Consider the following 55631-nt stretch of genomic DNA (forward strand, 5'->3'; position numbering starts at 1 on the left):
GTCGCCAGAGCAAAAGAACCAAGGGGAAGAGGAGTGCCCCCCCCGTCGCCAGAAAAAACCCCGCAGGGCCGCACAGGGAGAAGACCTGCTTCCCGCCCCCCCCCCCCACGCGGGTCCCCCGCCGCCCGCCCGAACGGCGGGATCGATGGGTCGGGCTGCCCCGACGCCCCGATGACGCCCCGACTACGCCCCGATCTCGAACGCGGGCGGCTGGAGGCCTGCGAGGCATCCCGTGTCGGGGGCGGTCGGGGTGTCGAAGAACGAACGGGTGATCGACTGTGCGCACGGCGAGTCGGCGAAGACCACGTGGGCGACGTAGGGGACCGTGACCTCGGTGGACCGGCTCAGCGTGCTTGCGGCGTACGGCCCGCTGCTCGGTGCGGTCTGGGCGTCGAACCCGCCGGACAGGACGAGCGACGGAATGTCACTGTGCGTCACGTCCCGGATCGAGGCCGGTGCCGCGGGAACGTCCCAGGCGCGGCAGTCCGCGTGGAGGAAGGCGAGCAGCGGCGCGTTGGCCAGCACCGATTCGGGGAACGACGGGAACTCGCGCCGCCCGCCCTCGATCAACTCGGCCTGGCTCTCGAACGGCGTCCACTCGCTGCAGAAGATGCCGTACGCGAGCCCGTGGGAGGTCCTGCCGATGGCCTGCGGGCTGAGCTTGCCCCCGGCCCACTGTTCGGCGATCCGCTGCGGGTTGCCGTGGGCCAGCTCGTCGATGGAGCGGGGCACTCCGGCCGCCACGTGGGTGGCGGAGACCAGCCAGTTCACCAGGACTCCGCCGTCCAGCACGACCTCCACCGGGCCGGGTTGGCCCGGGACGGTGACGGTGGTGGTGACCGGCTGCGCTTCGAGTTCGCCGACGAGGCGCTCGAAGGTGGCCTTCAGGCCCGGGTAGCGGTCGTTGCAGGCGGCCTGTTGCTCGCAGGCCTTGAACAGGCCGTCGGTGCCCTCCCGGGCGGCTTTCCAGGTGACGGCCCCGCCCGCCAGGGACGGCGGCAGGACGCCGTCGATGCCGACCGACCGGATGCCTTCCGGGTGCAGGCGCATGTAGAGCAGGGCCAGGTCGGTGCCGTAGGAGATGCCGAACACGTTCCACTGGTCGATGCACAGCGCTTCGCGCAGGTCGGCGTAGTCGGCGGCGCTCTCGGTGCCGTTGTAGGCGCTGAGGTCGGCCCCGCGGCCCACCAGTTCGTCGCGGCAGGCCTGTGTCGCCTCGACGTGCAGGCGCCCGGTGGACGGCGCGCCGTAGACGAGGTTGAGGGCGCGCGCGTTGAACTCGTCGATGTTCGGGCAGGTGAGCTGCGGGTCGGCGGAGTAGGTTCCCCGCTGGGACATGAAGATCACGTCCCGGTCGCGGTTCAGGTTGCCGTTGAGCGCCAGCTGGATCTCGGAGACCGCGTCGTCGCCGGGCCCGCCGGCGAGCCACACGATCGGGTCGGGCGCCGGTCTCTTCGTGGCCGCGGGCACGATCTCGACGGCGAGGGTGATCGTCCGCCCGTCGTGCCGGGAGCGGTTCTCGGGCACCGTGAGCGTTCCGCAGCGGGGCCGCTTGACCGGGGGAGCCGGGTCCGCCGTCCGTGGGCAGGGGCCCGGCTGGAAGTGGGCGTGGCCCACCGTCCGGGCCACCGTGCCGAGGCGCTCCGTGGCGCCGGTGTCGGCCTGGGCGGGCACGACGGCGAGGCCGGTGACGAGGACGCCGGCCGTGGCGCCGGCCAGCGTGGCCAGGAGCCGTCGCGCGGTGCGCCGGTGGTGAGGTGGGCGGATGGACATCATGCGGTCTCCGGGTCCGGGGTGATGGTGAACGGTTTGGGGGAGAGCCCGGCCACGCAGCCGGTGTCGGGCGCGGTCGGATGCGTGAGGAAGGAGGCCAGGACGCTCTGCGCGCAGGGCGATTGGGGGACCACCCAGTGGCCGATGCCGGGGATCCGTACGGTGGTCGAGCGGGACAGCGTCCGAGCCGTGAACGGCCCCCAGCTCGCGCCGGTCTTCGAGTCGAAGGTTCCGGAGACGACGAGCGTCGGCACGTCGCTGACGGTGGCCACCCGCTGGATCGCGGTGCGGTCCGGGACGTCCCAGGCGCGGCACAGGTGGTGTTCGAAGGGAAGCTGCGGTGCCTGGGCCAGCACCCGGTCCGGCCACCCGGGGAAGGCCTGGCGCCCGGCCTCCAGCAGGTCGGACTCCGAAAAGCGCGGGACCCACTCGCTGCAGGCCACCGACTGCGTCAGGCCGTGGCCGAACTCGCCGATGGCGCCCACCGCGTCGGCGGCGCGGGCCCGCGCGAACCGCTCCGGGTTGCCGCGGGCGAGTTCGTCGAGCGCGGCGGGGGCGTCGACGGCCTTGACGGTGTTGGCGACCAGCAGGTTCACCATCGCGCCGCCGTCGAGGACGACCTCCACCGGGTCGCCCCCGCTCGGCGGCTGGGCCGTCAGTTTCAGGGGGTGCGCCTCCAGCCGCCGGACCTGCTCCGTCAGGGTGTCCGGGAGGTTCGGGTAGCGGCGCTCGCAGTCGGGCTGGGCCGCGCACGCCGCGAGGATCGCGCCGATCCCCTCCCGGGCGCTGTCCCAGGTCCACGGCAGGCTCACGATCTGCGGGGGCACGACCGAGTCGATCGCCACCGAGCGGATCCCCTCGGGGTGGAGGCGCAGGTAGGTGAGGGCCAGCTCGGTGCCGTAGGAGTACCCGTAGACGTTCCACCGGTCGATGCCCAGGGCCCTGCGCAGATCGGCGAAGTCCGCGGCGTTCTCGGTGGTGTTGTAGGCGCTGAGGTCGACGCCGTCGGCCGTCAGCCGGTCCCGGCACTCCTTCGCCGCGCCCACCAGGCGCCGCCCGGTCGACGGGGCGTCGTAGCGCAGCGCGACGGCTTCCACGGAGAACCGGTCGATCTCCGGGCAGGTGAGGGCCGGCTGCGCGTGGAGCGTCCCGCGCTGGGCCATGACGATCAGATCGCGGTCCCGGTTCACCCCGGCATCGATCAGGAAGGGGATGCTCCCGAACGCGTCGCCGCCGGGACCCCCCTCCATGAACACCACCGGGTCCTGGGCCGGCGTTGCCGACGTGGCCGGGATGATCGCCACGGCCAGCCGGATCGTCCGCCCGTGGTGACGGTGGTGGGTGCGGCTCTCCGGCACCTCCAGCAACCCGCACCGCCCGGGGACCGGCTCGGGTGTCTCCGGGCAGGGCCCGGACACGAAGTGCGCCCGAGCTCCCGGCCAGGGCTCACCGACGGGCGCCGACAGGGCACTGCTCGGCGTCGGCCCGACCGCACCCAGGAAGGCCAGACCGGCGGCGACCAGCGCCGCCCCCGTGCGCGCGCCCCGGGAGCGGCGCCCTGCGCACCGGTACCGTGTCCGCCTTCGTACGAACCCGCCGATCCCGCGAACGGACGGCAGGCAACCCGGACCGGTGTCCTGTTGAACCATGAGATCCCGTCTCTCCGACGTACCCGGCCGCCCCGTCCGGGACGCCGCCGCGGTGCCGCGCCCGCCGCCGCACGGTCCGGGCGGACACCGCACGGCCAGCCTGCGTTCGCGGACGGACGTCCACCACCCGTCGGCGCCACTCGGAGCAGCCCGGTCTCACCCCCGGCGCGGGCAGTGGGGTTCTGGTCGGCCGGAGGGGGCGGAACGGCCGCTATGCTGTCCGGCGATCTTCGGGCTGCATGACGGGATATCGGGGGAGATTCTCATGGGCGACCCCGTGAGGACGCGGTGGCGCCGAGTCCTGCTGACGGAGGCCGTGGTCCTGGCTGCCGCGGCCACTCTAGGCGCCGTGGCCATCCACCGGACGACCACCGGCAGACTCGACCACGGCACCGTATTCACCCAGGGCTCGGGACAACTCGCCGTCAAGCCCGACGAGTTGTTCTCGATCGAGGTATTCGCCTACCAGGGCGCGGGCGACATCTTGACCGGTCCCGGCAGGCCGGTGGCTATTCGCCGGTGACGCCGTCGGCGAGTTCTCGGACGATGTCCAGGTGGCCCGCGTGACGGGCGTACTCCTGCAGGACATGGAACAGGATCCAGCCCAGGGTGGGCCGCGCGGTGCCGTCGTCCGGGAAACGGCCGCCGGCCGCGGCGACGGTGGACAGCGGCGTACCCGACACGACGGCCCGGGTGTACTCGCCGCCCGAGTGCAGCGCGGCCATCAGGTCGGCGGCCGTCTCCTCCGGCGCGACGTACCAGCGGTCCGCCGGCCCGCGGTCGCCCCAGGGCGCCGCGACCTGCTCGCCCCGGAAGCCCCAGCGCAGCCAGCGCTGTTCCATGTGCACGAGGTGCTTCAGCAACTCGATCAGGGTCCACCCGGAAGGGAGCCGACTGACGCGCAGTTCCGCGTCGGACATGCCCTCGACCTTGGCGCCGACCACGGACCGGTAGTAGTCGAGATAGTCCAGCAGCAGCTCGCTGGGGTCGGAGAGTTGCTGGTCCGGCTCGGGCAGGGAGGAAGTCATGCCGCCGAGTCTGCCACGGCACGGACCGGCACCCGCAGGGCGGCCCGCTGACCGGTTCTCGCTGTTCTTCGAGGACCGGTCAGCAGCCGGTGACCCCACGGCACTTACGCAAGGTCACACTGACACGCCCCCGGCGGGGTCCGGCCGATCCCGTGGTGGTCAGCGGCCCGTCGGGGTCTCGCCGCAGAGCAGGGGTTGCAGGAGGGGGACGTACAGGTCGGCGACGTCGTCGGGGTCCAGTCGGGTGAGCCGGTCGGCTTGGACGGTCGCGTAGAGGGCGCCGAGGCCGAGCAGCACGCCGATGGCCATCTCCGCTCGCAGCGGGGCGTCCGGGCCGGGGAGGCGGGCGGCGAGGGCGTCGATGACCTGCGTGCGGAAGTTGGCTCGTGCCTGGCCGCCGAGCTCCAGGTGGTGGCGGGAGAAGGCGATGCGCAGGATCGGGTCGCGGGTCTGGCCGCGTTGGGTGGCGAGCAGGTGCAGGACCATGTGCCGGGCGAGGCGGTCCAGGGGGGCGTCGAAGAGGGCGGTGGCGTCGGCGTCGAAGGTGAAGACCTGGGTGAACAGGTGTTCCTTGGTGCCGTAGTACTTCATCACGAGCGCCGGGCTGACGCCCGCGTCGTCGGCGATGGCGGCGATGGTGGTGTCGGCATAGGCGTGGCGTGCGAAGGCGCGCCGGGCCGCGGCGAGGATGTCCGCGCGGCGGGCGTCGGCGTCACGCGGTCGTGCCGGCCGGTCCGGGGCGGGCGTCGGCGGCGGTGCCGGCGGGTTCTTGGAGGTCGTTCGCGGACGGGCGCTGCGCGGGGAGGCGGAGCTCGGGTCGGGCATCTTGTTCAGTCTCCTGGAGGGGGGACGGCGCGGGGCGCGGACGGCGCGGGATGAGGCAGGCGGCCGCGCAGGCCAGCAGCGCAACCGCGCCTGCCGCGGCGAACGCCAGGCGGTACCCGGACAGGGTCGGCGCCGCCACGGCCACGCCCGCCGTGTCGGCGAACAGGCGGGTGTGCTGGGCCAGCACGGTGGCGACCACCGCACTGCACAGGGCCTGCCCGATGGTGCGCATGAGGACGTTGAGGCCGTTCGCCGCGGCGGTCTGCTCCAGCGGCACCGCCCGCATGATCAGCATGGGCAGGGCGGAGTAGGCGAGCGCCGTGCCGACCGAGACCACGGCCGCGCCCGCGATGACCGCCCACAACTCCCGGCTGTCGGCGAAGCGCAGACCATAGCCGGCCGCGATGACCACCGTGCCCAGGGTGAGGGTGGCCTTGGCCCCGCGGGCGGCGGACAGGCGGGCGGACAGCGAAGCACACAGCACCATGATCACACCGCTGGGCAGCAGACATGCACCCGCCGCCGTCACCGAGAGCCCCAGGCCGTATCCGGTGGCCCGGGGCGCCTGGACCAGTTGCGCGGTGACGAGGGAGTTGGCGTAGAAGGAGAACCCGGCCAGCAACGCGGCCAGGTGCGGCAGCAGAACCGCCGGACGCGTCGCGAGCCGCACGTCCACCAGTGGCCGCGACGCGCGGCGCTGCTGGACGGTCCAGCCCGTCAGGATCAGCAGCGCCGCCCCCGACAGACCCAGCATCCGCCGACTGCCCCAGCCCCACTCACCCGCCTTCGACAACGCCAGCAGCAGAAACACCAGCCCCGCGCTCAGCCCGCACGCCCCGAGCAGGTCGAAGCGCCCCGGTGACCGGACGGGCTCCTCCCGCAGCAGCCGCCACGCCAGGGCGAGCACTCCCGTCGAGAGCAGGGTCATGGCCCAGAACATCGCGTGCCAGTCCGCGTACTGCACCAGCAGCGCGGCCAGCGGCAGGCCGAGAGCCGCGCCGATGCCCACCGTCGAACTCATCAGCGCCACCGAGGAACCCGTCCGCTGCGGCGGCAGCACACCCCGCAGGAAACTGATCGACAGTGGCACCACCGCCGCGCCCACACCCTGCAGCGCCCGCCCCACCAACAGCCACGGGAGGGTGGAGGCGAACGCGCACACCAGCGACCCGGCGGCGAGCGCCCCGAGCGCGAGCAGCAGCATCCGTCGCTTGCCGTACATGTCCCCGGCACGCCCCAGCAGGGGGGTGGCGACCGCGCCGGTCAGCAGCGTGAGCGTGACCACCCACCCGACATCGACCGGCGCCGCGCCGGTCAGCCGGGGCAGCTGCGGCAGCAGCGGCACGACCGCGGTCTGCACCAGCGTGGTGACGATGCCGCCGGCTGCCAGAACGGCCATGACGCCACGGTCGGCGGTCGGAGACGTCGACGGACGCGAATCAGTGGGCACGGCAGGACTCCCTGGCAGGTGAATGGCGTTCACCACCCTAGGTGAACGCCATTCACCTCGCAAGAGAGGTCGGCCGTCGCTACCTGCCACAGCGGCCCGCAGGCACCGAGCCGGCCGTCGACTGCTGCGCCCGTCGCGCTTCCGACGACGACGTCGCCGCCAGGCCCGAGCCCGCCGGCCCCACCACAGACGCCGAGGTCGAATCCCCCGGAAGCGATGGCCGTTCCGACCCGGCGATCGCAGACCGTGTCCCGGTTCCGGAGGCCGCACACAGTGGCCGAACACAGCGGCCTGCTGTCGCAGTTCTGTACCAGGGACGACCCGTTCGGTCAGGCAGGGTGGATCCGGGCTACCTTCTGGTGGAACGCGCTGACCAGGGGGATTGCGTGAAGAGATCGATCTGGGTGCGAACAGCGCTCGGCACGTTGCTGTTCGCCTGCCGGGCGTTCGCGTGCCTCGGGATCGTCGGGGTTCTTCTCTGGTGCGCCGTCCGGGCACTGTTCGACTGGAGCGGCCCGCAGCCGGCGGACGCCGCCGGGTTCGACCTGTACGTCGATGTCGCGCTGGCCTGGGCGGTCGGCATGGCGGTCGCCGGCCTCGTCGGGCCGACCGTCCGGCCGGGTCGCGGGAAGGCCAACTCCCTCGTCTGGCTGGTCTGGTGCGATCTGGGCATGCTGCTCGCGTTCCTGTGGCCGCTCCAGGCGCTGATCGTCGCCTTCCGCTTCGCGGTGACGGCGCGCGGACGGGCGCGGTGGCAGCGCGGCGGCGCCGTACTCGCCGGGTCCGCCCTCCTGGCCGCCGGGGCGACCTGGGGCCTCGCCTGCTACCAGGCCGATCAGCGCTGGGCGCCGCCCGACCCCTCCGACCAGGCCCTCGTCGGGACGTGGAGCGGCGTCGGTGGCAGGGTGTTGGAGCTGCTACCGGACGGCCGGTACCGCACCAATTTCATCGGCGAAGCCCCCTACCGGATCTCGGAGACACGACCGCCCGTCTACCTGTCAGGGCACTGGACGCGCACCGGGACAGCGGGCCGTGGCCAGGAGCAGAGCATCGTCCTGAACGGCTCCGAGACGATGGACGTGTACGGGGCCTCGTCCCCGAGCATGCTGTGCGAGCCCGAGGAACAGGACCCCTGCTACCTGTCCATGCAGCGGAAGTAGTCGCAGCGACCTCACCGAGCAGCCGTCACCAGTCCCGTCTCGTCGGCGATGACCACCAGCCGGACCCGGTCACCGGCGCCGCGCCCGGCGCAGCGGCATGCTGCACCACACCGGGGGTCCGTCTGGCTGCGCAGCGCCCGCCTGGGGGCGCAGCGACTGCCTGGCTGTGCAGCTCCTGCCTGGTTTCCTCGGCCGACGGGCTGTTGCCGCCGAGGCGGGCCCGGTCGCAACCCGGGTTCGGCCGTACGGAGTATCCGGCGCCCCCGGTTGTGTGAGCGCCGAGGCGAATCCGATTGATAGGGAGTGTCTCCGGCCCGGTCGGCGGGACACTCCTTGAGGCCTTGAGGTTTCCCACCCGTAGCGACGTTCATCCAGGGGGACGTGTTGTCAGCTTGCCCGGCCGCAGTGGTCATCGGGACGGGATCGCACCTGCCGTCACGGGTCGTCCGCAACACCGATGCGCCGTTGTCCCGTCTGGAGACCAGCGACGAGTGGATCCGGTCGAGGACCGGGATCGAGACCCGCCGTTGGGCCGAGCCGGGGGAGAGCACGGGGGACCTGGCGGTGCGGGCCGGTCAGCGGGCGCTGCGCAGCGCGGGTGTGGAGCGGGTGGACCTGGTGGTGGTGTCCACGACCACCCCCGATCACCATTCCCCGGCGACGGCGCCGTGGGTCGCGGCGCAGCTGGGCCTCGGTACGGTGCCGGCGTTCGACATCGCGGCGGCCTGTTCGGGTTTCGTCTACGCCGTCGCGGCCGGTGACGCGTGGATCAGGGCGGGCGCCGCGGAGACCGTGCTGCTGATCGGCGCGGAGACCCTGTCGACGATCACGGACATGTCGGACCGGGGGACGGCCGTCGTGTTCGCCGACGGGGCGGGGGCTGTCGTCCTGCGTCGCGGTACCGCCGACGAGGCCGGTGCGGTGCTGGCCACGCAGTTGGGCAGCGACGGCACGCAGAAGGATCTGGCGGTGATCGCCGCCGGCGGCTCCCGCCGGCCGGATGCCGGACCGGATGCCCGGCCGGATGCAGGGCAGGCAGTGGTGCAGGCAGCGGGGCACGACGCGCGGTGTCTGCGGATGCAGGGCCCGCAGATGTTCGCGCATGCGACGCGGCGCATGACGGAGGTGTCCCGGTCCCTGCTGGGGGCGGTCGGCTGGGAAGCGGAGGACGTCGAGGCGTTCATCGGGCACCAGGCGAACCAGCGCATCCTCGACAAGGTGGCCGACCTCGTCGGGATCCGCCCGCCCGGCCGGCTGGGGAACATCCGCGAGGTGGGAAACACCTCCTCCGCCTCGATCCCGCTCGTCATGGACGACGTGGTGCGCGAGAAGGCCGTCGGGGCCGGGGCCCGCACGCTGCTGACCGCCTTCGGGGGCGGCGCGGTGTGGGGCGCGGTGGCGATGACCTGGCCCGACATCCAACCGGTGTTCTGACACGGAATCCGACACAGAATCTGGCACAGAAGGAGAAGAGAACCATGGACATGCTCGATCAGCGACCGCTGGACTTCATCACCTCCTACCTGGCGCAGGCCTTCGGTGTGCCGCAGCAGGAACTGACCCCCGAGGCCAGCTTCTCCTGCCTCGCCCTGGACTCCATCGCCCAGGTGGAACTGTTCGTCACCCTCTCCGACCACTACGGCGTCCACCTGGACGACGCTCACGCCACCGGCAGCCTGACGCTGCAGGAGACCGCCGACCTGGTCGAAGCCGCGATCGCCGACTCGGGAGCCGCGACCGAGCGGACGGCCGCGGTCCCCGGCCCGGGAGCCGCCACGGAGCGGATGGCCGCGCGCGGCTGACCGGCTCGGGCAGGGCCGTCGCGGCCAGCACCGGTTCGCGGCCAGCACCGGTTCGCGTCCATTGCCGGTCCGTGTCCTGCACCGGTTCGCGTCCGTCACCGGTTGGAGAAACCATGAGCGAAGTGACCATCCGCAGGCTCACCCACGAAGGGCTGTCGTTCTCGTACCAGTTACTGCGGGCCGCCGACCCGTCGATCGCTCCGGTCCTCGCGATCGGGGGCGTGCTGCAAGGCATGAACGGCTGGTCCGTCCTGCGGCAGCACGTCCTTCCCTTCGCCGACCTGGTCTCCGTGGACCTCCCCGGTGCCGGCGACTCGACCCCGCTGCGCCCGGAGCAGGGGATGGAGACGATGTGCGAGGTCGTGGAGGCCCTGCTCGACGACCTCGGAGTGGCCCGCGTCAACCTCCTCGGCTACTCCTTCGGCGCCGCGGTCGCCCACCGCTGCGCACAGCGTCGCCCGGACCGGGTCGTCAGGCTCGCACTCGGAGGGGTGCCCGTGCGCATCAGCGACGAACTGACCGCCCTGTGGCGGCGCGGCGCGGAGCGGATGGCCGCCGACGACGCCGAGGGCCTGGTGGACGTCCTCATGGAGATGTTCCTGTGCCCGCAGGGGCGGGCGCCCATCCGTCAGCGGGACATCGTCCACCGACTGGTGCGGCGGATGACGTTGCGGGCCGTGAACAGCACGGCCCACGGATTCGCCACGATGGAGCGGTCGGTGCTGGAGAACCTCGACCCGACGGGCAGGCTGGACGGCGTCTCCACCCTCGTCTTCTGCGGGGAGCACGACACCATCAGCTCCGCCGCCGAGCAGCGCGACTTCGCGGCCACCATCGGCGACTGCCGGTTCGCCGTCATCCCCGAGGCCGACCACTGGGTCTTCATGGAACGGCGGTGGGAAGCGTCGGATCTGGTGATGCGCCACTTCACCGGCCGTCCCACCACGGCGCTGCCCTACCTACTCGAAGACGCGGCCCCGCTGCCCGCCCCGCAGGAGCGCGTGGCGGCGACGGCCGGCTGACCGGCGGCTTGTGACGACAGCGGCCCCGGCCGCCCAAGAAGGCTCTCCAGGAGGGGACTTGACGCACACCGTGCTATGCGGACTCGGCAGCTGGCTCCCGCCGACGGTAGTGGACAACAGCCAGGTCATGGCACCGCAGACGGCCGCCTTCGTGCACCGGCGCATCGGCATCGCCCAGCGCCGCCGGGTCACTCCGGGCACCGCCACCGTCCACCTCGCGGCGCAGGCGGGCCGCCGTGCCCTCGACTCGGCCGGCACGTCCGAGGTCGACGCGCTGATCCTCGCGACCACCACACCCGACCGGCTCTGCCCCGCCGGCGCCCCCGAGGTGGCGAGCCTGCTCGGCATGACCGGCATCGCGGCGTTCGACCTCAACGCCGGCTGCTCCGGATTCCTGTACGCATGCGAACTCGCCCGGGGCCTGATCAGCTCGGCGACCGCGCGCAGCGTGCTCGTCATCGGCGCGGAGAGCGCCTCGGCCATGGTCGATCCCCACGACCTCAACACCGCACCGCTGTTCGGCGACGGTGCGGGAGCCGCCGTCCTGCGCGCCGCCCGACCGGGGGAGTCACCGACCTTCGGCCCGACGGTGTGGGGCAGCGACGGCACCTTGGCGGACATCATCGCCATCCCCGCGGGCGGTGCCCGGCAACGCCTCCCCCTCGACGCCGGCGGCGAGCTCTACCTGCGCATGAGCGGAAGCCATGTGCTGAAACAGGCCGTGCGCCGCATGAGCGACGCGGTCCGCGCGGCGACCGCGGCCGCCGGATGGACCCTGGACGACATCGACGTCCTCGTCGCCCACCAGGCGAACGCCACCATCACCCACGCGGTCGCCGCCGACCTCGGCCTCCCCGCCGAGCGGATGCCGACCAACATCGAGACGGTCGGCAACACCGCCGCCGCGTCGGTGCCCCTGCTGCTGGCCCACGCGGCCGAGCAGGGCACGCTGAAACCGGACCAGCGCACCGTCCTGGTGTCCTTCGGCAGCGGCCTGACCTGGGCCGCCACCACCGCCACCTGGCCCCAGAACCTCACTCTTCACCCATGACAGGCCACCATGACACGCCACCCGGAAGGGCCCGGTCCCATGCAGGACATGCTCACCACCGTCATCCACGTCCTCACCCACAAGGCCGCCCTGCCTCCGGGGCCCGTCACCCCCGAGGCGACCCTCGCCGACGCGGGCGTCGACTCCATGGCCGTCGCCATCCTCGCCATGGTCCTGGAGGAGGACCACGGCCTGGTCATCACCGAATCCGACCTGTCCGCCACCTCCACCATCACCGAGCTGGCCGACTTCGTCGAACGCCACCAGAGGGCCACCGCATGACAGCCCCGCCCCGCACCGTCACCGTGCAGGACCATGCCATCCCGTGGCGCGGCACGACCTACCCCTGCCGGCTCGTCACCCCCTGCACCGCCGACCACGCGGTCCCGGTGCTGGTTCTCGGCGGCGGCCTTCAGGACCGTCACTCATGGGCCCGCCTGGAACGCCACCTCGCCGACCGCCACCCCCTGCTCATCCCCGACCTGCCGTCCGCCGGTCCGCCCGGCGGTGGGGCCGTCGGCCCGGACGGACGGCGCCACCCCGACCTCAGCTGGGACGACCTGACCGACGCCGCCCTCCGAGCCCCGGACCACCTCGGGATCGAGCGCTTCGCCACCCTCGGCGTCTCCTCCGGCTACCCCATCGCCTACCGACTCGCCCAGGACCACCCGGCCCGCGTCACCCACCTGATGATCTTCGGGGCCGCCCCGCGCCCCGGAGCCCGCCTCACCGCCCTGATCCATGAAGGCCTGCGCCGGGAAGCCGACTCCCGCCAAGGCCACCGCGACCGACACGTCGACCGACACGTCGACCGACACGGCGACCAAGCGGCGCTGCAAGGCCCGTGCGCCGGCCGGACGGCCCACCCCCGGACCCTCGCGGCCCCCGCCTCCCACCGGGAAGCCGCCGAACAACTGGTCGGCCTCCTGACGAACCCCCGGGCCGGTCGCCGCGTCCTCATGATCCGCGCGGCCGCCCGGGTCCTGCTCAACCAGCTGACCTCGTCCGCGCAGGACCCCCTCGTCCGCTACGTCCGCGACCGCGGCCACCTCCTCCTCGACGGCCTGCTCCCGCCCGGCGGAATCCGGCGCACACCCGCGCTGGTCGGCGTCGGCGAACACGACACCATCACCACCGTCGCGGACAACCGCGCCGTCGCCGGCACCATCACGGACGTGACCTTCGCCGTCATGGAGGACGCCGACCACCTCCTCCACATGGAACGCGACCGTGACTTCGCCGACCTCATCGGCCGGTTCCTCCACCAGCAGCCGCTCACCACCCCGGGCACCACCACCCTGCGCCTGTGACCACCCGCCCTACCGCCCCGCCCGCCTACCCCGTCCCGCCCGCCCCGCCTCCCGGAAGCACCAAGCCACCTTGAACCCCGCACCGGACAGCGCGACGCGCGTCCTCCTCGCCACCTGGGGCACGACCGGCGACATTGCCCCCTACACCGGCCTGGCCCTCGGGCTCAGGGACGCCGGCCACCACGTCACCGTCGCCACCTCCCGCCGCCACGCGCCCCGCTTCGCCGACCACGGCCTGCCCGTCCACACCATGCCGCTGGACCGTCAAGAAGCGCTGACGGCCCAGCGCAAGCCGTGGCGCGAACGGCTGCGCAACGGCCAGGACATCGCCACCACGGCGGCACGCACACTGCTGGAAGCCGCCGACAACGGGACCGACGTCCTCCTGGCGCACCCGCTGATGCACCCCCTGTGCGCGGTCATCGCCGACGCACTGCGGCTGCCGTGCCTCGGCGTCTACACCGTCTCGCACGCCATGATCCTTCCGCGACTGATGACCGCCCTGCCCTGGAGGCAGCACGCCGTCGCCGACACCGCCGTGAAGACGCTGCTCCACCCCATGTACGCGCCCGCCCTCACCCACCTGGCCGGCAGCCTCGGGACCCCGCCACGGCAGGCGACGGGCGTCCTGCGAACCCTGCGCCACCGGCCGGTCCTCTACGGGATCAGCGACGCCCTCCTGCCGCGGGGCTTCCGCCTGCCCCCGGGGCACGCCACCACCGGATACTGGCCGGCGGCACGCCCGCCCGGCTGGCAGCCCGACGCCCGGCTCCAGGACTTCCTCGACAGCGGGCCGGCCCCCGTCTACTTCGGCTTCGGCAGCATGAGCCGGATCGACAGCGAGCACCTCAGCCGCACCATCGTCAGCGCCACCAAGCGGCTGCGGATCCGTGCCGTCATCCAGTCCGGCTGGGCAGGGCTTCACGGAGACACGGACGATGTCCTCACCATCGGCGAATGCCCGCACGACTGGCTCTTCCCCCGGGTGCGCGCCGCCGTCCACCACGCCGGCCCCGGAACCACCCACGCCTCGCTCAACGCGGGCACCCTCACCCTGCCCGTCCCCGTCGGGCTGGACCAGCCCTACTGGGCCGCGCGCCTGACCGCCCTCGGCGCGGCACCCGCCGCCCTCCCCCTGCGCCACCTCACTACCGACCGCCTCACCGGGCTCCTGCAGCGATCCCTCCACCACCCGGGGTACCGCCACGCCACCGACCGGCTCGCGACCGGGATCCGACGTCACGACGGCATCCACAATGCGGTGACACACCTCGGGACGATCAGGTGATGGCCATGACACGCCACCGCCGCTAAACGCTCAACCGCCGCCAGAGCGGCAGCTCCAGGACACCCAGGTCATCCCAGACGCAGACCTCGAGGGTCGAAAGGTACCCACCGAACGCGAAGACCATCGCCTCCCCGAGGTAGCCACCGTCGACGGTCCGGATACTTCCGTCAGCAATGACCGGACTCTGCTCCGCCACCGGCCCGGCCGCCACGGCGTCCTCGTCCACGTGCAGATCCACCGTCGGACACCCGCACGTACATCCGGGCCTCATCCGCACGTGGGGTAGCTGTGCCCGGTACGCCCGGGCCACCTCGGTGTCCCCGGCCAACAGCAGGTCCAGGCTCCGACGCACATCCTCGCTGAGCGGTCCCCACACCTCTGGTGCCTCTTCTCCTGGCCGCCGGCCATCGGCCTTGCGGTGCCCCGTGGTTCCCCGCAGTCCCCCGTGGTTCCCCGCCCCCGTGGTCCCCCGCGTGCTGCGCGGGCCCGGTCCGTCCTGCGAACCGGGCCCGGCGGGTGCTACGCGGTGGGGGAGACGCGCCTGGGCGCCCGACGGCGGCCGGCGGAGCCCTGGCTGTCGCGGCCGGAGGCGGCCCGGGTGTCGCCGCTCGTGTGGGCGGGGCGGCCGCGGCGGCCGCGGCTCGCGGACGCGCTGCGGCGCGGCCGCTCGACGACAGGGTCGGCGATCACGGTGGGGATGCCGGTGGGCACGCGGGCGCCGGTGATGCGGGCCAGCTCCTCGTCGCCGGCGCTGACCCTGGTGGTGACGGGGGTGATGGCGGCCGTCGTCATCATGCGGGTCATCGCGCGGCGCTGGTTGGGCAGCACCAGGGTGACGACGGTGCCGGACTCGCCCGCCCGGGCGGTGCGGCCGCCCCGGTGGAGGTAGTCCTTGTGGTCGCTCGGCGGGTCCAGGTTGACGACCAGGTCGAGCCCGTCGACGTGGATGCCCCGGGCGGCGACGTTGGTCGCGATCAGAGCCGTGACCTGGCCGCTGTGGAACTGCTCCAGGGTGCGGGTGCGCTGGGGCTGGGACTTGCCGCCGTGCAGGGCCGCGGCCTTCACCCCGTTCGCGAGCAGGTCGTGCACCAGGCGGTCCGCGCCGTCCTTGGTGTCGGTGAACATGATCACCCGGCCGTCGCGGGACGCGATGTGGGCGATGGTGGCGTTCTTGTCGAAGTTCTGCACGTGGAGCACGTGGTGCTCCATGGTGCTGACCGCTCCCGCGGACGGGTCCACCGAGTGCGTGACCGGGTCCTTGAGGAAGCGCCGCACCAGGCGGTCGACGTTGCGGTCCAGGGTGGCCGAGAACAGCATCGTCTGGCAGCCTTCGGCGACCTGCTCGAGGAGCTCGGTGACCTGCGGCAGGAAGCCCATGTCGGCCATCTGGTCGGCCTCGTCGAGCACCGTGATGCCGACCCCGTCCAGCTGGCAGTCGCCGCGCTGGATCAGGTCCTTGAGCCGACCGGGGGTGGCCACCACGACCTCCGCCCCGCGGTTCAGCGCCTGTGCCTGGCGTCCGATGGACATCCCGCCGACCACGGTCGTCATCCGCAGGCGCACCGCGTGGGCGAAGGGGGTGAGGGCGGTGGTGACCTGCTGCGCGAGCTCGCGGGTGGGGACCAGCACCAGGGCCAGCGGGCGGCGCGGCTCGGCCTTCTGCCCGGCGGTGCGGGCCAGTACGGCGAGGCCGAACGCGATGGTCTTACCGGAGCCGGTCCGGCCCCGTCCGAGGACGTCGCGGCCGGACAGCGAGTTCGGCAGCGTCGCGGCCTGGATCGGGAACGGCGTGGTGACGCCCTGACGGGTCAGCACCGACAGCAGCGCCTTCGGCATGTCCAGTTCCTCGAAGGACTCGACGGCCGGCAGTGCCGGGGTGGTGCTCACCGGCATCTCGAACTCGCCCTGCAGGGAAGAGTCCTGACGGGTGCCGCGACCGAAGGAGCGACGGCCGCCGGAAGGCCGGTCGCCGTAGAACGAGCTGCCGCCGGAGCGGGAGCCCGAGGAGAAGCGGGAGCCGGCGCCGGAGCGGGAGTCGGCGTTCCGGTACGGGGAGCGACTGGAGCGATTCATGCGGGAAACCTTCCTCGGGGCGGCACGTCACGAGGAAGGCTCTGCGGCGCGGGGCGCCGGCGGAGACCGCAAGGGAACGGGCCGGAAATGTGACGGTCGGAGCGTGGACGGCAGAACCGTGCGGCACGTCACCTACGGTCGGCGCTCACCGCGGAGGGCGGGAGCAAGGGACCTCGAACCGTGAGATGTCACGGCAGGGCGCCGATCCGGACGCGGCGCTGTGCGTCTCGCGTGGGGATGGCCGCCGGTGGCGAAGCCAGAGGGCCTGAGCGGCCGGGGAATGCGCCGTGGCGCCATGCCGAGGGGCCCGCACCGGGCATTGCGCGGTGCGGGCCCCTCGCTGCTAGGCGGGTGCCATGGCAGAAAAATTACAGCGGACGAATGTTCTCCGCCTGCGGGCCCTTCTGGCCCTGCGTGACGTCGAACTCGACCTTCTGGCCCTCGAGCAGCTCACGGAAGCCATTGGCGTTGATGTTCGAGTAGTGGGCGAAGACGTCCGGGCCGCCACCCTCCTGCTCGATGAAGCCGAAGCCCTTTTCCGAGTTGAACCACTTCACGGTGCCATTAGCCATTAAAAATTCTCCTTCAGAGGCTGTCCGAAGCACGCACAGTGCGAACCTCGAGTCGCCGCGATGAGCACCCACCCGGCAAAAGCCGGGAAAGAAAAATGCGCCTGCAATATCAGCAGGCGCACACAAAGTTCATGGGAACCACTACTGCAACTGATTCGACTCTAGCAGGCCGCGGCCCGCCGTGGCGGACTATTTCATCCCTGGTTTCGCGGGGGCCGCCCCCGGGGTGCCGGCCCCGCGTCAGCGGGATCGCCAACAAGCCTGAAGGGAAAGCCAGTTGAGCGTCAAGACGCACCCCGTAGGCGCCGCCGGCTCCCGGGTAGTTCCCGCAGGCCCGCAGCGCCCGCCCGCCCGCGCGAGCCCCCCGGAGGCGACGCACCACCCCCACCGGCGCCTCCCCGGGGCGTACCGGGCGGCGTACGCGGCGTTCCACCCCGACCCGAACGTCCGGTCCGCTCCGCCCCGATTTTTCCGGTCCCACTCGAACTCGTTATACGCCGGAGGGGCCCAGGCTCCGCCTTCCGGCGCATACTGGGGGCAATGTCGAAATCTGCAGCAGTCCGCCGCCCCCTGCCCACCAGCCCCTTCAAGCCCAAGGTGGAGGCACCGCGCAAGCACTTCGCCGTCGGCGACCGGGTCACCCACGACCGGCACGGCCTCGGCCGGGTCATCGCCGTCGAAGACGACAGTGACATCGCGGTACTCGTCGACTTCGGATCACGGCAGGAGCGCATCACCCCGCCGTACAGCGAGATGTTCAAGCTCTGAGCCCGGGCACCCCCGGGGCCGGAGGCCGCGGGGGTCCACCAAGAGTCGCCAGTGGCCGTCCCGGTTCAGCCCGGTGCCGCCCCGGGCCGGTGTGCCATGCGCGCCGGGGGCGGGAGCGCGGGGCCGGGCGGGCGCCGACCTGTCCGGTGCCGGCCGGAGCTGTGGGCGGTGCCGACCACACCACGCACCGTGGCGAACCGGACGCGTGCGGTCAGCTGTGGTCGACGATGACGAAGATCCCCCAGCCGATCGCGGCGAGGACCACCGCGAAGCACACCGCGGCGACGGCGTAGCCCAGCGCCCCGGACGCGGGGCGTGACGCGCCGGCCTCGTCGGCCCCGACCGGCGGGCTGAGAGCGCGCACACCGATGGCGAACAGCGCGGGCAGGCCGGCGCCGGCGAGCAGCCCCACCACGATGATCTTCCACAGCGCGTCCAGGTCGATCCAGGAGTTCACCGGGTCACCTCGTCGACGGGAGGCTCCGGGACGACCGAGCCGGTCCACGCGGCGTTGACGTTCTCCGGAGTGACGGCCGGGTGGCGGGAGACGATGAAGAAGGCGACCGAGGCCAGCACCAGAACGGCGAAGACGACCACGACACCGCCGGTACCGCCGATCCCGTGGGCGACCCAGTAGGCCAGCGCCCCGACCAGTGCCGCGGCCGGGAGGGTGAGCAGCCAGGCCGCCACCATGCGGTGGGCGATGTTCCACCGCACCGCCGCGCCCGTCCTGCCGACCCCCGATCCGAGGATCGACCCGGTGGCGACGTGGTGGTGGAGAGCGAGTACCCGAAGTCGGTGGAGGAGAGGATGACCGCGGCCGAGGCCGACTCGCTGACCATCCCCTGCGGTGGTTCGATCTCCACCGGACCCTTGCCCAGCGCCCTGATGACCCGCCAGCCCCCGACGTACGTGCCCAGGGCGATGGCCGTGGCGCAGGAGGCGATCACCCACGTCGGGGACTTCGCCCCGGCGCCCAGCGTTCCGTTGGCGATCAGGGCCAGGGTGATGACGCCCATGGTCTTCTGCGCGTCGTTGGTGCCGTGGGCGAGCGAGACCATGCAGGCCGAGCCGATCTGACCGGTCCTGAAGCCCCGCGTGCGCGGGCCTTCGGCGACATCGCGGGTGAGGCGGTAGACCAGGTAGGTGCCGAGCGCGGCGACCGAGCCGGCGATCACCGGTGACAGGGCGGCCGGCGTACGGCATGTACCGCGAGGGCGAGCCGATCGGTCCAGCCTCGCACTCATCCTTGTCCACCAGGCGGACCTGCGGCGTGCACCGCGTCCACCTGATCCGGGAACAGGCCGGCAACGCCAACCACGGCGTGACGCCCGCCCGCAGGCGCGGGATGCCGTCCGACGGGGCCGGGCGCGCCGGGGCGCCCGGCGGGGTGGAGGATGGCGATGTGCGCACCACTCGTTCCGAGGGAGCCGGCGGCTTCGACCGGACCGGTGCTCCGTACGCCGGCCGCGACCTGTACGGCACGAAGGCCCCGTACGTGCCGCAGGAGAAGGCGGGCCGGTACCAGGAGCCGCCCAGGGGCTTCCGCCCGGTGTTCACCGAGAACGTCGCCCGGCACGGCTCCCGGGCCATGACGGACGGCACGGACGGCGAGGCGGTGCTCGCCCTGCTGCGGAGGGCGGGGCAACGGGGCGCCCTCTCCGGTCTCGGCGCGGAACTGGGCCCGCAGGTGCGCTCACTCCTCGATGCCGCCACGGCCCTCGGCTACGGCAACCTCTCCGCGTGCGGGGCGCAGGAGCACCGCCGGACCGCGCAGCGCATGGAGCAGCGCCTGCCGGCACTGTTCGAGAGGATCGCCGCCGAGCGCGAGCCCATCGTCGTCGAGACGTCGGGCGTGGCACGCGCCGTGGCCAGTGCCCAGGCCTTCGCCGGCGGTCTGGCCTCCGGTGCTCCGGCGCTGGCGGGCCTGATCGGGGCCCCGGTCACCGCCAAGGACCTGCTGTACTTCCACCGGCAGCCGCAGAACGCCGACTACCAGGCCTACTTGGCGGGCGACCCGGACCTGGCCGCGGTCCTCGCGCGGATCGACGACGACCCGCGTACCGCCGAAGCGGCCCACCACGTCGTCGCGTGCCTGTTCCGCGCCGACTTCACGGCCGCGCTGCCGGCCGCCGCGCAGGTCTCCTTCGCCCGCTCGCTGTACCAGCTCTACGCCACGGCGCCCGACCTGAGCGTCGAGGCGCCGGACGTCGACCTCGCCCGGTTCCTCGCCCCGCGCGACGCCCGGTGGTTCGCCTATCTGGACGACGCCGAGGAGTTCTACCGGAAGGGCCCGGCCTTCCGCGGCCGCGCGATCACCTACACGATGGCCGGCGTCCTCCTCGACGACCTCCTCGCCCAGGCCGGGGCGAAGGCGGACGGCTCCAGCGACAAGGGCGCCGCCCTGCGCTTCACCCACGCCGAGGAGATCGAGCCCCTCGCCGTCCTCCTGGGCCTGCCCGGCAGCACCTGTCCCGCCGGGCCCGGGGAGCCGTACTCCTACCGGGACAACCCGTGGCGCGGCGCCCGGGTCGCACCGATGGCCGCGAACATCCAGTGGGACCTGTACGCGAACGCGCCCTCCGACGGCGGGCGGGCCACCCACCTCGTCCGGATGCTCTACAACGAGCAGGAGACCGCCTTCAAACCCTCTTGCAGGCCCGTCAGCCGGGGCAGCCACTTCTACGACCTCGACGAGCTCGAGCGCCGCCTCGGCCACGGCTGACCGCGCTGCGGCGCACCGGTCGCGAGGCGCTGCGCGTCAGGCCTGGTCCAGCTTGGACAGGGCGTCGGCGATCAGCTGGGTGGCGAAGGTGTGGTCGTCCTTGCCGGAGATCCGGTTGATGTGCTCCGCGAGCAGGACGGTCACGGCTTCGAGGGGGTTCATCTCGGCAGCGGTCCACGGGCCGTACTGGGCGCGCCACAGGTTGGGGCTCAGGCCGGTGCCCGCGGCGAGGAGCAGCCCGGCCATGGTGGGGATGACCTCGGGGCGGAAGGTCCTGGGCATCATGCGCATCGTGGCCACCAGGGTGGGCACCGTGTACTCGACGATGTCCTCGTCGTGGTTCTCGAGGCTCCCCCGCAGCCAGTTCATGAACAGGTAGATGAGGGTGCACGTGCCGTCGAGGAGCTCGTTGAGCCCATCGGGGCCGAAGGACGCGGCGAACTGGTCGATCATCCGCTCCTGTTCGGCATCCGTCCCGGCCTTGCCGTCGTGGACGGCCTTGAGCCGGGAGTCGATCACCATGAGCGCGGCGCTCACGTCGCCGACGGAGGCGTATCGGGGGTCACAGGTCGAGGGCATGGGACTCCTTCTGGTGCGGCTACGGCACGTAGCGTGGCGCGTTCGCAGGGTAGTCCTTCGAGCCGTCCGGGGTCCGGCGAATCCTGAGAGCGGGTGATCCGGCGCCTGCGCTGGCAGTTCCCCATGGGGGCGGCCCGCAATCGGTACCGCCCGGGAGTTCAGGTGTCGAGGGTGTGTCCGGTCGTCGCGTCCACGTGGGCGGGGATCTCGTCGTGGCGGTCGCCCACGGTCGGTGTGCCGGTCGGCTCGAACATGAGGATCGCGGCGCCGGACGGGGCGGACGGCTTGTGCTCCGTACCTCGGGGGACGGTGAAGACCGCCCCCTGCGGCAGCACGACCGTGCGCTCGCCGTCGGGCTCACGCAAGGCGATGTGCAGTTCTCCGTCGAGGACCAGGAAGAACTCGTCGGTGGCGTCGTGGGCGTGCCAGACGTGCTCGCCTTCGACCTTGGCGATCCGGACGTCGTAGTCGTTGACGCGCGTGACGATGCGAGGGCTCCACAGAGCGTCGAAGGAGGCCAGGGCCGTGTGCAGGGGGATGGGCTGGTTGCTCATGGGCCCATCCTGGGCCACTCCGCCCGAGCGCCGTGAGTGCTAGGAATTGCACATGGCGAAAGAATCCTCGCATCGCGAACCCTCGCGTCGCGCTCACACGACGGGCGTCCACCGGGTGGTCGTGATCGTGGACGAGAACTCCAACCCCTTCGAACTCGGGTGCGCGACCGAGGTCTTCGGCCTGCGCCGACCGGAGATCGGGCGCGACCTGTACGACTTCAGGCTGTGTTCCCCCGAGCCCCGCACCCTGATGCGCGACGGGTTCTTCACCCTCACGGGAGTCGCGGGACTGGAAGCGGCCGATAGCGCGGACACCCTGATCGTCCCCAACCGTCCCGACCCCGAAGTGCCCCGCCGCCACGCGGTGCTGGAGGCCGTCCGACGGGCGCACGCACGCGGCGCCCGCCTGCTCGGCTTCTGCAGCGGGGCCTTCACCCTGGCCGAGGCCGGAGTCCTCGACGGGCGCCGGGCCACCGCGCACTGGCAGTGGGCGGACTCCTTCCGGGCCCGATTCCCTTCCGTCCACCTCGAAACCGACGTGCTGTTCGTGGACGACGGCGACATCCTCACCGCCGCGGGGAGCGCGGCCGCACTCGACCTCGGGCTGCACGTGGTCCGCCGCGACCACGGCGCGGAAGTCGCCAACTCCGTGAGCCGGCGGCTGGTCTTCGCGGCCCACCGGGACGGCGGACAGCGGCAGTTCGTGGAGCGGCCGATGCCCGACCTGCCGGACGAATCCCTCGCACCCGTCCTGGCCTGGGCGCAGGAAAGGCTGGACGCGCCCCTCACGGTGTCGGACCTGGCGGGTCGCGCGGCCGTCAGCCCGGCGACCCTGCACCGCCGCTTCCGGGCACAGCTGGGAACGACCCCGTTGACCTGGCTCACCGGGGAACGGCTCACCCTGGCATGCCGGCTGATCGAACGGGGCGAGAACCGCTTCGAGATCGTCGCCCGGCGCAGCGGCCTCGGCACCGCCGCCAACCTGCGCGCGCTGATGCGCCGCGAGACGGGCATCACCCCGTCGGCGTACAAGCGCCGGTTCGGGCCCGAGGCCGATTGACGGCCGGCCGGCGGCGTCGGCGGCGTCGGCTCCGGTCACCGGGCTGGCCTCGGCCCGCTCCAGGTCGAGACCGACGGGCCCGCAGAGGTCGGCGTGCAGGGACATCGGGAAGTGGGTGTCCAGCACCACCCTGGCCGTCCGGCCCAGACTACGGTGGTGCTACGTTCGCCCACGCAGTCGCAGTCGCAGTCGCAGTCGCAGGTCGCAGTCGACAGGTCGGCGGGGGTGGACGCCCCGACCACGCCGACGAGGGGGCAGCGTGACCGAATCGCCCTTCAATCAGCCGGGCCGCTTCTGGCGCGGAAATCTGCATGCGCATTCCGACAAGTCCGATGGCGCCCTGTCACCCGAGAAGACGGTGGCCCACTACCGCGAAGCCGGCTACGACTTTCTGGCGATCACCGACCACTTCCGCGCCAAGTACGGGTTTCCGCTGACAGACACCCGACCGCTACGAACCCCCGAGTTCACCACGCTGCTCGGCGCTGAGTTGCACGGCCCGAGCACTGAGTTCTCCTCGGAGTGGCATATTCTCGCGGTGGGGTTGCCGCTCGGCTTCCCTTCTCCGGGGCCCGGAGAGAGCGGCACGCAGCTGGCGCGCCGTGCACGAACCGCCGGCGCGTTCATCGGGATGGCACACCCTGCCGCATCGCTCCTCACTCTCTCCGACGCCGAGAGCCTGGACGCGGCACACGCAGTCGAGGTCTACAACGCGCTGTCCGCCTACGAGGACCGGGGCGACAGCTGGCACCTGACCGATGTGCTGCTCAGCCGCGGTCATAGACTGAGCGCCTACGCTGCGGACGACTCGCACTTCCAACCCGAGGATCCACCGGCCTGTGCAGCCTGGGTCCAGGTCCGCTCGGAGTCGCTCTGCCCGGAGGCACTCCTCACGGCACTCAAGGCAGGCCACTACTACTCGAGCACCGGGCCCGAGTTGTACGACATCCAGCTGAGCAACGACCAGATCGCCGTGGCATCTTCGCCGGTACGCAAGGTGCTGATCACCGGGAGCAAGCCTGGCAAGCAAGTTCTCGAAGGCACGGACCTCACGGACTGCTCGCTGCCTGTAGCGATGTTCGCGGGCGGGTACTGCCGGGTCACTGTCGAGGACGTGGCCGGGCGACGGGCCTGGAGCAACCCGATCCACCTGGGACCGCGAACGTAAAATCAGCACCCAGCTGGAGTTCAAAGGCGCCACGCGGATCAGCGACGACAAGGTGTCGCTGGACCTCGCGAGCACAGAGGGATAGCGACGATGCGCACCAAAGACGTGATAGCCGTAGCCTGCGTCGGCTTCATCGTCCCCGCCAGGCCGCACCGCTGACAGGCTGACACTCGGCTCCCGGACCCCGGACCCCGAGCCCCGGACAAGGAGACAACGACAGTGGGCACACGGACGGTTGCGATCTTCTCCCTGGGCGGCACCATCGCCATGACCATCGATCCGGCCACCGGCGGTGTCGTGCCGGCCCTGTCCGCCCATGACCTCCTCGCCGCCGTCCCCGCCCTGCGGGACCTCGACGTCGAACTGCGCGTCCACGACATCCGGAACGTGCCCAGCGCCTCCCTCGGCTTCGACGACCTGAGCGCGCTCTCGGACGCCCTCGCCGACGCCTTCCGGACCGGCTGCGACGGCGCGGTGGTCACCCAGGGCACCGACACCATCGAGGAGACCGCCTTCCTCCTCGACCTGCTTCATCCCGGCGACCAGCCGATCGTCGTCACCGGGGCGATGCGCAACCCCACCCTGCCCGGGGCGGACGGCCCGGCGAACATCCACGCGGCCGTCATCGCCGCCGCTGCGCCGGAGTTGACGGGTGCCGGCGCGGTGGTCGTCCTCGGTGACGAGATCCACGCCGCCCGCCAGGTCCGCAAGTCCCACAGCACCAGCCCCGCCGCCTTCACCTCCCCGGCCACCGGCCCGCTCGGGCGGCTCTACGAAGGGCACGTCCACCTCCACGGCCCGCTCGCCCGCCGTACGACCTTCGCGGGCCCGTCGACCGGCGCCGCGGCCCGCGTCGGCCTGTACACCGCGACGCTCGGCGACGACGGCACCCTCCTCGCCGCGATGGCGAAGGCGTGCGACGGGCTCGTCGTCGCCGCGTTCGGAGTCGGTCACGTCCCCGAGAACTTCGTGGGCATCCTCGAGCAGGCCGCGTCGCGGATCCCGGTCGTCCTCGCCAGCCGCATCGGCAACGGGCCCGTCCTGCAGGGCACATACGGCTTCCCCGGCTCGGAGAAGGACCTGCTGGCCCGCGGACTGATCCGAGCCGGCCACCTCGACGCCTACAAGGCCCGCCTGCTCCTGCACATCCTGCTCCGCCAGGGCCGCAACCTCGCCGACATCACGGCCGCCTTCGCCGCCGCGGCCCCCTGACTCGTCGGTCGCGGAGCCCGTCGGCCGTCACCGCCGAGGTGTCAGGAGCGGCTGTGCGGGCTCCCCGTGTGGTCCGCGTTTCGGCCGAGGCCGGGGCCGGGGCCGGGGCCGGGGACGCGGACCACACGGGAGCGTGCGTGGCGGTCAGGCCGGCGGGGTGCCGTTCGGCCAGACGCAGGGGGAGCTGACGCGCAGGGAGAGGTTGTGGCTCGCGTCGGAAACGCCGTCCAGGACGGCGAGGAAGTCGTCCTTGGGGTTCTTCAGCTTGATCCAGTCGGGGCCGGTGGCGTCCGAGGTCGGCTGGAAGCCCCGGTCGGTCAGGAAGGCGCGGAAGGCGGCGGCGGTCTCGGCCTTGGGCGCGGACGGTACGTCCCCGAAGTCGTACCCCCGGGCGGTCTGCTTCCTGCCGTGCGGGCCGACGTCGTCGTGGTCGCACTCCAGGTCGCTGAAGTCGCCCGAGCCGGCGGTCGGTTTGACCGGCAGCTTGGCCAGGATGTCCGCGAGGTAGCCGTCGACCTGCTTCTTCGCCTGGTCGAGTGTGACGGTGGGCTTCGACCGCTCCGGCACGGTGTTCGCGCCGCAGGCGGCGAGCAGCAGCGTCGCCGCCGCCAGCGCGGCCGCGGCGGCGGACCGCCGGGCGTGGCGGGTGTTGCGGGTGTTGCGGGTGTTGCGGGTTTCGCTCATGAGATCGGCTTTCCGGCGATGGCCTCGCCCATCGCGCGCAGGGAGGCGGAGCCGTTGTTCCAGTAGTCGGAGTGGCCCGTTCCCGGGCTGGTGGGGAGGATGTGGGCGCCGAACTGGTCGACGCTCGGGTCGCGCCCGAAGGCCACGTGGTGGTCGGGGTTGTCGTTGAAGCCGGTCCAGGCGCCGATGTTGTTCTCGACGTTGCTCCACGCCCCGCCGAGGTCCTCGGGCGCCGCGTACTTGATGATGTCGTCGTCGCCCTGTGCCGCGAAGACGTGGGACGGGTCGACGCCGAGTTCCTTGGCGTGTTCGACGCCGGCACCCGGGCTGGCGATGAGGACGACGTTGTCGACGGGCAGGCCCTTGTCGCGCAGGGTGTAGCCGACGGTCGTGGTGCCGTAGCTGTGGCCGAGGATGGTGTTGTTGGAGGGCTTGCCCTCGTGCGTGGCGCGCAGGCCGGTCTCGAAGCTGTGCAGCTTGTCCTCGGCGTTCTTGGCGTACGTGTCGTCCGCCGCCTCGGGGATGATCGACTGCGGCGCGTCGTAGCCGATCCAGGTGATCGAGGACGTGGTGGCGGGATCGCCGGCCTTCTTGTTGGCCGCGTTCGCGGAGGCGACCATGAGGTCCGACCGGTCGATGTCGCCGCCGACGCCGCCGAGCCGCGCGCCGGTGCCGGGGACGTACGTCGAGACGTTGTCCGCGGTGTCCGGGTTGTTGACGGCGACGATGGCGTGGCCCTTGCCGTTGGTGTCGAAGCCGAGCAGGTACGTGGGCGGGTGGCTGGCGTCGACCGGCTTGTTGAGCCGGTCCTCGATGGCCTTGACGCCCTTCATCTTGTCTTCGAGGTCGTCGTGCTGGCGCTTCCACTCGTCGTACTTGGGGTTGGGGATCGGCTCGCCCTTGACGTAGCCGAGGAACTGCTTGGGCTCGGGGCCGAGGCCGTCGAGCTGGCGCTGCAGGTCCTGCTTGCCGCGCTGCAGGTTGATCCGGTTGGCCTGGTCGCGGGCGGCGGCGGGGACGCCGTCGAGGCCGCCGACCTGGTCGGGGTGGTTGAGGATCATCCGCTGCTGCTCGGCGTCGGTGAGGCTGTTCCACCATCCCTTGACGCTGTTGGGGTCGGTGCCGGCGGCGGGAACCTGCTGGAGCGCGTTCGCCGCGTCGGTGTCGGCCTTCGCGGTGGCGGAGTCGAGGCCGGTGCCGTTGCTCGCGTTGGTGGCGAGGTGGCCAAGGCGGGCGCTGATGGTCTGGTCGGCGTGGTCGGCCTCGGTGAGCGCGGCGGTGATCCGCTTGCTGATCAGCTGGGCCTGCGCCTCGGCGTCGGTGCCGGCGAAGTTGGCCGATTTGGGGTCGTTGTCCCAGGTGATGCCGCCGTCGGGGGCGACGGTCATCTTCTTGGCCTTCGCGTCGTCGAGGGCGCTGATCAGGTGTGCCTGGGCGGCCGCGAAGCCCTCGGAGGCTTCGTGTAGGGCGGTGCCGACGAGGGTGAGTTCCTGCTTGGCGGCCTGGAGTTCGTTGTCCAGGAGCTGGATCCGGGCCTTGGCGTGGTCGGACGCGGTCCCGGTCCACTGCGAGTTGTTCAGCCGGTTGATGACTTCCTGCTGCCACGACTCGTGGTGCTGGCCGAAGGCGGTGGTCAGGGTGTCGAAGGCGGTCTTCGCGGTGATGAGGTTGATGAAGTCGGCGTCGTAGAGGGTCTTGATGTCCATGGGTTACTCGGCTGCCTTCGCGCTGGAGGGCTTCACGGGGCCCGGGACGAAGGTCGTGCCGAACGGGTCGGGCTCGGCCGGGACCGGCGCGTTCGGGTTCCGCATGCTCTCGTGGATGTCCTTCTCGACCTGGCGGTAGTACGTGGCCGACGCGGCGAGCTTGGTGCCGACGTCCCCCATGTCACCGCCGAGCTTGTCCAGCAGCGTCTTCCAGTTCGTCCCGCAGTTCTGGATGGCGGTGGCCGTCTGCCAGCCCTTCAGGCCGCCGGCGGCCTGGTTGCACGGCTCGGTGACCTTCGAGGTCTCGCCCGGTATGAGGCCACCGATGTGCTGTGCGCTCTGCCCGCAGCCGTCCAGCTCGGCCGGGTTGACCTTGAACTCCAAGCCCGCATCGGGATCAGCCATGTCTTTCCCCCGTAGTTCGTCCGGCCCCTGGGCGTTCCCGCGGCCGTGTTTCGTCAGACAGGATCGCTGGGGGATCGTAATCGGTTGCAGGTCGGCCGTGATCCGCGGGCACCGGCTCGGGCACGGGCACAGGCTCGGGTGCGGTATCGGGTGCGGCTCCGTGGCGGCCGCGCCGACACCAGCGGACTGTGCCTGGGGTGCGCGGGCCGGATGGTGAACTGCCGTGTGGAATACCTCATTTGAGTGAAGGTTTGTCCACGGATCGTCGGAACGGCGGCGGCTCGCCGTAGCCTCGGTGGCGACCCGTGGCCACCGAGGGTGCGCGATCCACTCGAAGCCGCAGCAATCCACTGGAAGCCGGCAGGAATCCGTTCGGAGCCGCAGGAATCCGTCGACTCGGAAAGGCCATCGACAGCATGACAGACCCATCGGGCGGGAACGACGCGACGACCGGCGGGCCCTCCCGCCGCAAGCTCCTCAAGATCGGCATCGGCGTCGCCGTGGGGGCGGGGGCCATCGGTTCGGGTGCTCCCGCGGCGATCGCCAACGGCCCGTACGACCCGACCGGTCCGACGATCGCGACCAAGGTGAGGAACCTCAGCGGCCCGGTCGAGACCGGGCCGTTCGCCTCGCCGTGGACCGACCTCGGCATCCCCGTCCTGTGCCCGGACGGCACCATGCTGTTCGTCTGAGGCGACACCTTCGACGGGGACCAGGTGGGCGCCGCCGACTGGCGCGCCCCGGTCGGTCTGCGCTCCGGCAGCGCGGACCTGAACAACCTGCGCATCGACGGCAGCGTCGGCGGCGGCCACGCCAACAGCCTCGTCGACGAGCCGCACAACCCGGTCGGCGACAGGTTCACGACGGCGATCCCGTCCGACGTGTTCGTCGTCGACGGCGTGATGTACATGCACCTCATGCGGGGCGTCATCTACGACACCCACCACACCGACTTCTGGCGCTCCACCGACAACGGTGCGACCTGGGAGTACCTGTGCCAGTGGGCGGGCGACCTGCACGGCGGCCAGTTCCAGCAGAAGACGTACGCCGTGGCCGACGACGGCTACTGCTACGTCCTGTCGACGGTCTTCAACCGCGACGTGGAATCGGGAATGCTGCTGCACCGGGTCCGCAAGGACAGCCTCGGCAACCCGGACGCCTACGAGCCGTGGGGCTACGCGGACGGCGGCTGGCGGTGGAACGCGCCCGCCCCGACGACCGTCTTCGGCACCCGCAAGTGGGGCGAGATGTGCTTCCGCGCCATGGACGGCAAGTACGTCCTCACGTGGCTGAACATGGACCCGCTGTCGATCAGGGCGATGGTCTTCCCCCTCCCGACCTCGGACCTGACCAGGACCCTGGAACAGGCCATGATCCTTCCCGGCACCCCGGGGCAGGAAGTCGGCAATCTCGTCGCCAGCCCGTACGGCGGCTTCGTCATCCCCGGCTCGACGTTCGGCAACTTCCACATCGTCGTCAGCCAGTGGTACGACCCGATGAACTACCGGATCATGCAGTACCGGATCAACATGCTGTCCTGACGGCGCACCTGCACCGGCACCGCGCACCGGCACCGGCACCTGCACCCTCGAGGAGGCGCTCCTCGTCGTCGGCGCACGTGTGACAGCGGCGGTCGTCGAGGCGGGCTCGGGCCCGGACCACCCGTACGGCCAGGCCAGCCCGGACCACCCGTACGGCCAGGCCAGCCCGGCCGTCGGACGGCGGCTCTGCTGTGGCGCCGAGCACGTGCCTCGCCGACTGTGGGGTTGCCGAGGCCACCGCCTCGACGCAGCCGGCAGAAGGGTTCTCCCATGGCCATCACCACGACCGACCACGCAGTCCCTCACACCTCGACCGTCCCCGCAACGGCGGGCCAGAAGGTCGAACTCTTCGTGCGGGAGCATGACGGCACGCCGTCCGGTCCCCCCGCGAACCGCAAGGCCGTCCTCATGCTGCACGGCAGGAGCATTCCGGTGCTGGCGGGCTACGACCTCCAGCACACCTCGTACGGGTGGGCCAAGGCCCTCGCCCAGGCCGGGTACGACGTCTTCATGATGGACCTCCAGGGGTCGGGCGGGTCGCCGCGTCCCCGGATGGAGGACCCGTGCAACGTCAACCCCGGTCAGCAGTCCGCTGTCACGCCCCCGCTGATGGGCTCGCGCACCGCGAGCTACCCCTTCGTCCTGACCAACTCCCAGAGCGACCAGGACGAGGTCGCCACCGTCGTCGACTACATCCGCAGCACCCGCGGCGTCTCGAAGGTCGCCTTCATCGGCTGGTCGGCGGCCGCGTTCGCGATGGGGCCGTACGCGATCAAGAACCCGGGGAAGGTGGAGAGCCTGTTCCTCCTCGCCCCGATCTTCCCGCCGCTCGGTCCGCCGAACCCGCCGACCCTGCCGGCGCCGGGCTTCCCCACCCACGTGCTCACCAGGAAGGGCTTCGAACAGGCCTGGACCAACGAGGTGCACTGCACGGACCAGCGTGAGTCCGACATGGTCGACGTCGTGTGGAGCGCCCTGATGGACATCGATCCGATCGGCCGCACCTGGGGACCGGTCGACCCGTCGACCGGGAAGCCCGCGGGCGCCAGCCGGTACCGGAACTTCGTGACGTGGGGCTGGAACAACACGACCGCGGGGCAGGGAGGCGTCCTCGGCGGAAGCGTGCCCGTGCTGATCGTGCACGGCGAGTTCGACAGGACAGCCAACACGACACCGTCCAACCCCAACCCGGCGCTCGACTTCCACGTCCCCGCGCTCTACGACGCCATCACGGGACCGCACAAGATCCTGGTCACGGTGCAGTGCGCCAGTCACTCGATGCCCTGGGAGGTCCAGCACAAGAACCTGCACAACCTGTCCAAACACTGGCTCGACCAGACCAAGGTCGACGGCAAGACCGAGGGCCGCTTCGAGATGGACGACAACGGCAACATCAGCCCGGCCCCGTAGGCCGGCCGGCGGCTGTGACCGGCCACCACGACCTCGGCGACACCTGGCACGAAGCCCTCGCCGCCGCCCTGGCCGCACCCGTGCTCACCGACGCCCTGCACGCGGCACGGGACCGGACCGCGCGGCAGCCGGGGACGGGCCGATCGCGGGCTACCGCCGTGCGTCGACCTGGACGACCGCGTGCCGGCCGTTGGTGCGCCACGGCGCGCCGCTGCTGTCGAGCCGGTCGACGGTGGCGGCGTCGACGCCGACGATGACGTCCGACTTCAGCGTCCGCAGGGCCGCGACGGCTGACGGGAAGTGCCCCGTCGCCTCGGTGAACGGGGTGGTCGGCGGCCAGAGCCGGTCGCCGACCAGGCGGCGGTAGTTGAGGTCGCCCTTGACGACGGTCAGTGCCGCGCCCGCGAACTCGGCCCGGAGGCCGGCGGGCATGTCGTGGAACGGCAGCGGCGCACAGAAGAACGGGTGGGTACGGACCACGAGCGTGCCGCTGCCCATCGCCTGCCACAGCCGCTCGCCGACTGCCCCGGCGGCCGGCGACGGCGCGCTGCGCAGGCGTTCGACTGCGGCGAGGACGTCGGTCATCGTCGCGTCCGACACGTAGTACGGCTGGGGTTTGACGTACAGGGCGACCTGCGCCGCCGAGCCGCAGGCCAGCAGGTGGTCGATCAGTACGAGGTCCGGCAGCAGCTCCCGGCCCGCGTTGTCCGCGACGACGCAGACCCGCCCGCCGCCCCCGGCCCGCTCCAGTACGGCCCACAGCAGCGCGCTGTCGTCGGCGACCAGGTCGGACGCGGCCGGCCCGCCGGGCTCCGCGGTGATCCGGAAGCTGAGGTCCGCGCGGTTGCCCCACAGCGCGGACGACAGCAGTGCGTCTGCCCGCCGGGCCTGCGGCAGAGCGTCGAGCCCGTCCAGCGCCGCCAACTCCTCGTCCACCGCCGCCCCGCCCAACTCGGCGGCCTTGAACGGCGCGAACGGGTCGACGCCTTGCCACGCACCGGGACGGAAGTAGCCGGTGGCGTCGAGGAGTCGGCGGTAGAAGTAGCTCTCCGCCCACAGGAACGGCGCCTCGCCCCACGGCCTGCCCCACAGGCCCTCACCCCACGCCAGCCACTGGGCCGCGTCCGGAGCATCCGGGTGCGGCGGCTCCAGGACGCCGGTGGTGCTCTCCACGAGCAGCCGCTCGACCGCCGCCCGCTCGGCGGGGCCGTACGGCAGGGCGTCGAGGACCTGCCGGACGAGCTTCGGATGGCGTTCGTGGAAGACGCCCCAGGCGAAGGACCCGGGAACGTCGCTGCGGATCACGGGCGCGTTCGACACGGTGGGGCTCGTCTCTCTCGTCGGCATCGGGCGGGCGGGCGGGTCGGCGTTGGGCAGGGGCGGGCGGGTCGGCGTCGGGCCGGGTCAGCGTGGCCGCAGCCCGGCGAAGACCACGTCGAAGATCCGTTCGCGGGCCGCCGGATCGGCCGCGAGCTGCTCCGCCGCCGTACCGACGCCGACGAGCAGCGCGATCAGCTCCGGCAGGCCCACCTCGGGGCGCACGGCCCCCACCCGCTGCGCCGCGGCGAGGATCCCGGCGAGCTGCGCCCGCATCAGCTCGCTGGACTCCCGCAGGGAGGCGTGCACGTCGATGCCGGCTTCGGTGAGGGCGCGGGTGAACTCCTGTTTGCCGGCGGACTGTTCGACGACCAGGCGGAAGCAGGCGAAGAAGGCCTCGGCGGGTTCGGCCTCGGCGGCGAGCCGGGCGGCGCGGTCGGTGATCGTCTGCAGCCGGCGGACCATGACGGCTTCCAGCAGTGCTTCCTTGGTGGGGAAGTGGCGGAAGAGGGTGCCGACGCCGACGCCGGCGGCGCGGGCGATCTCCTCGGTGGGCACGCCGATGCCGCGGGTGGTGAACACCTCGGTGGCGGCGTCGAGGAGCCTGGCCCGGTTGCGGGCGGCGTCCGCGCGCAGGGGCCGTTCCGAACCGCTGCTCATTCCGCTCGTCTCCCTCCTCTCCGCGGCGATCGCGGATGTACCCGTGGACCACCGGAGTGGGCAGTCCGTGTCGTTCCAAGTGGAGTCGCTGGTCCGATTCTAGCGGCGCGATCCCGGGGGTTGATCATGTCCGAAACACCGTCGCCGCGCGAGGTCTCCGTCGAGCTGCTGGACGGCAGGGAGCGGTCGACCCGTCAGAAAAGCCGACCCCGCCGAGTCACCGTTACGGCCTTCGCCCCCGAGTCGGCCCCTGTGCTGGCTGGCGGCACGTCGAGGGTCATCCGGTTCGGCAGCACCTCCACCGGCAACGGCATGGGGCAAGTCTTCCCACCGGTGGTGATGATCATTAAGGTGTGGAAGCTGTGAGCATGCGTGAATCCGGTGACGAACTGTGGGAAGAGTTCGTCAAGGAGTTTGAGAAGAACAACGCGGTGCGGGAGCCGAGTGCCGCCGAACGGGCGCGTCAGCCCGTGCGACGAAACGCGCGGCGTCGGCTGCTGCTTCCCGTGGCCGCTGCGCTGCTGGTAGCCGCAGGCGCGGCGGCGTCTCTACTCCGACCGTCGGATCCGGACCCGGCGCCGGCCGCCGCAGCCCCGCCTGCGCCGACCGCCGCGGCTGTGCCGTCGTCGTCCGCTCCCTCGCCGCACGCAGCGACGCCGTCGATCGGCGCCCCGTCGGCGGCGTCCGACGGTCCGACCTCGGCGATCCCGCTGTCCGTCTTTCCGGCGCAGGTGCAGGGGTACACGCTGGTGGCGGACGTGGCGCACCCGAGCTGCACCGGCCCGGACACCGTGGCGCCGACCCTCGCCGGGTTGATCACACAGGGCCACGGCTGTCTCGGCGTCGACCTGGCGCTGTACAAGGATGCCGAGGGCAACCAGTACAACCTGGCGCTGTTCACCATGAAGGACCCGGGCGACAGCGTGCACCTGGTGACCCTTCTGGGCTCCCACCCCGAGGCCTACGAGGTCGCCGTCCACATCCCGCCCACGGACTCGGGCCTGAGCCGGTTGCCGGCCGACAGCGGCCTCGTGCAGGGCTTCGCGTCCTACGGGCACGGCATGCTCATCGGTATGGCCCAGTGGTCCGATGGTCGGACCGCAGACTTCGACAAACTGTCGAAGCAGCTCTCGCCGCTGACCGAGGCCGTCATCAACAACGTTCCTGCCTGACGAAGCGCCGTGCCCGACTCGCTCCTCCTCGAAGGGCACGGCGCCCCACCGGACGTCGTACGGCGCCGAATCAACCTGTTGCACGCCCTGGGGCCCGCCTCTGACACGCCGCGGCATCTGGAAGCGCTCCTCGGCGGTGATCCGAAGGCCTTCGTCGACGACTCGGCGGCGACACGCGTCCCTGGCTCGGCAACCCGCACGTGGGCGTCCGGGGCTGCGCAGCCCCGGCGCCCGAACTGGCCGGCGACGATGCAGCGGCCCGGATTCTGCCGGGACTGGCACAGTCGCCGCACGCGTTCGGCGCGTCATTCGGCGACATGGCTCCGCCGCTGCAGTTCCAGTTCAAGCCGTACAAGGACCTGCTCACGGCAGCGCTCCTCTGGCGGGTCGATAGCGCCGAGATGACCGCGCCGAGATGACGGCGCCGAGCTGACGGCTTCGTCGAGCTCCTGATCCGGACTCTCCGACCTGTCACCAAGCGAGGGCCGCCCGGCGGGGTCCGGACCTACCCTGAGGACTTGACCGCCGCACGGAGGCGAGCTGCGTGGGCGGTGGTCTGGCGACCCGTTCGGTAGCGGCCCGGGGTCGTTCCGATGAGGTCGGTGAACGCTGCGATGAAGCTGCTGGGGTTGGCCCATCCGCAGGCGTGGGCGGTCTGGGTGGTGTCGTGGCCGTCGGCGAGGAGTACGAGCGCGTGGTAGAGGCGCAGTTGTGTGCGCCACTCGTAGAAGGTCATGCCGAGTTCGTTGCGGAACAGTCGGCTGAGGGTGCGGCTGCCGGCTCCGATCGCCTTCCCGAGTTCGGCCAGCGTGGCGTTGTCGGCCGGTGTCTCGTACAGCATCCGGGCGACGGCTTGCAGTCGGTCGTCCTGTGGCTCCGGCAGGTGCAGTGGCTGTTCGTGTGCTTCGCCGAGTTCGTCGACGAGGACTCGAAGGAGGCGAGCGCGCGCAGGGCGGCTGTAGCCAGGCGTGGCGTCGTCGGTGTCGCGGGGACCGGTCAGGGCGAGCAGGACCTCGCGGGCGAGGGCGGAGGCCAGGAACACGGCGGGATGGTCCGGTAGGAGCCGGGCGAGGGACGGTGCGAGGAAGACGATCCGCATATCGGTGTCGCCGTGGGCGCGGTGAGAGTGCGTGGACCCGGCCGGGGTCCAGGCGACCCGGTTGGCGGGAACGACGGACGTGCCGCGCTCGGTGTGAACTGCCAGGACGCCGCCGGCCGCGTAGACCAGGTGTCCCCGGGTGTGCGACTGCTCCGCGCTTGTTCCGCCGGACGGCCAGAGGTGGCGCCCGCCGGACGGCCACACATGTGACGTCACACCGGTGTTCGGGCGGGGTGGGCGGTGAACAGGCATCGGTTGGCACTCTAGCGGTGGCAAGCCACCCACCCACCCACCCACCCACCCACCCACACCCGACCCCGGTCGACGTCCCACGTCCCGCAGCCGACAGGGCCGCTTCCTGTACCGGCCGGAGGACGTCACCGCGGGTGACGGATCGCGCCACCGCGGATGACAGGGCGTCATCCGCGGGAGGGCGCCCACCAGGGCCGACGGGCAGTCGCGCGGGAGGCGCGTGCCGGTCAGCCCGTGGGCATGCCGATCTGGTCGCGTTCGAGTGCGGAGCGAAGTTCGGACAGGAGCTGGACGGCGGCCGGTCCCGAGGGGCCGGCGAGGGCGCCTGCGGTCAGCTCGGCCAGTGCCTCGGTGAAGGTCGCCGCCGCGGCCTCGACGAGTTGCAGGCCGTCGTCTGTCAGGTCCAGCAGTGATGAGCGGCGATCCGACGGGTTGGGTTGCCGCATGACCCATGCCTGCTTCTCCAGGCGGTCGATGCCCTTGCTGGTCGCGCCGATGCCGATGGCGAACTCGGCGGCGAGGTCGGCCACCCGGGACCCGGGGTGGTCGCGCAGGAAGCGCAGGAACTCGAACTGCGAGGTGACGATCCCGTGCCGTTCGCGGAGACGGTCGTTCAGCGCGTTGTAGAGGCGCGTCTCGCAGCGGACGAGATCGGCGAAGAAGCCCGGGAGGTCGACCCGGTCACCGCTTGACGTAGATGCCATGGCATATATTTTAATCTAAATGCCTGGGCATATAGTTCTCTGGAATGCACTTGAGATGGAGACGGCGACGATGAGCAGGCAACAGCGCGCGGAGATCGACGCGATGGTCCGGCAGCCCCGGCCCGAGGGCCCTCGGGCGGTGGAGGAACTCCGTGCCGGGTTCAGGGCGATGATGGCCGAAATGATCGTCCCGGCCGGGATCCGCACCCGGACCGCGACGCTCGGCGACCGGCCCGCGATGCTCGTCGAGCCGGCCGGCGCCCCGAAGGCCGGGACGATCCTGTACTTCCACGGCGGCTCCTACGTGGTCGGCTCACCGCAGACGGCCATGTCGCTGACGGGGAACCTGGTGACCAGAACCGGATTCAGGGCGTTCTCGCTGGACTACCGGCTCGCCCCCGAGCACCCGTTCCCGGCCGCGATCGAGGACGGGGTGAGCGCCTACCGCGCACTGCTCGACAGCGGCGAGGACCCTTCGGCGATCGCGTTCGCCGGGGACTCCGCCGGCGGCGGTCTCACCGTCGCCACCTGCCTCGCCGCCCGCGACGCGGGCCTGCCCGTGCTCGCCGCGATCGTCGCGTTCTCCCCAGGGCTCGACATGACCCGGACGGGCGCGAGCATGGACACCAAGGCGGGCATCGATCCGTTCTTCACGCGTGCGGCCATGGAACACACCGGGGCCATGTACCTCGCGGGACAGGACCCGCACCAGCCCTTGCTCAGCCCCGCCACCCTCGCCGACCTGACCGGCTTTCCCCCGATGCTCCTCCAGGCGGGCACCAACGAGATGCTCCTGGACGACTCCACGCGCATGGCCGCTCGCGCGAGGGACGCCGGAGTGGACGTCATCCTGGACATCACCGCCGACGTCCCGCACGTCTACCAGGCGTTCGCCGGTGTCCTGGACGAGGCCGACGAGGCACTGGACCGCGCCGCCCTCTTCCTCGGCCAGCGCATCCGCGCAAAGGGCACCGCGCGCACGCCGGGCGTTCGGCTGCGGTAGTGGCAACGGGTGCCGTCGGAGCCGCTGTCCCGCGGCGGGGCATCCCTCAGGGCTGTCCCGTTACCGCGGTGCGCGTGGGACGGTCCGTTCGTAGATGGCCCCTCCTGGCGTGTACCAGCCCGCCTTCTTCCGGACAGCCGGGCTCGGGTCCTGGGCGTGGGCCGCCTCCAGAGCGGCGACGGCGCGGGCATCGGTATGGACGAACTTGCCGACGAGTTCAGCGGCCCTCGACCGGACCTGCGCGTCGGGGTCGGAGGCCAGGTGCTGCAGTGCGGGTTCGAGGACCCGGTCCGGGCCCGGTGCGCAGGTGTCGCCCTTGCACCGGTCGCAGGCCAGGGCGTGGAACGCGGCGATCCTGACCCGGGCGTCGGGATCGTCGGTCATGGTGATGAGCCGACCCATGGACGCGGTGTCGACCAGGTGGTCCAGAAGGCGGCAACAGCCCTCACGGACAGCCGCGTTCTCGTGGGACAGGCCGGCGCGGATGGCGCCCACCGAGTCCTCCTTGCGTCGCAGCAGCTCCTGGTAGGCCGCCACGGCGCGCTGTGGGTCGCCCAAGCACGAGACGAGGGCTTCGTTGTCGGTCCTGACGAATCCGAGCATGGACCCAGTCTCGGGTCACGCGGCAACGGCTGGCAAAGGGATTTCACCTCAGCCGTGGGAAGGAGGACCGACGCCACCTTCCGGCCTCCCACGGGCACAACGAGGAACTGCATGCCCTGAGGCTGGACGGGAGCCGGATCCGCGACACTGATAGGCACGGGTGCGGGTGATCATGCCGGACGGTCCTGGACTGCTGGGGTGATCCGACTCGGATCGAACCGCCGGTCACCCGCCCGCCCTGAGCCAGAGGACCAACCGGGCATCCGGCTCCGCACTCGAAAGGCTCCGACCCCGTGACCTTCCAGGACCATCTCCGAACCCTCGCCACGCGAGCGATCAGCTCGATCCCGGCTGCCGAGGCAGCGGACATCTACGTCCTCTCGTTCTTCGTCGACAACGAGCGGGACGACCCGCGACAGCCCACGCTGACCATCGGATTCAACACCGAAGCTCAGTTCCGACGCAGCATCGCGAACGCCTCCGACGAGGCAGAAGCCCGCTGGAACTACGCCTTCTGGCTCCAGAACGAGCTCACTGTCATCGGCGACCTCACCCGAGACCCCGACGGAGCCGCAGCCCGCCACCGGTGGATCGCCGACCTCGGACTCTGGTACGACGACCCCGCCCACCCCGACGACTGGATGACCACCGTCGGGCCGACTGCCGCACTGATCGAGGCCAACTTCAACCAGACGTGCGTGCAGCTCGCTCGCGACCTCCACGACGAGGGCGTCATCGAGAACACCATCGGCAGGCCGGTGCCCGTGATCCTCCACGAGCTGGAGTACTACGAGGCCATCGCCCGCCGGACCGAGGCGGCCAACCCGCCCGGACTCGCTGACGACTTCACTGCCTGGGTCCGCACCGGGTGAGGCGTTTCAGGCACGTCCACGGCACCGGGCAGTGCCGAGTGCCGCTGGGCCCGTGACCGTCGTTCAGTCGGCGAGTACCAAGTCGTGGACCAGAAAGTGGAGTTGTACGTCATCCAGGGACTCCGCCCACAGGCCCTCGGCGTCGAGCACGGATGCCGCGACCATCCGGGCCTCGGCGACGAGCTCGGGGTGGTAGTCGAAGCCCGGCCACGGCAGGACGGGGTAGTCGTTCGCCTCGCCGAACTGCCGGACCCGCTCGATGTCGCCCAGGACGGCCTGCGGCAGTGACCCGTTCGCCCAGGACCACAGCCAGGACTGCTGGGCGAGGCTGACGCTGCCGATCATCGTGAGTCGGCCGGTGAGGAACACCTTCCCGGCGCGGGACCACGCGATCTGCGCATCGTCCATCGACCAGTGGTACTGCACATCACCCGAGAGCCCGAACCGCTCGACCATGTGGGCCTGCCGCGAGCGGGCACGCTCGCGGGCCGCGAGCACGACCTCCTCCCATCCGGAGTGGTCATGCTTCGAGCGGTCGTCCGCCGTGTGCCTCCTCGCGCAGAAATGTCGGCAGGATCCTCTCACGAGGCGGCCGGGGCTGGGCCGGATGACGAATGCGGCCGGCCCCTGCGGGCGCGGGGAGGACTGGCATCGTGTCATGGGTCCGGCGCCGTGGCTCGGGATGGCCCGCCCAGTCCCGAGAGGCATGCGATGGAGGCGCCGGTCGGAATGCCCCGCCGGGGCCTCAAAGAGACGTGGTGTCCCGCCTCACCCGATGGGCAAGGCGGGACACCACGCACGTGTCAGCTGCTGGTCGTCAGCAGACGGTTGGCCAGGGCGTCGGCGAGGCGGTAGGCCTCGTCGGCCGAGAGGGTGCGGCAGATGGCGTCTGCCAGTTCCTCGACGTCGTGCCAGTCGACGTTGCCGAGTTCCGTCGACGGAGTGGCGGCCGACGGCGCTTCGTCCGACGACGGGACGACGGCCCGCTGCTCCGGCATCGGGAGCGGCTCGGAATTTTCCGCGGAAAATCGGTCGGTGTCCGTGGCGGGCTCGGCGTCCGGCAGCGGACTGCGCGGAGCAGGCTCCGGCCGAGGTGCGGCGGGGGCCGCGGGCTCCGCCGCAGCCGGTGCCGCCGCCGACGGTGCCGCCTCCGCCACCGGCCGGGCGGCCGGCTGAGCGGTCGGCTGGGCGGCCGGTGCAGATGTGACCACCGGCTGCGGAGCCTGCGCGACGGCAGGAGTGGCCTTGGGCGCGGCCTTCGCCTCCAGCCTCGCCGCCCGCTTGGCCGCCACCGCGTCGGCGTCGGCCTGGAGCAGTTGCTCCAGCTCCGACGTCTGCTGGGCCAGGGACATCTCCTCGATGCCCTTCACCGACCCCAGCCGGCGCGCGACGTTGATGGAGACGCCCTCCTCGCCGCGCGCCTTGGCCCGCACCTGGCGCTGCAGCTCGGGGTGGAGCTTCAGCAGGTTCTTGCGGTGCGAGATCCAGCTCTGGGACCAGCCCTCGGCCTCGGCGGCCTCCTTGGCGGTGGGGTACTGCGCCACGATGAGCAGGACCGCGTTGGCCTCCTCGATCGGGTCGAAGTCCTTGCGCGCCATGTTCTCGTCGAGCGCGGCGCGCAGCAGGGTCGCCTTGGACTCCGCCACCGTGTCGTCGACGACGACGAGCAGCTGCTCGCGCCCGTACAGCTGCGCGGCGGCGCGGCGGCGGTTGCCGTTGACGACGACCACGTCCTGCGGGCCCGCGCCGAGTGCCTGCCGGTCCTCCGGCCACAGCCGCAGGTAGGCGGCCGGGGTGACGGCGAGGCAGCTCTGCAGCTGGCGGTCCTTGATGCTCGCCAGGTCGGAGAGGTCGCCCAGTTCGTCGCGGGGGTTGCGCGGGTTGGGGAGGCAGTTGGCGGTGGGGATCCACCGGGCCGGGGTGTTGTTGGCCGCGGAGTTGGCGCTGTCGACGCCGGGGGCGTCGACGACCGGGTCGGTGGCCATCGAGGCGAAGGAGACGCGACGGCCTGCCATCAGCGGCCTCCGTACCCGAGCTCGAGGGACAGCCGGAAGAAGTCCTCGCGGGCCCGGTAGGCGGTGCCGCTCTCCTTGTACTGGGTGACGACGGTGCCTTCGGCGACCGCCCGCGAGTGGATCTTGTAGCGGCGCAGGACGGTCTTGGCACGCGGCCAGCCCTTCGCCGCGATGTACGCCTCGGTGTCCTCGAGGTCGGCGCGGCCGTCCCGGGGGTCCCAGTTGTTGATGACGATCCGGAAGGGGATGTTCATCGGCTCGATGACCTTCTGGATGGTCCGGGCCGTCGGGTCGAAGCACAGCGGCTCGGTGATCATCGGGACCAGGACGTCATCCGCTATCTCCAGGGCCCGGCGCAGGATCTCCTCGTCGGCCAGGGTGCCCGGCGTGTCGATGAAGATGTGCTCGTACTCGTCCTTCTCGCCGAGGACGTCGAACGTGCACGCCGCGAGGTTGACCGTGGTGGTGGTCTTGCCCACGCCGCCCTTCTGGTTGGCGATGACGTGGATCTTCGCGCCGGTGTTCTTGAGGTGGATCAGCTGTTCGGCATGGTCGTGCGCCGCCATGAAGTCGAAGGGCAGGTTGTCGCCCACTCTCTCCGCCCAGACGACGGCGGACCCCTGGGGGTCGGTGGACACGACAAGCACGGATGGCTTCATGATGTTCCGTTCTCTCCGTGGGCTTCCCGGGCGGACTACCCGGTACTGCGGACGCCCGCCGTTCGAAGTCGTGAACGGCGGACAGGAACAGCATCTCAGAAGATCAACTGGGAGTCTGACGCGACCCGCCTGTGTTTGCGCACAATGGTCGGCTCCCGGGCCTGATTCCGTATCGGATTCCGTACGAGATTCCCTGCCGGAAACCGGTCGTCCCCTCGTGGGAACGACGGTTCGCCCCGGCGACCCGTGTTCGGGGAGCGACCTGCGGGGGAGGGGGGAGTGAACAGGAATCGGTCGCGGCACTCGCCGAATCGCGCACCCGGATAATCAGCAGGAAGTGACGTTCCGGGATTGTGACGGACCGGCAGATCGGAAGCCGCCGGAATTCCCCCGCCGCCGACGACGCGCCGCTGGGGCCGCACAGGCCGCCGGGGATGCGGCGGCCCGGCGGCCCGTCGTGTCCTCAGCCGTCCGCGATGCCCAGCGCCGTGCGGATCTCGGCGGCCAGTCGGGCGTCCAGGCCGCCGGTGGTCATCCGGTTCTTGACGAGGGCGAAGGAGAACCGGTGCGCCGGGTCGGCGAACGCCGTGCTGCCGCCCGACCCGCTGTGGCCGAAGCCGCCCGCCGGACGCACCGGCGGCGAGGAGGCGTCCCCGATCAGGAAGCCGTAGCCCATCGTCCACGGGATGCCCAGCATCCGGTCCACGCCGCTCGCGCGGACCGTGGTCGCCTCCCGCAGGGCCGGTCCCGAGAGCAGCCGCATCCCGTCCAGCTCACCGCCGCCCGCCAGCGCCGCGTACAGCCGGGCGACCGCACGCGCGGTCATCACACCGTTGGCCGGCAGCGGCGTGCGCCGGAAGTCGGCGCGGTTGGCCAGCCCGGCCACGGGGAGCACGGCGCGCGGGGCGCAGACGAAGAACGGAGCTCCGGCCGGGATCCCCTCCAGCCGAGCCGCCCAGCCGCCGTCGTCACAGGTGGCCACCCGCGGCAGCAGGTGCTCGGGGGCGTGGAAGAGCAGGTCGTCGGCGATCCCGAGGGGCCCGGCCAGTTCCTCGCGCAGCAGCTCGTCGCAGCCCCGGCCGGTGGCGCGGCGCAGGATCTCGGCCACCAGCACCCCGTACGTCCAGGCGTGGTAGCCGACCGCGCTGCCCGGCTTCCACAGCGGCTCCTGCCCGGCGAGCCAGGCGGCCGTGGCCGGAAGGTCCAGCAGCCGTTCGGGCGTCACGTCCGCCGGCAGCTGCGGCAGCCCGGCCACGTGGGAGAGCACCTGGCCCAGCGTGATCCGCTCCTTGCCGGCCGCACCGAACTCCGGCCAGTACCGCGCCACCGGGTCCCCGTACGCCAGCACGCCCCGGTCCACCAGCACCGCCACCAGGGCGGCCGCCACCCCCTTCCCCATCGACCAGGCCGGCACCAGCGTGTCCGGCCCCATCGGCCGGTCCCCGGCCCGGTCGGCCGCGCCCGCCCAGGCGTCCACCACCAGCTCACCGTCCAGCCACGCGGCCACCTGCACGCCGAGCTCCGCACCGGAGCCGGTGACCTCCTCCAGGACCGCCTCGACCCGCCGCTGCGCCGCGTTGTCCGGCGCCGTTCCGCTCCCCATCCCGCCCTCGTCCCCCTTCGTCCGCTGCCCGGGCCCCGCGGCTGCGGGGCCGGCTCACGAACTCCAACTCGGCTGACGGCCGGAAGGATCCCGCGCGCAGGCGAGGAAAGGGGTGTACTCGACGACGTAGCGGTGGCCCTGCTGGGAGATCTCCATCACCCGGCCCTTCCAGAGCTTCAGGCTCACCTGCGAGCCGGTCGCCACGGCGTCGTAGAACGCCTGGTCGACCGTGGAGGTGTCGGCGTGGGCCCAATCGCGGGCGATGGTCAGGTCGAAGTCGGTGCCGGTGCCGTCCTTCGTCTGCTTGTCCGTCACCTTCCCGGTCGTCTGCTGGAGACAGTCGCTGCCGGCCACGGCGGCCGGCGTGCAGCAGGTCGTCCCGGGTCCCCTTGGCGAGCCGTCGCAGGACCGGCACCTGCGAAGCCGGGTTGGCCGGGTCCGGGATGGCGGTGATGTGCCGATCAGGATGGCCCGGGAGTCGGCGAACGCGGGTGGTTCGGGCGGCTCACTCATCGTCGTCACCTCGGCCGTCACGTCCGAGCGCCGGGTCCGCAGCCAGACCTCCAGCGCCCTGGCCACCACCGCGCCCGCGCCGCCGGCGCCGAGGGCAACCTCCAGGACCTCATGGACCCCGCCCAACTCCCCGTCGGCGGGCGGGGTCGGGACGGCCCGGACCAGCCCCGCGAGCGCGCGTTCGCGCCGCAGCCAGTCCCACAGCTCCGCCGTCTCCCGCACCTCGTCGCCGCCGGTGATCCTGATCCGCGCGTCCATCGCGCCCCTCCATCGCCTCACGTCCCGGGCACAGGCCTGGGACTTAGCGGGATGATGGCAGGCAGCCGTCGGCCGAGTGGCCAACTTCTGCGGGCCGCCCGGTGACGCGAACGGTCCGGCCGAGCGGGCGAGCGGGATCCGCCGTGCGTTGTCCAGGATCGACGCCTCGCCGCACAATCGTTCGGTAGCCAGGCGCTTTCGGACAGTAGTCGATCGTGTTCCGGACAGACCGTCCGATCTTCGGGAAAGGCGCTCAGCCGGACCGCCACCCTGAGTGCGCCGCGGCCGAGGGAAGGCCCGCGATACCCGGGAGAGCCAGTGCCCGTAACGAAGACCGGCCGGAACGTCGAATCGCTGGTCACCGAGTTGTCCGAAGTCCGCACGCAACTGGACGGGCTCCCCGCCCGGTACCAGGAGATGATCAGCGGACTGCTCGCCTCCGTTCGGGCCGAACTGACCGAGCACCGCGACCGGTTCATCGGAGTCCTGCGCGCCGAGCAGACCGAGGCCGCCAAGCTCCGCAAGGACAACTCCGCGCAGCAGCACCGCATCGAGGAACTCCTCGCCGACCTCGCCCAGGCCCGCCTCGACCTCGCCCAGGCCGGTCACCCCGGCCACCCCGATCGCCTCGGCGCACCAGCCGCGCAGCAGCAGCTGGTGGAACCCGACGCCACCGCGGTGCAACCCGGCCCCGGTGCCTTCGACGAGCAGGACCTCGTCCCCGCCCGCCTCGAGGCCGACGACTCCGTTCCGGGCCCCGCCCCGGACCCGACCACCATCACCACCAGCACGGAGGAACCAGCCATGACCGAGCCCACCCCCCGGCCCGGCGCCGAAGACGTCCCCCCGGCCGTACGCGACTACATCCGGCAGGTCCTGGCCGAGCAACTCCACGCTTCCCCCGCGCCCCAGGAACCGGCCGCCGACACGTCGGCCGCGCCGGAGCAGGCCCGCACCACCACGGCCGGGGCTCCGCTGCGGCCGCCGGCGGGTGGCACCAGCGACCTCATCCCGCCCACGATGGCCTGGCCCGCCCACGTCGCCACCCTGCGCAAGGCCTCGGCCGTCCACAAGCTCGTCATCGCCTGCCACCCGCACACCTGGGACTTCCTCGCCGGTCAGGTCCGCACCGCAGGCACCGACGACCGAAACCCGCACTTCACCGACCCGGCCGGCATCGACCGCGACCAGCGCCGCGACTGGGAACGAGGCGGCACCGACCTCGACAAGCACCCCGACACCGTCCTGTCCGGCCGCAGTGCGGTCGCGCTGCTCAACGCCCTGCACACGACGGTGCACCGGGGCCTGGACGCCGAGCGCAGCATCGAGACGTGGTCGCTGGCCGTGACCGCGTACGAGCGGATCGCCGAGGTCGTCAATGCGACCCGGCCGGGAACGGGCACGCCGGACGGCCCGGACAATCGGCCCCGGGTGGTGCTGGACGACCGCAGCCCCGGCGCGGGCCACTGACGCTGCCGCGCACGCTTCCCGGGCCGGGCCGGGCCGGGCCGGGCCGGCGCCCTGCCGCTGCCCGCCCCACAACACGCAGGGGTGTCCTCGAAGCCGTCGGACGGCTTCGAGGACACCCCTGTGCCTTGTGCACGGGCCCTGACCAGGCATTCCGGCCCGGTCGAAGATCCCTAGCTGATACGGGTGACGTTCTCCGCCTGTGGTCCCTTGGGACCCTGCACGAGGCCGTACTCGACGGCCTCGCCCTCGACCAGTTCCTTGAAGCCCGACCCCTGGATCGCGGAGAAGTGGACGAACACGTCCGGGCCGCCATCGTCCTGCTGGATGAAGCCGAAGCCCTTCTCCGCGTTGAACCACTTCACAACGCCTGTTGCCATCGGTGCTGTCCCTCGTCTCAATCCACGGCATGAGAGCCACGCCGACCGCAGCCTCAGCTCGGCTCCGGCACCTGATCATTCTCCTCCCGACGCGGTCTCGAACCAAGCGGGACCGCCGGTGTCGGCGGCCGGGTTGGTGCGGGCGGAGCAGTCGTCGACCTCCGGGCCCGTGCCGCCCGGCACCGGGACGCCGATCCCGCACCGTCGATCCGTGGCTCTCGGGTTCGAATGCCGTCCGCCGTCGGTGTGAACACCACCTCCGGAACTCGGTCGCTTCAGTAGCTGAAAGGCTCATCCACTCCACCCTGCCGGAAAGCAATAGCGGCCCGCGGGCCGCCACCGGGTTCAGGGGACCATGGCTAGCCCCGACGTGGCGGCGCCCCGGCTGAGCACCGCCGAGCGGATGTGCTCCAGGGCCCGGGCGTAGTCGGCGCGGCCGGGGTTGCGGCGGGCGGCCTGGCGTAGGTCGAGGACGCGGTAGGGCGGCCCTAGGTCCGTCACCTGGGGGATGAACTCGGCCTTGGCGACCGTCCACCGCTGCCCCTGCGCGCCCGGCGGGGTGAAGGTGAACCGGGCGATGGAGCTCCAGTTGCCGCGTGGATCCTCGGCGCCGTCGTAGGTGAACATGTGCCCGGCGAGCTGGTCGCCGAGGCCGTACACCGTCCAGGTGTCGTTGATCTTCTCGTAGGCCTGCGGGATGTGGGCGTGGGTGCCGAGGATCAGGTCGATGTCGGGCCGGCCCGCGCCCTGCCCGGCGGCCAGTTCGCGGGCCAGCGTGAGCTGCTGGTCGTTCGGCGCGTCCTGCCACTCGGTGCCCCAGTGGATGCTCACCACCACGAGGTCCGCACCGCTCGCCCGGGCGGCGCGCGCGTCGGCGAGCATCCGGTCCCGGTCGATCAGGTTCACCGCCCAGGGCCGGCCTGTGGGCAGCGGAATTCCGTTGGTGCCGTAGGTGTAGGCGAGGTGCGCGACGGTGGCGCCGCCGGCCCGGAGCAGCGCGGGCCTTCCGGCCTCGGCCTCGTCGCGGGCGGAGCCGGTGTGCGCCAGGCCCACGGCGTCCATGGCGTCGAGCGTGCGCCGGATGCCGTCCGGGCCGTCGTCGAGGGTGTGGTTGGAGGCGGTGTCACAGGCGGTGTAGCCGGCGTCCTTGAGGGCGGCAGCGACCTGCGGCGGAGATTTGAACGCCGGGTAGCCGGTGAACGGCCCGCCGTCGACGCCGTAGACGGTCTCCATGTGGCAGATGGCGAGGTCCGCGCCGCTGATCAGCGGTTTGACGTCGGCGAACATCGGGCGGAAGTCGTATCCGTCCCCGCCGGCGTCCTCCTTGGCCTGCCGGATGATCTCGGTGTGCGGCAGCACGTCGCCGGTGGCGACCAGGGTGAACGCCCGCGGCCCGGTCGGGGACGGGGTGGCGGTGGCACCGGCGGGCGCAGCGACGGTGGGGCTCCGGCCGGCCGCCGACGGCGCCGTCGGGGAGCCGCAGCCTGCGGGGGCGAGGAGCAGCGCGACGGCCATGGTGACGGCCGGTCGGCGGGGCAGACGCATCATCGTCTCGTCTCATGATCGGAAGGTGTCATCGGCCTTCCGACTATGCGACGCCCCGGCCGCTCCCCCTCGACCCCACGCCGACGGACCCGTCGGGGCGCTGTCCCTTCGGCCCGATCAGCGGTCGAGGCGGGGGCAGCGGTAGTCGGCGAGGCCGTGGGCGGGGTGCCAGCCCTGGGCGTGGGCGCGGGTGAGGTCGAGGACGACGCCGCGGGTGAGGAGGTCGACGGTGTAGGGAGTGAGGCCGGGGACGCGGCCGGTGCGGGCGGCGATGCGGGCAAGAGGGGCGGGGAGGTGGGCGATGCGGGCGGGGAGGCGGTGGGCGGTGAGGACGTGGCGTAGGGCGTCGTCGCGGCGGTAGGGGGTGGCATCGGCGATGTTGTAGGCGCCGGGCGGCCAGGGCGGGGTGCCGGTGAGGCCGAGGGCGGCCAGGCAGGCGTCGGTGAGGTTGGCGACGGCGGTCAGGCTGAGCGGGATGTCGGGGCCGGGCAGTGGCAGCACGCCGTGCCGAGCGCGGGCGAGCAGTTGCGGGACGAGGTGGGGGTCGCCGTACCCGTAGACGGCGCGGGGGCGCAGGACGACGGCGCCGGCCGCGAGGGCGAGTCGTTCGGCGGCGGCCTTGGTGCGGCCGTAGGCGTTGAGGTGGCCGGCGGTGGTGGGGTGGTCCTCGGTGAGGGCGGGTGTTGTTCTCCCGGTGGTGCGCGGGTCGTAGACGCTGGCGCTGCTGACGTGGACGAGGGGGCGGCCGGCGGCGGCGCGCAGGACGCGCTCGGTGCCGGTGACGTTGACGGCGTGCTGGTGGGCTTCGGCGGGGTGACCCGGGGGCAGGTCGGCGACGGCGGCGGCACAGTGGACGACGAGGTCGGCGCCGGTGAAGTCGGGTTCGCCCGCGGTGGCGTCCCAGGGGGAGTGGCGGCCGACCGGGCCGGGGCGGCGGCCGTGGCAGGTGACGTCCAGGCCCAGGGCGGCAGCGGTGCGGGCGAGGTGGGCGCCGCAGAAGCCGGTCGCGCCGGTGATCGAGACGCGCATCAGGGCCTTCCCCGTCGGAGGGTGAGTTCGGCGTAGCCGGGCAGGGCGGATCGGCAGTCGACCCGGGCGCGGGTGACGACCGGCCGGTGAGGAGCCAACGCGAGGAGCACGTCGGCGAGTTGGGTGCGGGCCAGGCCCGCACCGGGGCAGGCGTGCGGTCCGGCGCCGAAGACGGCCTGGGCGGCGGCCGGGTCGGTGGCGTGGGCGGCGGGCTGGGCGGCTGGATCGGTGGCGTGGCCGGCGGACGGGTCGTAGGCAGGGGTGCGGAGGTGGGCCCCGGCGGCGTGCCGGGCGACCAGGATCAGCCGGTCGCCGGCCCGTACGGGGTGCCCGGCGAGCGTGGCGTCGGCGGCGGCGACCCGGGGCAGCAGCGGGGACGGCGCGGTCAGGCGCAGGAGTTCGGCGGCCAGGCGCGGCGCGGTCGCCTCGCTCACGGCCGGCCAGAGCCCGGCGTCGGCGCACCAGGCGACCGCCCGGGGCAGGGCGGCCACGGTGGTGTTCACGGCGGCGACGGCCACCATGGCGTCGCGCGCGTCGGGTAGCAGGGCGGTGAGCCGGGCCGCGGCGTCGGCCGTGCCCGGGCCGCCGCGGCGGAGGCGCAGGCGGAGACGGGGGCCGGGAAGGTGGTCGCGGGCGGCGTGGGCGGCGGCCTCGGCCGCGGCGTGGGCGAGCTGGTGCGGGCAGCCCGTCGCGCCGGTCAGGGCGGCGGTCGTGACACCGGCCAGTTCGCGGGCCAGGGCGACGAGTTCGAGCTCGCCGTCGGCCAGGTCCGGGATCCGTCTGGTGAGCAACGCCTGCCAGTGGGGGCGGATCCGCTGCTGCGCGGCGGCGTTGAGCCCGCCGGCCAGGGTGCGGCGGGCGACGCGGTGCTCGGCGCCGTCCTGGTCGAACAGGAGGCCGCCGTCGGTGAGTTCGGCCGCCGCGCCGCCGGTGGTGCCGGGTGCGGTGCGGTCCAGCGGCACCCGAGTGAGTGCCTCGCGGTAGGCCTCGCCGCCGTGCACGAGCACGGTTCGGCCGAGCCGGACCGCCGGGCGGCGGCGGGTGGCGGCGAGCAGGGCGAAGAGCACCGGGTGGCTGCGCAGGTAGACCCGGCGGTCGCGGCGGCGGGCCCGGCGGGCGGCGGCGGGTGGGGGCATCGGACGGGTTGGCTGGTCGGACGGCGGCTGGGTCGGCTGGTCGGTCGGCTGGTGGGTCGGCTGGTGGGTCGGCTGGTGGGTCGGCTAGTGGGTCACCGGGCCAGCTCCCGGGCGCAGTGCGCGGCGGCCGCCGCGCGGTCGGGCTTGCGGGAGCGGCCGGCGAGCGGGACCTCGCCGAACAGGACGGCGTCGGGCCGGGCCGCGCTCATCCGGTCGAGCGGCCGACGCAGGTCCTCGCGCAGCCGTCGCGGGTCGGTGCCCGGGGCCGGCTGGACCAGGGCGACCAGCCGCTCGTCGCCGTCCCCGGCCGGCACGCCGACCAGGACGGCGAGTTCGACACCCGGCAGGTGCAGCGCGGGTTCGTACAGGCCGGGGTAGATGTTCTCGGCGCGGCGCAGCACCATGTCCTTGAGGCGTCCGGCGAGCACGATGCGGCCGTCCGGGGTGAGGGCGGCGCGGTCGCCGGTGCGCACCCAGGGGTCGGGCTCCTCGCCGAGGTAGCGGTGCTGGGCGCCGGGGCCGGTGAGCAGCAGTTCACCGCCGGTGCCGGTGCCGGTGTTGGTGTCGATGCGGGCGCGGACGCCGGGCAGGGGTGCGCCGACCAGGTCGCCGTCCCCGCCGTGGGCACTCTTGTCCGCCTCCTCGACCGCGGCGGCGGGGAACAGTTCGGTCAACGCGTAGACGCTCCAGGCCTGGTGGGCGCCGGACTGCTTGACGCGGCGCAGCAGGCCGGCGTCGGCGGGGGCGGAGCCGGTCCAGACCCGGCCGGTGAAGCGGGCCCCGGCGGCGAGGGCGGCGCGCAGCTGCGGCGGGGTGAGATAGGTGTGGGCGGGGGCGAGCCGGGCGAGCTGGCGGCCGAGCGCGGCGGGGCGACGGGCGGGCAGGACGACGGCGGCGCCTGCGGCGAGTGCCGGGACGAGGACGAAGAAGGTCCCGCCGAGGACGACCGTCCCGGGGCGCGGGTCGACCAGGTCGGCGACGGTGCGCAGCCCGGCGGCCAGGCCGTCCCGGGTGTGCACGACGGCGCGCGGGCGGGCGGTGGTGCCGGAGGTGAAGACGATCACCGCGTCTCCGTTGCGGTCGTCGTCGTCGCCCGGCGGGGGAGCGGTGGGCGGGGCGGTACCGGCCGGGCGCAGGCGCGGTGCGCAGCCGGGCAGCCGGCGGCCCAGGGTGGCGACCGGCCCGAGCGCGGCGAGGCAGGGCAGCGCCAGGTCGGCGCGGCGGGCGAAGGGCCCGGCCCAGCCGGCCACGGCCTGGGCGGCCGCGTCGGCGAGGACGAGATCGGGGCGGGCCAGGGCGAGCCGGGCGGCGAGCACGTCGGGCCCGGCGGTCGGGTCGAGGACGGCGATGCGCAGGCCCAGCCGGTGTGCGGCGAGCATGACGGCGAGCGCGCGCGGCCCCGGGCGGACGGCGACGCCGACGGTCGCGCCGGGGCCCAGGCCGTGGGCGTGCAGCGCGGCGGCGTAGCCGTCGGCCAGGTCGGCGAGTTCGCCGCGGCGGATCACCGGTCGGATGGCGCCGGTTCGGGTGTGGCGCAGGACGGCGGGCCGGTCGGGGTGGTCGGTGCGCAGGACGTGGGCGAGGCGGTCGAGCACGGCAGGGGCTGCTTTCGGGGCGCGGGATCGGCAGGACGGACGTCGGGACGGCGTACGTCGGGGCGGCGGAAACCGCCGGTCACCAGCAGTCATCGGCTATCGCCGACTGTCACCGGCCGGTTCAGCGGACGTCGACGGGGCGCGGGTCGGCGCCGCGTTCCAGGTACCAGCGGGCGGTGCCCACCACGCCGTACGCGCGGATCCGCCGGGTGGAGTTCTGCACCACCATGTCGCGGCGGCGCACCACCGCCGTGGTGTGGCGGCGGACCGTGTTGAGGAACGCCCGGTCGGTGGGGGAGGGCCGGCGGGGCATGCCGCCGACGGCCAGGTACAGCTCGGCGGTGATCGCCATGTTGTTGCCCGCGTGCATCCGGTACGGCGTCAGGTAGCCGTGCCGGCGGCGGTGGGCGGGCCGGATCCGGCCGAAGAAGGCGCCGAGCGCGACCAGGACCAGGAACACCGCGCTCCCGGCCGGCCCGTGCTCGTCGCGGCGGGCGGTGACCCGGCCGCAGACCAGGCCGCCGGAGGCGACCAGAGCGGCCCGGGCCGCGGCCGTCCAGCCGGGTTCGGGCAGGCAGTCCGCGTCGGTGCGGGCGAGCAGGGCGGCGCCGCGGGCGATGGCGTGGCGGAAGGCGGTGTCCACCGCCGAGCCGACGCCCTTGTCCGGCTCGACCACCACCTCGACCGGGAACGGCGCGTGGGCGGCGAAGGCGCGGACGGCGGCGACGGTGCCGTCGGTGGAGCCGTTGTCGGCGACGAGCAGGGTGAAGTCGCGGTCGCGCTGGGCGGCGAGGGCGCGCAGCACGCCCCCGATCCGGGCCTCCTCCTGGAAGGCGGGGACCACCACCCACAGGTCGGTCCTCACGACGCTTCCCAGACCACGGCCATCAGGCTGACGCCGCCGCCGAGCCCGACCAGCAGGACCTTGTCGCCGGGCGCCAACGTGCCGCGAATCCGGTCGAGTTGCACGCCCAGCGTGGCGCTGGCGATGTTGCCGAGCTCCGGCACGGTGAGCACCAGCTTCTCCGGCGGCACCCCGGTCAGCTCGACGAAGCGCTCCAGGTACGGGACCGTCACCTGGTGCACCAGGACCCGGGCGTAGTCGTCCCAGCCGAGGCCGGTGCGGGCGGCGAGCCGGGCCAGGACGGCGGGGCCGATCTCCTCGAAGATGCCGCGCAGCTCCTTGCCGCCGCCCCGGAAGTAGCTGTGCTCGTCGCCGCGCGGGTGCCGGGAGCCGCCGCCGGGGATGCCGCCGGCCTCCCAGTGCTCCGAGGCGGTGGCGGTCTCGACCTCCAGGATGCCGCCGTGCTCCACGGCCTCGACGACGACGGCCGCCCCGGCGTCGCCGAAGGTGTAGCCGGCGAAGCCGTCCCGGACCTCCTGCGGGGAGGACGGCGTGCGGCGCATCGCCCGGCTGGGCGTCTCGCCGGTGACGACCAGCGCGCGCCGGGCCCGTCCGGCCAGGATCATCGCGCGGGCCAGGTCGATCCCGTTGAGGAAGCTGTTGCAGGCGTTGCTGACGTCCAACGCGTGCGCACGCGTGCCGAGTTCGGCCTGCACGATGTGCGCGGTGGCCGGCTCGCACACGTCCCGGGTGGCGGAGGCGAACAGCAGCAGGTCCACGTCTTGCGGCTGCAGCCCGCGAGCGGCGAGCGCGCGCCGCGCCGCGCCGACGGCAAGGGTGGAGGCGAACTCGTCGTCGCCGGCGAAGTGCCGGGTGCGGATGCCGGTCGCCTTCTCGAACATCCGCTCCGGCAGGGCCAGTCGGCCGCCCGCGGTGACCTCGTCCTGGAGCTGCCCGGAGGTGAGCCGGCGGGCCGGCAGATGGGAGCCGACGGCGGTGATGCCGATCCTCGGTATCGCTGCTGGTTGCATGCCCCCATGCTCCGGCCGGACCCGGCCGCCCGGCCTGAGTACGGGTACTCAGCCAGGCCCGACCGCCTACCCGACCGGGCCTGGGCAACCCGCCGCATCCCGCCCCCGGGCAGCGAGGGACCGCCGTTCACAGTACGTTCGGTCGTGGCCTTCTCCATCGGATCCCTTCCATGGCCGGCCGCTGATTGTCGCGCCCGTGGTGCTGAACTGAGTGATCGGCAGGCGCTGTGGCAAGCCGCGCCGATATGACGCTTCGCTGTCAGTCGTGCGCGGATTGCGAAGCGTCGTTCAGTGGCGGCGGGCGGATGGCATGGATACGACGTCGCTGCCGTCATGGCGGCGTCGTCACGAGTAGCTGGTTCGCCTCATCCGGCTCGACGCGACCACGCTGAACCACGCCGCGCTCTACCTCCTCGCGGGCGCCGCGCTCACCGGGCTCGGCTTCCACGGGGTCAACCGCCGCGCTACCTGACCGGTCGGGCGCCGACGAACCTCGCCTGCGGGTCCTGGGTCGGGCTGCGGACCGCGGTGTGGGGGCCGTTTCCGGGCGCCTGTATGTTGATCACGCGCCGGCCCTGGTGGTGTCCCGTCCCGGGGGTGCCGGCGTGCGGGTGCGGCCCGGGCTGGTGACCGCTCTCGCGGGGAGGCCGGGGCCGCCGTCGCCGGGGCGTCAGGAAGACCTCGACCCGGGGCTGGACGGCCGCTCGTCATCTGAACGTTCTCGAAGGATCCCGTATGACCGTTTCCGTCCCGCCCGACAGCCCGCAGTCTGCCGAGGGGTCGGCCGACAGCAGCCCGCAGTCTGCCGAGGGGTCGGCCGACAGCAACCCGTGGGCGCCGCCGGACCCGGGTCAGGGCAAGTCTCCGGCGCCGGGCGGGGCCACGGTCCCTGCGCCTACGCCTACGCCTACGCCTGCCGTCGCGACTGCTGCCGTACCTGCCGCGGCCCCCGGAGAGGTCCCGGCCCCTGCCGCTGCCCCCGGGCAGGCCCCGGGTGTGCCGTACTGGCCGCCGTATCCGATGCCGGCGCCGCAGCCCCGCAACGGCCTGGGCACCGCGGCGATGGTGCTCGGGATCGTCGGTACGGTCCTCGGCCTCGCCGTCGTCCTGTTCTGGCTGTCCTGGCTGCCGGCCCTGCTCGCCGTGGTCTTCGGTGCCATCGGCCTGGGCCACGTGCGCAAGGGCGTGGCGACCAACCGGGCGAATGCGCTCGCGGGCGTGATCCTGGGTGTCACCGGCCTGCTGGTCTCGGTCGGTGCCGGGGCGTTCGTCGTGGTACGGGTGCAGGCGGTCAACGAGGAGCGGCGGGCGGAGGCGGATGCCGCACGCGCTCGCGCCGAGGCCGCGATCCAGGCCGCCCAGGAACGGGCGGCGAAGGAGAAGGAGCGGGTCGAGGCCGAGCAGAAGAGGGTCGAGGCCGAGCGGGAGAAGGCGGCCGCGGACGAGCGGGCCCGGCGCCTGTCGTTCGGCCAGTCCTACACGTACGGGGACGGGCTGAAGGTCACGATGGCCGTGCCGGTGCCGTACGTGCCGAGCGAGACGGTGTTCGAGGCCCCCAAGAACGCCAGGATCATCCAGGTGAAGATCACCGTCGTCAACACCGGATCCCAGGAGCTCTCCCTGTACGGATCGGGCATGCCGTTCGTCAGGGACGCCAAGGGCGGCCTCGTCTACTCGCTGATCGACGGGAGCAACCGGCTGAAGGTCCTCGCCGGCTCCCTGTCGCCGGGCCAGGAGGCGACCGGCCTGTCCGCGTACGCCCTGCCGATCGGCGCGGCGGATCCCTTCACCGTCGAGTTCAACTACGGCTCCGGGCTGCAGCGCAAGAACGTCATCTGGTCGGGCTCGCCCGACTGACCCGGCCCCCGCAGGTTGCGAAGCGCTGACCCGTCCGGCGCAGCGTGGCGCGCGGGCCGGGCGGGGTGCTGCGATCTTCGGAGGACGCCCGGCCGCGTCCGACCTCCGGGCCCCGTCGTCCCGAGACCGTGGAGGCCCGGATGTGGCAGGCACCCCCCGCCCCCGTCAGCCGTGAGTGGCTCCCGGTGCTGGACATGCCGGCGGCCGGTGCACAGAACCGTTGGACGGTGCTGCTGCGCGTGCTGCTGCTGATCCCCCAGTTCGTGGTGGTGTGGCTGCTGTCGGTGGTGGCGTTCTTCGTCACCGTCATCGGCTGGTTCGGCGCGCTGGTGCTCGGTCGGCTGCCCGGCTTCGCGGTGGACTACCTCACCGCGTTCGTTCCGTACGAGACCCGCTTCGCCGCCTACCTGATGCTCACCGTGGACCGCTACCCGCCGTTCCGGTTCGACGCCCCCGACCACCCCGTGCAGGTCGGACTGCGGCCGGGCGAGCTGAACCGGCTCGCCGTCCTCTTCCGCATCGTCCTCGTCATCCCCGCCGCGATCGTGCAGGGCCTGCTGTACGCGGGCTGGTGGATGGTGTCGTTCGTGATCTGGCTCGTGGTGCTGGTCCTCGGCCGGATGCCGCAGCCGCTGTACGAGGCGACGACCGCGATCCTGCGCTACCGGATGCGCTGCACCGCCTACTTCGTGATGCTCTCCTCCGCCTACCCCAAGCGCCTGTTCGGCGAGGAGCCGGGCAGCGAGCCGGACGGCCCGGTGTCGGCCACCCGCCCGCTCGTCCTGAGCGGCGCCGGACGCGGCCTGCTCGTCGTCTTCATCCTCCTCGGCGTGGTCTCCTGGGCGACGAGCTCGATCACCACCTCGGTGAACTCGGACGACGGCGCCGACGACACCACCAACCCGACCCAGCACGTCATCGCCCCCCTCGTGCCGGGCCCCGCCGACCGCGCGTTCCGGAACCCGACGGGCCGGTCGTAAGCCGCTGGTAGCTGCTCGCAGCCACTGGTAGCCGGTCGTAGTCGCTGGTAGCCGTTCGTTTCACGGGGATCGGGGCAGCGCCGTACGGGTGGTCGGCCGGCTCGTGATCTTCGCTAGCCTGAGCGAATGACCGACAAATTGGTGAACCGTTACCGCCAGGCCGTGGAACCGCTCTTGGAAGCGGGCGAGCGGACGCTGGACGTGGCTACCGTCTACCCGGTG

General features: G+C 72.5%; 55 protein-coding genes and 2 pseudogenes (1 of these 57 running past the window's edge). 25 read left to right on the top strand and 32 right to left on the bottom strand.

All coding sequences use genetic code 11. The annotated features are described in order from the left end of the window. Window positions 1–183: 183 nt before the first annotated feature. Together ACZ52J_RS36315 and ACZ52J_RS36320 are read right to left on the bottom strand one after the other, a co-directional pair. Complete coding sequence (locus tag ACZ52J_RS36315) at window positions 184–1776, bottom strand: alpha/beta fold hydrolase (protein WP_465624938.1); 1593 nt, start codon at window positions 1774–1776, stop codon at window positions 184–186. After that, the gene (locus tag ACZ52J_RS36320; protein ID WP_465624940.1) at window positions 1773–3131 is read right to left on the bottom strand and encodes an alpha/beta fold hydrolase; all 1359 of its coding nucleotides are present in this window, start codon (window positions 3129–3131) and stop codon (window positions 1773–1775) included. The genes ACZ52J_RS36315 and ACZ52J_RS36320 overlap by 4 nt, the downstream gene beginning before the upstream one ends. A 640-nt stretch (window positions 3132–3771) precedes the next feature. Here ACZ52J_RS36320 and ACZ52J_RS36325 point away from each other — a divergent pair. Then, window positions 3772–3945, top strand: a complete 174-nt coding sequence (locus ACZ52J_RS36325) for a hypothetical protein (protein WP_465624942.1) — start codon at window positions 3772–3774, stop codon at window positions 3943–3945. On the opposite strand, the gene ACZ52J_RS36330 is transcribed toward ACZ52J_RS36325, so the two are convergent. The 3 genes from ACZ52J_RS36330 to ACZ52J_RS36340 form a co-directional block, all read right to left on the bottom strand. Then, window positions 3932–4450, bottom strand: coding sequence for a DinB family protein (locus ACZ52J_RS36330; RefSeq protein WP_465624944.1), 519 nt, complete (start codon window positions 4448–4450; stop codon window positions 3932–3934). The genes ACZ52J_RS36325 and ACZ52J_RS36330 overlap by 14 nt on opposite strands. Window positions 4451–4609: 159 nt before the next feature. Next, on the bottom strand, window positions 4610–5275 hold the full coding sequence (locus ACZ52J_RS36335) for a TetR/AcrR family transcriptional regulator (protein ID WP_465624946.1): 666 nt from the start codon (window positions 5273–5275) through the stop codon (window positions 4610–4612). Then, a complete protein-coding gene (locus ACZ52J_RS36340) occupies window positions 5163–6674 on the bottom strand; it encodes an MFS transporter (protein ID WP_465624948.1) in 1512 nt (503 codons plus the stop codon). Before ACZ52J_RS36340 ends, ACZ52J_RS36335 begins: the two co-directional genes overlap by 113 nt. 437 nt (window positions 6675–7111) lie before the next feature. On the opposite strand from ACZ52J_RS36340, the gene ACZ52J_RS36345 reads away from it, so the two are divergent. From ACZ52J_RS36345 to ACZ52J_RS36380, 8 genes are all read left to right on the top strand, one after another. Beyond that, window positions 7112–7885 (top strand): hypothetical protein, encoded by a 774-nt coding sequence (locus tag ACZ52J_RS36345; RefSeq protein ID WP_465624950.1) that lies wholly within the window; start codon window positions 7112–7114, stop codon window positions 7883–7885. Between the two features lie 405 nt (window positions 7886–8290). Then, window positions 8291–9319, top strand: a complete 1029-nt coding sequence (locus tag ACZ52J_RS36350) for a beta-ketoacyl-ACP synthase III (RefSeq protein WP_465625063.1) — start codon at window positions 8291–8293, stop codon at window positions 9317–9319. Window positions 9320–9363: 44 nt separating this feature from the next. Then, on the top strand, window positions 9364–9687 hold the full coding sequence (locus ACZ52J_RS36355) for an acyl carrier protein (protein WP_360504850.1): 324 nt from the start codon (window positions 9364–9366) through the stop codon (window positions 9685–9687). Between the two features lie 113 nt (window positions 9688–9800). After that, window positions 9801–10709 (top strand): alpha/beta fold hydrolase, encoded by a 909-nt coding sequence (locus ACZ52J_RS36360; RefSeq protein ID WP_465624952.1) that lies wholly within the window; start codon window positions 9801–9803, stop codon window positions 10707–10709. Between the two features lie 58 nt (window positions 10710–10767). Next, window positions 10768–11760 carry a beta-ketoacyl-ACP synthase 3 gene (locus ACZ52J_RS36365; RefSeq protein ID WP_465624954.1) on the top strand — a complete coding sequence of 331 codons (993 nt, stop codon included), beginning with the start codon at window positions 10768–10770 and terminating at the stop codon, window positions 11758–11760. Between the two features lie 48 nt (window positions 11761–11808). Beyond that, entirely contained in the window at window positions 11809–12042 is a 234-nt protein-coding gene (locus ACZ52J_RS36370) for an acyl carrier protein (RefSeq protein ID WP_465624955.1), read from the top strand. Beyond that, window positions 12039–13070: an alpha/beta fold hydrolase gene (locus tag ACZ52J_RS36375; protein WP_465624956.1), complete on the top strand. Its 1032-nt coding sequence runs from the start codon at window positions 12039–12041 to the stop codon at window positions 13068–13070. Before ACZ52J_RS36370 ends, ACZ52J_RS36375 begins: the two co-directional genes overlap by 4 nt. A gap of 70 nt (window positions 13071–13140) precedes the next feature. Further along, entirely contained in the window at window positions 13141–14358 is a 1218-nt protein-coding gene (locus tag ACZ52J_RS36380; RefSeq protein WP_465624958.1) for a glycosyltransferase, read from the top strand. A 22-nt stretch (window positions 14359–14380) separates the two neighbouring features. Here the strand turns inward: ACZ52J_RS36380 and ACZ52J_RS36385 are convergent, their stop codons facing one another. The 3 genes from ACZ52J_RS36385 to ACZ52J_RS36395 form a co-directional block, all read right to left on the bottom strand. Continuing rightward, the gene (locus ACZ52J_RS36385; RefSeq protein WP_465624960.1) at window positions 14381–14596 is read right to left on the bottom strand and encodes a hypothetical protein; all 216 of its coding nucleotides are present in this window, start codon (window positions 14594–14596) and stop codon (window positions 14381–14383) included. A 281-nt stretch (window positions 14597–14877) separates the two neighbouring features. Further along, complete coding sequence (locus ACZ52J_RS36390; RefSeq protein ID WP_360504836.1) at window positions 14878–16431, bottom strand: DEAD/DEAH box helicase; 1554 nt, start codon at window positions 16429–16431, stop codon at window positions 14878–14880. A 368-nt stretch (window positions 16432–16799) separates the two neighbouring features. Then, window positions 16800–17003 (bottom strand): cold-shock protein, encoded by a 204-nt coding sequence (locus ACZ52J_RS36395; protein WP_045694210.1) that lies wholly within the window; start codon window positions 17001–17003, stop codon window positions 16800–16802. Between the two features lie 540 nt (window positions 17004–17543). Here ACZ52J_RS36395 and ACZ52J_RS36400 point away from each other — a divergent pair. Then, complete coding sequence (locus ACZ52J_RS36400) at window positions 17544–17771, top strand: hypothetical protein (protein WP_360504834.1); 228 nt, start codon at window positions 17544–17546, stop codon at window positions 17769–17771. Between the two features lie 211 nt (window positions 17772–17982). Here ACZ52J_RS36400 and ACZ52J_RS36405 read toward each other — a convergent pair whose 3' ends face one another. Beyond that, window positions 17983–18228: a hypothetical protein gene (locus tag ACZ52J_RS36405; RefSeq protein ID WP_465624963.1), complete on the bottom strand. Its 246-nt coding sequence runs from the start codon at window positions 18226–18228 to the stop codon at window positions 17983–17985. Then, window positions 18225–19018, bottom strand: a pseudogene (locus ACZ52J_RS36410) (inorganic phosphate transporter). Before ACZ52J_RS36410 ends, ACZ52J_RS36405 begins: the two are co-directional and overlap by 4 nt. Window positions 19019–19044: 26 nt before the next feature. Between ACZ52J_RS36410 and ACZ52J_RS36415 the strand changes: the two are divergent. Beyond that, entirely contained in the window at window positions 19045–20496 is a 1452-nt protein-coding gene (locus ACZ52J_RS36415) for a histidine-type phosphatase (RefSeq protein WP_465624965.1), read from the top strand. Window positions 20497–20532: 36 nt separating this feature from the next. Here ACZ52J_RS36415 and ACZ52J_RS36420 read toward each other — a convergent pair whose 3' ends face one another. Continuing rightward, entirely contained in the window at window positions 20533–21075 is a 543-nt protein-coding gene (locus ACZ52J_RS36420; protein ID WP_465624967.1) for a hypothetical protein, read from the bottom strand. A 158-nt stretch (window positions 21076–21233) separates the two neighbouring features. Then, entirely contained in the window at window positions 21234–21629 is a 396-nt protein-coding gene (locus ACZ52J_RS36425) for a cupin domain-containing protein (protein WP_465624969.1), read from the bottom strand. Window positions 21630–21681: 52 nt separating this feature from the next. On the opposite strand from ACZ52J_RS36425, the gene ACZ52J_RS36430 reads away from it, so the two are divergent. From ACZ52J_RS36430 to ACZ52J_RS36440, 3 genes are all read left to right on the top strand, one after another. After that, window positions 21682–22689, top strand: a complete 1008-nt coding sequence (locus ACZ52J_RS36430) for a GlxA family transcriptional regulator (protein ID WP_465624971.1) — start codon at window positions 21682–21684, stop codon at window positions 22687–22689. A 259-nt stretch (window positions 22690–22948) separates the two neighbouring features. Further along, window positions 22949–23857, top strand: coding sequence for a CehA/McbA family metallohydrolase (locus ACZ52J_RS36435; protein WP_465624973.1), 909 nt, complete (start codon window positions 22949–22951; stop codon window positions 23855–23857). A 219-nt stretch (window positions 23858–24076) separates the two neighbouring features. Beyond that, a complete protein-coding gene (locus ACZ52J_RS36440) occupies window positions 24077–25069 on the top strand; it encodes an asparaginase (RefSeq protein WP_465624975.1) in 993 nt (330 codons plus the stop codon). Window positions 25070–25213: 144 nt separating this feature from the next. Here ACZ52J_RS36440 and ACZ52J_RS36445 read toward each other — a convergent pair whose 3' ends face one another. Genes ACZ52J_RS36445 through ACZ52J_RS36455 form a run of 3 tightly spaced genes read right to left on the bottom strand, consistent with a single transcriptional unit; the run spans window position 25214 to window position 27864 of the window. Next, window positions 25214–25753, bottom strand: a complete 540-nt coding sequence (locus ACZ52J_RS36445; protein ID WP_465624977.1) for a hypothetical protein — start codon at window positions 25751–25753, stop codon at window positions 25214–25216. After that, window positions 25750–27459, bottom strand: coding sequence for an alpha/beta hydrolase (locus ACZ52J_RS36450; RefSeq protein ID WP_465624979.1), 1710 nt, complete (start codon window positions 27457–27459; stop codon window positions 25750–25752). The genes ACZ52J_RS36445 and ACZ52J_RS36450 overlap by 4 nt, the downstream gene beginning before the upstream one ends. Before the next feature lie 3 nt (window positions 27460–27462). Further along, complete coding sequence (locus ACZ52J_RS36455) at window positions 27463–27864, bottom strand: WXG100 family type VII secretion target (protein ID WP_465624981.1); 402 nt, start codon at window positions 27862–27864, stop codon at window positions 27463–27465. A gap of 416 nt (window positions 27865–28280) precedes the next feature. Here ACZ52J_RS36455 and ACZ52J_RS36460 point away from each other — a divergent pair. Next, window positions 28281–29405: pseudogene (locus ACZ52J_RS36460) on the top strand (DUF4185 domain-containing protein). Between the two features lie 270 nt (window positions 29406–29675). Next, window positions 29676–30815: an alpha/beta fold hydrolase gene (locus tag ACZ52J_RS36465; RefSeq protein WP_465624983.1), complete on the top strand. Its 1140-nt coding sequence runs from the start codon at window positions 29676–29678 to the stop codon at window positions 30813–30815. A gap of 150 nt (window positions 30816–30965) precedes the next feature. Here ACZ52J_RS36465 and ACZ52J_RS36470 read toward each other — a convergent pair whose 3' ends face one another. Both ACZ52J_RS36470 and ACZ52J_RS36475 read right to left on the bottom strand, forming a co-directional pair. Beyond that, window positions 30966–32135, bottom strand: coding sequence for a damage-control phosphatase ARMT1 family protein (locus ACZ52J_RS36470; RefSeq protein ID WP_465624985.1), 1170 nt, complete (start codon window positions 32133–32135; stop codon window positions 30966–30968). An 84-nt stretch (window positions 32136–32219) separates the two neighbouring features. Beyond that, window positions 32220–32792: a TetR/AcrR family transcriptional regulator gene (locus ACZ52J_RS36475; protein ID WP_465624987.1), complete on the bottom strand. Its 573-nt coding sequence runs from the start codon at window positions 32790–32792 to the stop codon at window positions 32220–32222. Window positions 32793–32918: 126 nt separating this feature from the next. Between ACZ52J_RS36475 and ACZ52J_RS36480 the strand changes: the two genes are divergently transcribed. From ACZ52J_RS36480 to ACZ52J_RS36490, 3 genes are all read left to right on the top strand, one after another. Next, entirely contained in the window at window positions 32919–33158 is a 240-nt protein-coding gene (locus ACZ52J_RS36480) for a hypothetical protein (RefSeq protein ID WP_465624989.1), read from the top strand. Further along, window positions 33155–33964, top strand: a complete 810-nt coding sequence (locus ACZ52J_RS36485; RefSeq protein WP_465624991.1) for a hypothetical protein — start codon at window positions 33155–33157, stop codon at window positions 33962–33964. Before ACZ52J_RS36480 ends, ACZ52J_RS36485 begins: the two co-directional genes overlap by 4 nt. A 200-nt stretch (window positions 33965–34164) precedes the next feature. After that, window positions 34165–34383: a hypothetical protein gene (locus ACZ52J_RS36490; RefSeq protein ID WP_465624993.1), complete on the top strand. Its 219-nt coding sequence runs from the start codon at window positions 34165–34167 to the stop codon at window positions 34381–34383. Between the two features lie 86 nt (window positions 34384–34469). Here the strand turns inward: ACZ52J_RS36490 and ACZ52J_RS36495 are convergent, their stop codons facing one another. Together ACZ52J_RS36495 and ACZ52J_RS36500 are read right to left on the bottom strand one after the other, a co-directional pair. Beyond that, entirely contained in the window at window positions 34470–35279 is an 810-nt protein-coding gene (locus ACZ52J_RS36495; RefSeq protein ID WP_465624995.1) for an AraC family transcriptional regulator, read from the bottom strand. A 263-nt stretch (window positions 35280–35542) separates the two neighbouring features. Next, on the bottom strand, window positions 35543–36019 hold the full coding sequence (locus tag ACZ52J_RS36500) for a MarR family winged helix-turn-helix transcriptional regulator (protein WP_465624997.1): 477 nt from the start codon (window positions 36017–36019) through the stop codon (window positions 35543–35545). 70 nt (window positions 36020–36089) lie between these two features. On the opposite strand from ACZ52J_RS36500, the gene ACZ52J_RS36505 reads away from it, so the two are divergent. Then, entirely contained in the window at window positions 36090–37022 is a 933-nt protein-coding gene (locus ACZ52J_RS36505) for an alpha/beta hydrolase (RefSeq protein ID WP_465624999.1), read from the top strand. 60 nt (window positions 37023–37082) lie between these two features. Here ACZ52J_RS36505 and ACZ52J_RS36510 read toward each other — a convergent pair whose 3' ends face one another. Further along, window positions 37083–37625, bottom strand: coding sequence for a HEAT repeat domain-containing protein (locus tag ACZ52J_RS36510; protein ID WP_465625001.1), 543 nt, complete (start codon window positions 37623–37625; stop codon window positions 37083–37085). A gap of 293 nt (window positions 37626–37918) precedes the next feature. On the opposite strand from ACZ52J_RS36510, the gene ACZ52J_RS36515 reads away from it, so the two are divergent. Then, the gene (locus tag ACZ52J_RS36515) at window positions 37919–38497 is read left to right on the top strand and encodes a hypothetical protein (RefSeq protein WP_360504796.1); all 579 of its coding nucleotides are present in this window, start codon (window positions 37919–37921) and stop codon (window positions 38495–38497) included. Between the two features lie 63 nt (window positions 38498–38560). Here ACZ52J_RS36515 and ACZ52J_RS36520 read toward each other — a convergent pair whose 3' ends face one another. The 5 genes from ACZ52J_RS36520 to ACZ52J_RS36540 form a co-directional block, all read right to left on the bottom strand. Then, the gene (locus tag ACZ52J_RS36520) at window positions 38561–38995 is read right to left on the bottom strand and encodes a DUF6882 domain-containing protein (protein ID WP_465625004.1); all 435 of its coding nucleotides are present in this window, start codon (window positions 38993–38995) and stop codon (window positions 38561–38563) included. Between the two features lie 305 nt (window positions 38996–39300). Beyond that, window positions 39301–40512, bottom strand: coding sequence for a ParB/RepB/Spo0J family partition protein (locus tag ACZ52J_RS36525; protein WP_360504793.1), 1212 nt, complete (start codon window positions 40510–40512; stop codon window positions 39301–39303). Then, entirely contained in the window at window positions 40512–41159 is a 648-nt protein-coding gene (locus tag ACZ52J_RS36530) for a ParA family protein (RefSeq protein ID WP_465625007.1), read from the bottom strand. The genes ACZ52J_RS36525 and ACZ52J_RS36530 overlap by 1 nt, the downstream gene beginning before the upstream one ends. Before the next feature lie 475 nt (window positions 41160–41634). Next, complete coding sequence (locus ACZ52J_RS36535) at window positions 41635–42774, bottom strand: serine hydrolase domain-containing protein (protein ID WP_465625009.1); 1140 nt, start codon at window positions 42772–42774, stop codon at window positions 41635–41637. A gap of 54 nt (window positions 42775–42828) precedes the next feature. After that, window positions 42829–43545, bottom strand: a complete 717-nt coding sequence (locus ACZ52J_RS36540; protein ID WP_465625011.1) for an effector-associated constant component EACC1 — start codon at window positions 43543–43545, stop codon at window positions 42829–42831. Between the two features lie 318 nt (window positions 43546–43863). Here ACZ52J_RS36540 and ACZ52J_RS36545 point away from each other — a divergent pair, with 318 nt between their 5' ends. Beyond that, the gene (locus ACZ52J_RS36545; RefSeq protein ID WP_465625013.1) at window positions 43864–45015 is read left to right on the top strand and encodes a hypothetical protein; all 1152 of its coding nucleotides are present in this window, start codon (window positions 43864–43866) and stop codon (window positions 45013–45015) included. 170 nt (window positions 45016–45185) lie between these two features. Here ACZ52J_RS36545 and ACZ52J_RS36550 read toward each other — a convergent pair whose 3' ends face one another. From ACZ52J_RS36550 to ACZ52J_RS36580, 7 genes are all read right to left on the bottom strand, one after another. After that, entirely contained in the window at window positions 45186–45392 is a 207-nt protein-coding gene (locus tag ACZ52J_RS36550) for a cold-shock protein (protein WP_360504783.1), read from the bottom strand. A 345-nt stretch (window positions 45393–45737) separates the two neighbouring features. After that, window positions 45738–46940, bottom strand: a complete 1203-nt coding sequence (locus tag ACZ52J_RS36555) for a CapA family protein (protein ID WP_465625015.1) — start codon at window positions 46938–46940, stop codon at window positions 45738–45740. 114 nt (window positions 46941–47054) lie between these two features. After that, on the bottom strand, window positions 47055–47966 hold the full coding sequence (locus ACZ52J_RS36560) for an NAD-dependent epimerase/dehydratase family protein (protein ID WP_465625017.1): 912 nt from the start codon (window positions 47964–47966) through the stop codon (window positions 47055–47057). Then, window positions 47966–49102: a cytochrome P450 family protein gene (locus ACZ52J_RS36565; protein WP_465625019.1), complete on the bottom strand. Its 1137-nt coding sequence runs from the start codon at window positions 49100–49102 to the stop codon at window positions 47966–47968. The genes ACZ52J_RS36560 and ACZ52J_RS36565 overlap by 1 nt, the downstream gene beginning before the upstream one ends. Window positions 49103–49194: 92 nt before the next feature. Continuing rightward, entirely contained in the window at window positions 49195–50697 is a 1503-nt protein-coding gene (locus ACZ52J_RS36570; protein WP_465625021.1) for an AMP-binding protein, read from the bottom strand. A 121-nt stretch (window positions 50698–50818) separates the two neighbouring features. Further along, window positions 50819–51562 carry a glycosyltransferase family 2 protein gene (locus ACZ52J_RS36575; RefSeq protein ID WP_465625023.1) on the bottom strand — a complete coding sequence of 248 codons (744 nt, stop codon included), beginning with the start codon at window positions 51560–51562 and terminating at the stop codon, window positions 50819–50821. Beyond that, window positions 51559–52572, bottom strand: a complete 1014-nt coding sequence (locus tag ACZ52J_RS36580) for a 3-oxoacyl-ACP synthase III family protein (protein WP_465625025.1) — start codon at window positions 52570–52572, stop codon at window positions 51559–51561. Before ACZ52J_RS36580 ends, ACZ52J_RS36575 begins: the two co-directional genes overlap by 4 nt. A 1020-nt stretch (window positions 52573–53592) precedes the next feature. On the opposite strand from ACZ52J_RS36580, the gene ACZ52J_RS36585 reads away from it, so the two are divergent. The 3 genes from ACZ52J_RS36585 to ACZ52J_RS36595 form a co-directional block, all read left to right on the top strand. After that, the gene (locus ACZ52J_RS36585; protein WP_465625027.1) at window positions 53593–54429 is read left to right on the top strand and encodes a DUF4190 domain-containing protein; all 837 of its coding nucleotides are present in this window, start codon (window positions 53593–53595) and stop codon (window positions 54427–54429) included. Between the two features lie 140 nt (window positions 54430–54569). Beyond that, entirely contained in the window at window positions 54570–55409 is an 840-nt protein-coding gene (locus tag ACZ52J_RS36590; protein WP_465625029.1) for a DUF4389 domain-containing protein, read from the top strand. 126 nt (window positions 55410–55535) lie between these two features. After that, window positions 55536–55631, top strand: the 5' end (the start) of a protein-coding gene (locus ACZ52J_RS36595; protein WP_360504768.1) for a hypothetical protein. Its footprint extends 366 nt past the window's final position; 96 of the gene's 462 nt are visible here — the first part of the coding sequence; it begins with the start codon at window positions 55536–55538; its stop codon lies off the right edge, out of view.

Source organism: Kitasatospora sp. NPDC034035 (genome assembly GCF_055575755.1).

Excerpts from the sequence above, each read along its gene's own strand:
- ACZ52J_RS36315 (WP_465624938.1), bottom strand. The coding sequence starts at position 1,776 with ATGATGTCCATCCGCCCACCTCACCACCGGCGCACCGCGCGACGGCTC.
- ACZ52J_RS36330 (WP_465624944.1), bottom strand. The coding sequence starts at position 4,450 with ATGACTTCCTCCCTGCCCGAGCCGGACCAGCAACTCTCCGACCCCAGC.
- ACZ52J_RS36335 (WP_465624946.1), bottom strand. The coding sequence starts at position 5,275 with ATGCCCGACCCGAGCTCCGCCTCCCCGCGCAGCGCCCGTCCGCGAACG.
- ACZ52J_RS36340 (WP_465624948.1), bottom strand. The coding sequence starts at position 6,674 with ATGGCCGTTCTGGCAGCCGGCGGCATCGTCACCACGCTGGTGCAGACC.
- ACZ52J_RS36355 (WP_360504850.1), top strand. The coding sequence starts at position 9,364 with ATGGACATGCTCGATCAGCGACCGCTGGACTTCATCACCTCCTACCTG.
- ACZ52J_RS36360 (WP_465624952.1), top strand. The coding sequence starts at position 9,801 with ATGAGCGAAGTGACCATCCGCAGGCTCACCCACGAAGGGCTGTCGTTC.
- ACZ52J_RS36370 (WP_465624955.1), top strand. The coding sequence starts at position 11,809 with ATGCTCACCACCGTCATCCACGTCCTCACCCACAAGGCCGCCCTGCCT.
- ACZ52J_RS36375 (WP_465624956.1), top strand. The coding sequence starts at position 12,039 with ATGACAGCCCCGCCCCGCACCGTCACCGTGCAGGACCATGCCATCCCG.
- ACZ52J_RS36390 (WP_360504836.1), bottom strand. The coding sequence starts at position 16,431 with ATGAATCGCTCCAGTCGCTCCCCGTACCGGAACGCCGACTCCCGCTCC.
- ACZ52J_RS36395 (WP_045694210.1), bottom strand. The coding sequence starts at position 17,003 with ATGGCTAATGGCACCGTGAAGTGGTTCAACTCGGAAAAGGGCTTCGGC.
- ACZ52J_RS36400 (WP_360504834.1), top strand. The coding sequence starts at position 17,544 with ATGTCGAAATCTGCAGCAGTCCGCCGCCCCCTGCCCACCAGCCCCTTC.
- ACZ52J_RS36420 (WP_465624967.1), bottom strand. The coding sequence starts at position 21,075 with ATGCCCTCGACCTGTGACCCCCGATACGCCTCCGTCGGCGACGTGAGC.
- ACZ52J_RS36425 (WP_465624969.1), bottom strand. The coding sequence starts at position 21,629 with ATGAGCAACCAGCCCATCCCCCTGCACACGGCCCTGGCCTCCTTCGAC.
- ACZ52J_RS36430 (WP_465624971.1), top strand. The coding sequence starts at position 21,682 with ATGGCGAAAGAATCCTCGCATCGCGAACCCTCGCGTCGCGCTCACACG.
- ACZ52J_RS36445 (WP_465624977.1), bottom strand. The coding sequence starts at position 25,753 with ATGAGCGAAACCCGCAACACCCGCAACACCCGCAACACCCGCCACGCC.
- ACZ52J_RS36450 (WP_465624979.1), bottom strand. The coding sequence starts at position 27,459 with ATGGACATCAAGACCCTCTACGACGCCGACTTCATCAACCTCATCACC.
- ACZ52J_RS36455 (WP_465624981.1), bottom strand. The coding sequence starts at position 27,864 with ATGGCTGATCCCGATGCGGGCTTGGAGTTCAAGGTCAACCCGGCCGAG.
- ACZ52J_RS36465 (WP_465624983.1), top strand. The coding sequence starts at position 29,676 with ATGGCCATCACCACGACCGACCACGCAGTCCCTCACACCTCGACCGTC.
- ACZ52J_RS36475 (WP_465624987.1), bottom strand. The coding sequence starts at position 32,792 with ATGAGCAGCGGTTCGGAACGGCCCCTGCGCGCGGACGCCGCCCGCAAC.
- ACZ52J_RS36480 (WP_465624989.1), top strand. The coding sequence starts at position 32,919 with ATGTCCGAAACACCGTCGCCGCGCGAGGTCTCCGTCGAGCTGCTGGAC.
- ACZ52J_RS36500 (WP_465624997.1), bottom strand. The coding sequence starts at position 36,019 with ATGGCATCTACGTCAAGCGGTGACCGGGTCGACCTCCCGGGCTTCTTC.
- ACZ52J_RS36505 (WP_465624999.1), top strand. The coding sequence starts at position 36,090 with ATGAGCAGGCAACAGCGCGCGGAGATCGACGCGATGGTCCGGCAGCCC.
- ACZ52J_RS36510 (WP_465625001.1), bottom strand. The coding sequence starts at position 37,625 with ATGCTCGGATTCGTCAGGACCGACAACGAAGCCCTCGTCTCGTGCTTG.
- ACZ52J_RS36525 (WP_360504793.1), bottom strand. The coding sequence starts at position 40,512 with ATGGCAGGCCGTCGCGTCTCCTTCGCCTCGATGGCCACCGACCCGGTC.
- ACZ52J_RS36535 (WP_465625009.1), bottom strand. The coding sequence starts at position 42,774 with ATGGGGAGCGGAACGGCGCCGGACAACGCGGCGCAGCGGCGGGTCGAG.
- ACZ52J_RS36540 (WP_465625011.1), bottom strand. The coding sequence starts at position 43,545 with ATGGACGCGCGGATCAGGATCACCGGCGGCGACGAGGTGCGGGAGACG.
- ACZ52J_RS36550 (WP_360504783.1), bottom strand. The coding sequence starts at position 45,392 with ATGGCAACAGGCGTTGTGAAGTGGTTCAACGCGGAGAAGGGCTTCGGC.
- ACZ52J_RS36555 (WP_465625015.1), bottom strand. The coding sequence starts at position 46,940 with ATGATGCGTCTGCCCCGCCGACCGGCCGTCACCATGGCCGTCGCGCTG.
- ACZ52J_RS36560 (WP_465625017.1), bottom strand. The coding sequence starts at position 47,966 with ATGCGCGTCTCGATCACCGGCGCGACCGGCTTCTGCGGCGCCCACCTC.
- ACZ52J_RS36565 (WP_465625019.1), bottom strand. The coding sequence starts at position 49,102 with ATGCCCCCACCCGCCGCCGCCCGCCGGGCCCGCCGCCGCGACCGCCGG.
- ACZ52J_RS36580 (WP_465625025.1), bottom strand. The coding sequence starts at position 52,572 with ATGCAACCAGCAGCGATACCGAGGATCGGCATCACCGCCGTCGGCTCC.
- ACZ52J_RS36585 (WP_465625027.1), top strand. The coding sequence starts at position 53,593 with ATGCCGGCGCCGCAGCCCCGCAACGGCCTGGGCACCGCGGCGATGGTG.
- ACZ52J_RS36590 (WP_465625029.1), top strand. The coding sequence starts at position 54,570 with ATGTGGCAGGCACCCCCCGCCCCCGTCAGCCGTGAGTGGCTCCCGGTG.